This window comes from Budvicia aquatica DSM 5075 = ATCC 35567, assembly GCF_000427805.1.
GTDB lineage: Bacteria > Pseudomonadota > Gammaproteobacteria > Enterobacterales > Enterobacteriaceae > Budvicia > Budvicia aquatica.
Genome location: NZ_KE386585.1, coordinates 235,483 through 293,153 on the forward strand (window position 1 = coordinate 235,483; position 57,671 = coordinate 293,153).

Sequence of the window (57,671 nt, forward strand, 5' to 3'; positions counted from 1 at the left end):
TGTTATAATTTTAATTAAAAGTATGGTGAGCTAGGCCAATAGAATCACGGGCCTAGTTTGTGAAAAACTATTCTTTATCATCCAGATACAATATTTTAGAGCCTTTTTTATACCGGCTGGCAGCAACAAAAGCATAAAGTGGGATCGTCAGCATCATGACCAGCATTCCCCAAAACATCGCGTTCGAACCCGAACCGAACAGCGCAAACAGGCTGTATAACGTCCCTATCACTGCCATGATGCAGTAGAAAATAAATGCGCCCCCTTTGTTTAATGATTTCGCAATCATAATCACCGGCAGTGAAACCAAAGCGTAAATATAGGGTAATAAAGAGGCAAATACTGACATAAGAATAATAACCTGGAACTGTTTGGCTAAGTTGGGTGATGCCGTCGTCAATAACACAATGCTCATCAGTACCCCGGTAAAAAGCAAGCCTTTCACTGGTACATCATTTTTATTTACTACGGCAAAAAACTTCGGAAATAACCCCATGCGGGCACCCGCCCTTGGGGCTTCTGACTGCAGAATTAACCAACCAGAAATAGAACCAAAACAGGCAATAACGCTCAATGCGGAAACAATATTACCGGCCATCGGTCCGAACATATAGCGGGCGGCATCAGCGAAAGGCGCTGCAGAGTTAATCAACTCTTTGTGTGGTACAAGCCCCATAATCACGGTACAGCTGCTGACATAACAAACGGCTGCGATCAGTAGACCAAGTACGGTCGCTTTTGGCACTGTCGATTCCGGATTTTCTACCTGCCCAGTCGATACAACCGCTGACTCCACGCCGAGAAACCCCCATAGCGCAATAGATGCAGAGGACAAAATGGCTGAAGAGGAACTCTGGTTAGTGGCGTTATAAACCTCCGTGAACAACACAGGTTTGAACCAAAACCAACCAACAAAGCCAATGCCCAAAACGACCACCAGCATACAACAGGCAGTAAATGACTCGGTACGCCCGGCAACCCCGGAGCCCAGCGTCGATAATGCAATAAACCCCCAAAGAATCACCACCGCGGTAATACAACTGTTTACCGGATCTTTTAATTCAGGGAAGAAATAGCTGAGGTAACCGACCCCGGCAACCAGTAGAGCGACGTTACCTACCCACGCACTAATCCAATAGCAAATAGTCGATTGAAAACCGATAAATGGGCCAAATGCATCACTAGCATAAGCCACTATGCCGCCGTTGCGCGGCGTTAATAAACTTGTTTTCGCAAATACCAATGCAAGCGCGATAACCCCCGTAATGGTAATTAGCCAACCGAATATTGAAATATAGCCAATACTTGCCAGAGAGGTTGGCAACATAAATACGCCTGAGCCCATCATATTCGACGCGGTTACCAGCGTTAATGCGATAATGCCCATTTTTTTTACCGAGTTTGATTTTAATGAAGTCATATTACAGGTCCAAAAATTTGATGAATGCCGCTAAGCCCTATGAGAGAAATTCCTCCCATAAAGCCATTGACGAAATAATCGTGAAATACATTATTTTGGATATAAATTATTACTCATATCTTCAATTAAAAATAAAAGTCTTCTTTTATGCACCTGACCTTATATTCGCCATTATCATCAATTTCTATGCCCTGTAATTCATGGGCAAACCCTGGAAAGCGTTTACCAAATTCTTCTAATGCCAGTAAATAATCAATAATAGCGTGTGATTCATTACCAATTGATTCACCCGGCATAATCAAAGGAATACCCGGCGGATATGGCGTGACCATCACCCCAATGGTACGATCTTTAATATTATAAATATCAACCAATTCAGTGTTATCATCAACCAGACAGTCATAGGCCTGTGACGGCGTTAATACCTGTTTGGTTTCAATATAACAGGCTAACTCAGAGAGCTCCGTAATATTCAATTCAATATTAGTCTGATGAATCTCTTTACATAAATCAGCTAATCCCATGTCCTGATATACCTTTGAACTTGAATAAATATCAGGAAGAATTTTTTCTAATGGCGTATTTTTGTCATAATGTCGTTTAAACACCATCAGTAAATCAATTAGCGTATTCCATTTTCCCTGTGTAGAACCTAATGCAAATAAAATAAGAATATTATAATCGCCGTTTCTCGCCGGAATAATACGCTGTGTACCTAAGTATTTTGAAACAACCTGCGCGGGTATACCAAATTCACCCATGATGCCCTGAGCATTTAAACCCGGGCAGGTTATTGTGACTTTAATCGGATCAAGCATGGCATATCCATCGGGCATATTATCAAAACCGTGCCAGGCATCGTTCTCATTCAGCATCCATAGCGAGGCGTCACTGGCCAGAACTGAATTAGGAACATCAACAAAGGGAACCCGGTTACCCTCTTGCAATACCGTATCAGGCTGCCAAACGCTAAAGAACCAACCTTCCAGCCCTTCGTCTTTCAGTTTATTCTCCACCATTACCATGGCTTTTCTAAAATCAATCGCATCGTTAATCGCCCCATCGATTAAGGTCCGGCCCGGTTTCCCTTCCATCATTGCGGTAGCGACATCAATTGAGGCAATAATCGGATAAAACGGCGAGGTTGTTCCATGCATCATAAAAGCCTCATTGAACACGTCATAATTAACCGGTGCCCTTTCAGAACTCCGGATATGAATCATCGATGCTGAAGAGAAGGCCGCCAGCATTTTATGGGTTGACTGCACAGCATAAAGCGTTGGCTGGCTTGGATCGTTGCGCGGCATATCCATAGCAAAGCGTTTTTTATAGATAGGATGAAATTTAGCGTAGGCGTACCATGCCTCATCAAACTTAATTCTAGGGGTTGAATTAGCTAATTTATGAGTGACTAACTCCACATCATAAATCAACCCATCATAGGTACAGTTAGTAATAATCGCATACACCGGATCCAGACTATCGGCCCGATCAACTAATGAACTATTGGCTATTTTTTGACGAATATTCTCCTCGTCAAATTGATCGGGTGAAATTAAGCCAATAATGCCTAAGCCATTTCTGGACGGTCGAAAATATACCGGGTTAGCCTGCGTGATGGTAAGTTCATGAGTCACCGACTTATGGCAGTTTCTGTCAACCAGCGCAATATTGCCTTTAAGGGGAATAGAATGTCCTACAATCTGATTTGACTGAGAAGTTCCCCCAATAACATAGAATGTCTTATCCGCACCAAAAATGACCGCCGCCCTTTTTTCAGATTCACCGGGAGGACCTTGATGTTCAAGCCAATCGCCCATTTCCGGCGTAGCAACCCCGATATCAGCACGCATAATATTTTCACCGAAAAAATTCAAGAATTCGCGCCCTATCGGATGCTTGAGATAGGCCACGCCGCCCTGATGTCCAGGACAATCCCAATAATAAGGGCTATCTGTTGCATAGTTTTTCAAGGCGCTAAAATAAGGTGGAAGTAAATGGTTCAGGTATTGATGTATCGCCAGATGAATACGACCGGCAATGAAACCGGGTGTATCTTCATTAATATTAATACATTCATGAATCTCTTTAATGACCTCAATAGATAGCCAGCCTAAAATGGGTGTACTTGATGATAAAAATATCGGTAATGTATTATTCTTAGAACGTATTATTTCGATAATGTTTTTAATAAAAACATTGCAATCGCTTACTTTTAATGAACTGCCAATATTAATAATAACACCACCAATACCGGCTTCCTTTTTTATTAAAGATAGAACTTGCTCATGCTTTTCCGCATGAATAAAAATATAGTGCTGTAAAGTGCTTTCTGATTCAACCTGATTTAGATTATCACCAATATCAAGATCATTATCACTAATGGATATAATAATAATCGGAATTTGCCCACTGTTAATATAATTCATCCACGACCTCGCCTTATAGAGTTAATGTCTTTCACTATCAATACAGAAAGATATCTATCTGCTGATAGAAAGAGCATACGCGTAGGTCCATAAGAAATAACTGTACTAAAAGTACAGTTATTAATAAGCAACTAATGGCATAAAAGGTGTGGTATATGAGTAAATTGAAAACGGCATAATGACCGATGTCATTAAAATATTACTCAATAATGTACTGTATTTTTACGAATATAGGCGGAATATAAAACTGCCACTTATGCTCTTTGGCAAGCATAATAAATTCACGGGTGGTTGTGCAGTCGTTTTTTTGCAGGATATTGCTCTTATGAAACTTTACCGTTCGTATTGTTCTATTAACCTTCTTTGCTATCTCTTTTTCAGAGAGTCCGGCCATGATAAGAAACACGATTTCCCACTCTTTATTGGTTAATAGTTTAGATGGTTTATTAAATGTAAACTCACCGACATAGTTTTTAAATAAAAAAATTTGGCGTGACGACTTTCAGCGTACCAATATGGCTAATAATTCCTGATATTTCTGCCAATTTATTATAGAAAGGCATTCTCTCACAGAAGAAAGATTTAAAGTCCTTTCCTTCATTTAAAGATAGAACGCCCACCGCATCCACTTTAAGGCCGTTATGCATTACCATACTATCGTGATCCCTTATTATTTCGCTAAAAGGGGCTAACGCCGATTTTTTATGGTAACTAGTCGGGGTAATTAAATCATAATATGATTTATTGACATATATTATGCTGCCTTCAATGGTTTTCAGACACCATGCATCATTACTGGTCTCCCAGAGCGTAAGCACCTCAATGGGTACTTTAATCGGAAGGGCTTTTAATTTCTTAACCAAAATATCTAAATTTATACTTTCCATATAGAACTCCGGATCAATTTTTGGTTATACATTCAATGCGTTGACTGACCATTAAAATAATATGCACGCTCAATAAATGCGCTAAAGTAATCAGCCCCTAACAATCTTTCCACCTAATAATGCCGCCACCTTACTCTGAATGAAAGATAAATCACCTCAAGTTGAATACTTAGCGTGCGATTGTTGAACACTTCGATATAATCGAATATCTCTTTATTGCCCGGCCCAACCAATACTGTTTTTCCCATAAGTTGCATGTTCAGTAGAGTTAAAAGAGTTACCTATAGCTCTATTGTGAGCTCAACGGGATTCTTACTGTAAAAGCAGGTTGCTGTGCTATTTTACTTTCATCTTATCGCTGCAGTTACTCAACGTTTAGTTCAGCTGTACGGCAATGTCCTCACGCCTTACACTGTTCAGTTCATGTCGCTTAGTCATTGCTATTACAAGCAAAATTTGCGAAAAGCATCTAACTATTCGCTCTATGCGTTTGCCGGTAACTGGGCTAGTATAACCATAGCTAAATTGAACCCTGCCCCTCCTCTTGCTCAGAGATGATTGCAACCCGTGATATAGGATAAAGAAGCATGGATGACGCAGAGATATGTGAAATAACATCGTGACATAAAGTACAATCAACATGCCCTGTTAGATTAGGTGATTTTTAATAAGGTCACCGCTAGGCATTGAGAAAAATAAAAATCATGATTAATTTAAATTTCAATACATTACAAAGAATAATTCTATGACAGATAATTCCAGCCTAAATTCCCATACGCCAATGATGCAGCAATATTTAAAGCTGAAGGCCCAGCATCCGCAAATTTTACTGTTCTACCGCATGGGCGATTTCTATGAATTATTCTATGACGATGCTAAGCGAGCCTCTCAATTACTGGATATCTCACTGACTAAACGCGGTGCCTCTGCCGGTGAGCCGATCCCTATGGCCGGTGTACCACACCACGCCATTGAAAATTATCTGGCCAAATTAGTTCAGCTCGGTGAGTCAGTGGCTATTTGTGAGCAGATAGGCGATCCGGCCACCAGTAAAGGTCCCGTAGAGCGCAAAGTGGTCAGAATTGTTACGCCGGGTACCGTCAGTGATGAAGCCTTATTGCAGGAACGTCAGGATAACCTTTTGGCGGCAATCTGGCAGGACGATAAGCAGTTTGGCTATGCGACTCTGGATATCAGTTCCGGGCGCTTTTTAGTGGCAGAGCCGGTCGATAAAGAGACCATGGCTGCGGAGCTGCAGAGAACCAATCCGGCTGAACTGCTTTACCCTGAAGATTTAGCCGCAATGGATTTGATTGAAAATCGGCACGGTCTGCGCCGCCGTCCGCTGTGGGAGTTTGAACTCGATACCGCTCGCCAGCAGCTTAATATGCAGTTCGGTACTAAAGACTTAAACGGATTTGGCGTTGAAAAAGCGGTACGGGCGCTGCGGGCAGCAGGCTGTTTATTGCAGTACGTTAAAGATACCCAGCGGACATCATTGCCTCATATTCGCGGCTTAACCATTGAGCGTCAGCAGGATGGCATCATTTTAGACGCGGCTACCCGACGTAATTTAGAGTTAACCCTTAATCTTTCGGGCGGTACGGAGAATACGCTGGCTGCCATTCTTGACCATTCAGTTACGGCCATGGGCAGCCGGATGCTAAAGCGCTGGATTCATGCGCCGACCCGCAATATTACTACCTTAAGAAACCGCCAGTCGGCCATTGCTGAGCTGCAGGACAGCTATGTTGAACTGCATCCCTTCTTGCGTAACGTTGGTGATTTAGAGCGTATTCTGGCACGTCTGGCGCTGCGAACAGCACGCCCGAGAGATCTGGCGCGCATGCGTTATGCTTTCCAGCAGCTACCGGATATTCATCAAATTCTGGCGCCCTTCTCTTCTGAGTATATTCACACGCTGAAAAGCCAAATTGGCGAGTTTTCACAACTTCAGGCCCTGCTGGAAAAAGCGGTGGTTGAATCACCACCGGTATTAATCCGCGACGGCGGGGTTATTGCCCCTGGATACAATGCGGAATTGGATGAGTGGCGTGCACTGGCTGACGGAGCGACTGATTATCTGGATCGTCTGGAAATCCGTGAGCGTGAAAAGCTGGGACTGGATACGCTGAAGGTGGGCTTTAACGGCGTTCATGGCTACTTTATTCAGGTCAGCCGCGGTCAGAGCCATCTGGTTCCGATCCACTATGTGCGCAGACAAACGTTGAAGAATGCTGAGCGCTATATTATTCCTGAACTCAAAGAGTATGAAGATAAAGTTCTGACATCCAAAGGCAAGGCGCTGGCGCTGGAAAAAGGCCTGTACGATGAACTGTTCGATATGATGTTGCCACATCTTGAGGCGCTGCAAATCAGTGCTTCAGCCTTGGCTGAACTCGATGTGCTGTGCAACTTATCTGAACGTGCTTACACGCTGAACTACAACTGCCCGACGCTGACTGATAAGCCGGGCATTCAAATTACCGGCGGCCGTCACCCGGTGGTTGAGCAAGTGCTAAATGAGCCTTTTATTGCCAACCCGTTACAACTTTCGCCTCAGCGCAGGATGCTGATCGTCACCGGCCCGAATATGGGCGGTAAAAGTACCTATATGCGCCAGGCGGCCCTGATTGTGCTAATGGCGCATATTGGCAGCTTTGTGCCGGCAGAAAGCGCCACCATTGGTCCGGTAGATCGTATATTCACCCGTATCGGAGCCGCTGACGATTTGGCTTCCGGCCGCTCAACCTTTATGGTCGAAATGACAGAAACGGCAAATATTCTGCACAATGCTACCGAGCAGAGCCTGATCCTAATGGATGAAATTGGTCGCGGAACCTCAACCTATGATGGCCTGTCGCTGGCATGGAGCTGTGCCGAAAATCTGGCCCATAAAATTAAGGCTATGACGCTGTTTGCTACCCATTATTTTGAGCTGACTACCCTGCCAGAACGTATGGAAGGGGTGGAAAATGTGCATCTGGATGCCGTTGAACATGGCGATACGATTGCCTTTATGCACAGCGTTCAACCCGGCGCGGCCAGTAAGAGTTACGGGCTGGCGGTTGCCGCATTGGCCGGCGTGCCGAAAGACGTTATCAAACGGGCCAGACAAAAGCTTAAAGAGCTGGAATCTCTGTCGGTCAATGCGGCCAACAGTAATATCGATGGTTCTCAGATGGCATTACTGGCGGTAGAAGAGACCTCGCCGGCGGTAGAAGCATTAGAAAATCTCGATCCGGATACCTTAACGCCAAAACAGGCGCTTGAATGGATCTATCGGCTTAAAGAGTTAGTTTAGTCGAGCAAAAGAACGATGACTTAAGAAATATCCTCAGCCATCATCCCGGTGAAAACGGGGATGATGGCTGGGTTGAATCCTATCGCATAGACATGCTTAACCGACCTGCATTAGCCCAAGGCCCGCCTTTTTCTAAACAGTCTAGTTAATCGGTTAATCAGCGGTCTTTGTGGAATCCGATAATTTCATCCAATGACGGTGTTTTATCCGCATTAGACTGGCTTTCAATATTCCATAACTTAGCCAACGAAATAGCCTGACCGCAATGAATAAAGGCTTCTTCAATATCGACAACTATTGCACATTTTACCTTTTTTCCGGTATCGGTGAAAAACTCACACAGTGACGGATCGATCGAAATCGTCGCTTTACCGTTAACCCGAAAAACTTCGTTATAACCCGGAATAAAAAAGGTCAGCCCGACCTGCGGATTATCAATGATATTTTGCAGGCCATCTAAACGATTGTTGCCGGCATAATCCGGGATCAGCAGCGTCTTTTCGCCCACGGTTTTAACAAACCCCGGATAACCGCCTTTAGGTGAAACATCGACCCCTTTTTCACCCACGGTGGCCAGCACGAAGAAAGGCGAAAGGGATATCAGCTTTTGTCCATAAGGCGCCAGAAAATCGATCTGCTTTTTTACCACCAGCTCATGGGGTGCACTGTAGCGCTCACGCAGCTGTTCTTTGGTGGTTACAATATATTCAGGTTTGGTATACATAACTCTATCTCTGTAGGGTAAGCCAATAAGTACCGGTTAACGTCACGGGAAGAAAATGCTGATTCAGTTCATCCATGGTTTTTTGCGGGTCAATATCCTGATATACCTCGGGTTGAAGCCACTTAGCCATCACTTCGGCCCCAACGATATTGAACGGCGAGCCGGAAAAGTAGTTCCAGAATCCATGAACTCGCCCCTGTTTGACCGCATCAAAAGTATTAATGCCTTTCTGTTCCACTAATACCTTTAGCTGCCGCTGGCTGATGGCCATATCGACGCTGGTGCCCAGCGGTAACGCTTTATGCGGGTCAACCGCTGAATGACCGGTAGCGATATAGACCTGAGGGCTTTTTTGAATCAAATATTCAAGGCTCAGCGTACCACCGTTAGCGGTGGGAAACTTCTCAGCGCCAACATTGAGACCTTTAAACAGCGAAATATACTCACCAATACCGCCGGAGCCACTGCTCCAGCAACAGTCCCACACGCCGGGGTAGGCGTGCAGCAATACGCTTGGGCTCTGTATTCTCGGATCGTTGAGCCGGGAAGTCAGCTTATCCATATGGGTTTGGTAAAAGCTAATTAATTCTTCAGCCTTTTGCTCTTTATCTAATAACTGCCCCAGCACCCGTATCGACGGAACAGTATTCTCCAGCGGAGACTGATAAAAATCAATAAAGGCGACCGGAATACCACTCTTGTTCAACAGAGCAATAAGGTTTTGCGATCGCTGAGCCTGCCAGCCTTCAAAAATAACCAGATCCGGAGATAAAGAAAGAATAGTCTCGGTGGAAAGCTCATCGCCGCTACCGCTGCCAATCACTTTCAAATCAGCCAGTTTAGGGAAGGTTTTCAGGTAGAGGTTATAGGTTTCTACGTCCAACTTTTTAAGCTCACTGCCCCAACCGACCAGAATATCGGTCGGATTCTCTTCAACAAAAGTCAGGGCAACAAAGCTATAACCGGAGGCCAAAATAACCCGCTTTGGTTTTTGTTTAAGCACCACTTTATTGCCTAAAACATCGGTAACCTCTTTAGGCCACTCGCCGGCATAGACGGTAGAAATGCTAAATATCAAGGTGATAAACAGCATCAGTAATCTTTTGTTCATTGAATATAAACCCGTAATAAAGGTGCCACTCAGGCTCTAGGTCTGGATATTTAGCGCAAGCCGAATGCCATTCCATTCAGAATAATGATAATTATTCGCAATATACCATTTGGCGGAGGTCAAAAGAATCACCATTCTGAATGAATTTTTCAATTTTTATCATTTCATTTGACAGCGGATAACAAATGAAATGACAATGCGCATGATAATAACTCTCATTACACTTTTCATTCAGGATGTTCTACGTATGGACCATAAAGTCCCTTCGGCTTGTCTGACATATAAGCCATTAACCTATGCAATATTGCTCAGTATGACCGCCTCTTTTTCCGCTATGGCCGAAGAAGCTCAAACATCGGAAAACGGCGAAGATCGAATCGTGGTTCTTGGCGGAAATACGGCGTTAAAAATTGATGCTCCGGCAGCTGAAACGCCAAGATCGCTATCAGAAGTTACCCAGGAAAATATCAAAGACCGCGGCGTCAAAAAACTTGATGAAGCCATGCGCTATAGCTCAGGGGTTCAGGCAACGCCTTATGGTCCGGATAATATCAACGACTGGTTAATCATCCGTGGTTTTGGCTGGTCTCGTTATCAGAACGGGCTGCCAACCCTGAATGAAAGTGGTTTCTATGGCTGGCAGCAGGAAGCTTATGGCATAGAGCGTATTGAAATGTTAAAAGGCCCGGCGTCTATGCTGTATGGTCAAAATCCACCGGGTGGATTAATTAACGTTATCAGCAAACGCCCTACTCGCCTGAAGCAAGGAGAGGTTGAACTCTCTTATGGCTCTGATGATTACCGCCACTTCGCGGTAGACACCTCTGGCCCGGTGACCGATGAAGGAAACGTACTCTACCGCTTAGTCGGCTTTGCTCGAAAAGCGAATGGCCCGACTGACGGCGCTCAGAGCGAACGTTATTATATTGCACCAAGTATGACGGTCGATTTTTCTGACGATACCAGCCTGACGCTGTTAAGCAGCTATATGAAAGACAATACCAATCAGACCAGTGGATTCAAGCTGCCTTACGGTACCTTGCATGACACCCCTTTTGGTAAAGTAGATTATAAGATGAGCTACGGCGAGCCTTCCTATGCCGCGAATAACTCAGAACAATTTATGGTCGGGTATGAGTTTAAGCATGCCTTTAATGATACCTGGACCTTCCATCAGAATATGTCTTACAGCTATATGAACCTGCTGTTACGCGGTGCATACGGCCTGAGCATGATTGACGATCGCCACGTTAACCGTGGCCTGACTTATCGTGACGGTAGCGCCCAAGGCTGGGCTTTAGATAACCGCATGGTCGGTAACTGGAGCTTTGACCGCTTTGAACATACCCTGCTGTTAGGTGTTGATTACTTCACCGCAAACTCACGCGGTAAAGACGCCAACCTGTATAGCTTCGGCGATCCGTTAGACATCTTTGATCCGGTTTACGGCAACTATCAGCCGGTCTCAGACAGCGATTTGTTTAACCATAATACTAAGCGTCGCCAAAACGGTATTTATATTCAGGACCAGATCAGATTTGATGATAAATGGTTACTGCTGCTCGGTGGCCGTTACGACAGAGCGACGTCAGACGATAACCAGCCGGATACCAATGACCATCTCAATATGAGAGATCATAAGTACACCAAAAATGCCGGCTTGATGTATCTGTCTGATATCGGGCTAAATCCCTATATCAGCTACTCTGAATCATTCCAGCCGTTATCCGGCAGAAATAACGACAATAAGCCGTATGAACCGCAAACCGGACAGCAAACCGAACTCGGCGTGAAATATGTTCCGGACTGGTTTAACGGCTATATCAATGCCGCAGTGTATGAACTCTATCAGAAGAATACCCTGACCACCGACCCGGATAGCCCGTCGGTTCGTACTCAAACCGGTGAGGCCCGTTCACGCGGCTTCGAGCTTGAAGCGGTTGGTAATGCGACTGATAACCTGAAATTTATCGCCAGCTATACCCTGAATGAAGTTATCACGACTCGTTCTCTTAATTCAGCGGAAATTGATAAACGCTTACCGGCAACGCCAAGAAATATGGCATCACTATGGGCCGATTATAAGCTTCCGGGCGCTCTGCACGATTTCACTATCGGTTCCGGCGTGCGCTATATTGGCAGCACCTATGGTGATTCAGTCAATACCGCAGAGATGAAGGTTCCGGCCTTTACGCTGTGGGATGCCATGGTTCGTTATGACATCAATAAAGAGTGGCAGGTACAGGTTAACGCCAATAACTTAGCTGATAAGAAATATGTCAGTGCCTGTGATTATTGGTGCTACTACGGCGATGGTCGTACCGTTACTGCAAGGCTGAATTACAGCTGGTAATAGGTTGCCGTTAGCATAAAAAAAACCGGCGTCAGGAAACTGGCGTCGGTTTTTTTATTCATCATCATGCCAACATATTATTAGCCTTAGTCTACCCGTTTACAGACTGTTTCTGAGCTACTTGTAAACTGACACTCAATCGGGACACCGTAATAATCAGACTTGATGATATTACTGCCATCAGAAACAGAAATTTCTGGTGAAAATTTATCTAAAAATGTAGACAGCGCCGCATCATCAAACTGCCCACACTGTTGAACCACTTTTGTATATGCTCTGGGCTTTCCTCTGGCTGTTGCAGAAGCAATCATATCAATCACTGCATGATCAAATAGCTTGCTCATACACTGGTTGAGATCGGCTTGTGCCATCCACACTTCTTGCCCGCCAATAGTTGCACCGGACTTAATTAATAACTCACGGATGTTGCCATCGCTGATGCCTAGCGCTGATTTCCCGTCTTTATCTTTGAGATTAATATCCGCGCCTGACTTAATAATAGTTTCAGTACTCTGTGAATTTTCATCCATGATGGCGGCCATCAGCGGCGTTGTGCCTTGCGGAGTCTGAGCATTTATATCGGCACCATGGGCAATTAATAACGCAATCACCTCAGGAGAACCGTGGCGTGCGGCATAAAACATTGCTGTTTCACCTGATTTATCTTTACTTGCAACGTTAGCACCATGGGAAAGCAGTAACTTCATATAGTCCGCTCTTTCGGTCATAGACGCGCGAATTAACGGTGTTATGCCCGAACGCCCCGATAAATTCACATCAGCACCCGCGTTGATCAATAAGGTTAATACTTCAGGGTCATACTCCATCTGAATCGCATAATCTAACGCTGCCGAGCTTTCATGATTTCTGGCGTTAAGGTCTACGCCACTATCTAAAAGTAGCTTAACAGTCTCTAAATTAGGCATCTGAAACGGGTCATTATTGAATTCGCTAAGGCCATCGGTTTCCGGTTTTACCGTTAGCTCACTAATGGCTTCGCGCGGGATCTGGATTGAATCATCATTGCCCAGAGCAATCATCAACAGCGAACTGCCATCAGCACTTAACGCTTTCAGATCGCTTTTCGCTTCAATGAGCCGTTTTACTAATTCAGGATCGCTGTCTGGCCCAACGGCCAGCATCAGTGCCGTGGTAGTTGAATCCATTTTTTGATTCGGATTGGCGCCTTTGTCCAGAAGCCGTTTTACCAGCTCAGTTCGCTTCTCTTTTGCAGCTACCATCAAGCAGGTCATCCCTGCAGGTGAAGCACTGTTCACCTTAATACCTTGATTTAGCGAAGTTTCAATAACGCTAATCTGCTCATTCTGACACTGTACTAAAAATTCATGGATTTGTTTCGGCGTTTGTGAGTCACAGCCAATGGCCAAAAGCGCAATCACTGCCAAACTCAGAATGCGTGTGTAATGTAGAAAAATGTATGTTATTGACTTGTTCAAAATAGAGACTCTCATCCATGACTTGCCTGATATAAAAAAACACCCACATATCAATGTGGGTGCTCTATTTAACGCGAATGAGTAAGGCTAATTACTCCTGAAACAGCGCCTCAATACTTAGGCCTTGCTTCATCAGGATTTCTCTTAATTGAGCCAATCCTTCAACCTGAATCTGACGAACCCGCTCACGGGTCAGGCCAATCTCACTGCCTACATCTTCCAGCGTCGCTGCTTCGTAGCCCAGCAGACCGAAACGACGGGCTAAAACTTCCCGCTGTTTTGGATTCAGTTCAAACAGCCATTTTACAATGCTCTGTTTGATGTCGTTATCCTGAGTGGTGTATTCAGGATCGTTGTTGTTTTCATCCGGTAGAATGTCGAGCAGTGCACTGTCAGATTCGCCGCTCAGCGGTGAGTCAACAGAGGTAACTCGTTCATTAAGACGCAGCATACGGCTAACATCACCTACCGACTTGTCCAGTTTATTCGCGATGTCTTCTGCACGCGGTTCGTGGTCTAACTTATGAGAAAGCTCACGAGCAGTACGCAGATATACGTTTAATTCTTTCACAATATGAATCGGCAAACGAATGGTTCGGGTCTGATTCATGATTGCCCGTTCAATTGTCTGTCTAATCCACCAAGTGGCATAGGTTGAGAAACGGAAGCCTCTCTCCGGGTCAAACTTTTCAACCGCACGAATCAGGCCCAGATTACCTTCTTCGATTAAGTCGAGTAGCGCTAAACCTCGGTTGTTATAGCGGCGTGCAATTTTAACAACTAAACGCAGGTTGCTTTCTATCATGCGACTACGAGCCGGTGCGTCACCGCGTAAAGCTCTTCGTGCAAAATAAACTTCTTCCTGGGCAGTTAAAAGTGGTGAAAAACCGATTTCTCCGAGATACAGCTGTGTCGCATCCAGCACATGTTGAGTCACTTCCTGTGAAAGCAGTGTATCTTCCGCCGAATTATCATCCTCAGCTACTTCTAGCTGGGCTTTTTCATCAAAATCTGCGGGTTCACTATCATCGAAATCAGCATTTTCAGGCCATTCGTTGACTTTCAGCGTATTGGAACTCATAGTTTGTTTTCCTACCCGTAGTTGCGACACACAGGCAGGAAAACCAACCCCTGCCCAGTTAACGCTGCGGCAAATGCTGCAGCGGGTTGACGGATTTGCCCTTGTAACGGATTTCAAAATGCAATCTTACAGAACTGGCACCCGTACTACCCATTGTTGCTATTTTTTGTCCTGCTTTAACTTCTTGCTGCTCAGCAACTAGCATCGAATCATTGTGTGCGTAGGCACTAAGGTAATCGTCATTATGTTTAATAATGATTAGGTTACCGTAACCACGTAACGCATTACCTGCATATACGATACGCCCATCTGCTGCTGCTAGTACCGATTGGCCACGTGAGCCAGCAATGTCGATACCTTTATTGCCACCTTCCGAAGTTGAGAAGTTATCAATCACTTTTCCTTCGGTAGGCCAACGCCAACGAACGCCTGATGTACTGCTACTGCTGGTAGCCAATGGTGCCGTTGAGGCGCCGGCGGCTGCCGTAGAAGTCGAGGTCGTCCCTGTCGTTGCTGGTAACGTTTTATCAACATTTTGTTTACCAGTGTTAACAGCATACGCGTCTGATTTAGTAGAATCAACAGTTACTGGTTGATTTTGATTATTAATTGAAGATGAGACTACAGCCCCATTATTAGGGGTTCCAGCCAACATCCCGCCGCTGCTGGCACCGGTGGTATTTGCCCCGCCGCCAACATTTAAAACTTGTCCGGCAGACAGCGCATAAGGTTCAGAAATGTTATTTTTTTGTGCTAATTCGCGAAAATCATTACCGGTAATCCACGCAATGTAAAACAGAGTATCTCCGCGTGAAACGGTATATGTTTGACCGCCGTTATATGAACCCTTAGGAATATCAGAGTAGCTACGGTTATAAACAATCTTACCGCCGGCGGTGTTTACCGCAGTGGATTGATTATTAGCAGACGTCATAGGAGCCGCCTGACCCGCAGTTGCAGTACCGGTGTCGTTAGCTCCCTGAGTGTAAACAATATTCGGGCGGCTGGTATCTATCGCCGTCGTTGTCGACGGTGAGCTATTCCCAATACCTGAGGTTGATGCCGGAGCGGAAGAGTAACCACCGCTGTCATTATTGATCGATGTTATTGGTGCCGGCGTTGTGTCATTACTACAACCTGTTAATAACAAACTCACTACCGTACCTACTGTAATAAACCGACACACCGTCATCGGGCTTCCTTTACTCATGCTTCCCCCACCATAGCAGAATCAATAACTGATTAAATTCCATTAATATCTGGCCAATATCAGGCCAACTCAAAAAATATTTAGATCCATTAAAAATTTAATTTACCACTACATCACATGTTAACGGACTATTATTGCCGCTAGCTGTCAATATCACTCAAAATGAGAGCAATATGTTGTAATTTATTGCAAAAATTTCAGCTTAACGCGCTGGAAAAAGGACATATCGGTAAATTGGACACTATATCTATACCGAAGGTCAAACAAGAATAGCTAAATTTACCTATCTCTACGTAATCACAGTGCAGTCATCAAGCGAGATCGCCTTTAACTAAAGGGACAAAACGCACAGGTTCAATGGTGGTCACGGTAATGTTATCGCCGTGACGCTCAACGAGTTGTAATGATTGTGACTGATTTTGTTCCCCTACGGGCAATACCATTCTGCCGCCGTCGGCTAACTGCTCAACTAAGGCTTCAGGTATTTCTGCCGGAGCCGCTGTGACAATAATAGCATCAAAGGGACCGCGAACTTTCCACCCTTCCCAGCCATCGCTGTGTCGGGTAGAAACATTATGTAAATCTAACTGTTTTAATCGGCGCTTTGCCTGCCATTGCAAACTTTTAATCCGTTCAACGGAATAAATATGGCTGACGATGTGGGCTAAAACGGCCGTTTGATAACCCGAACCGGTGCCAATCTCTAATACTCTGGAGTCCGGCGTTAAATGCAGTAATTCGGTCATTCGGGCTACGGTATAAGGCTGAGAAATGGTTTGTCCGGCCCCGATAGGTAATGCTGTATTGTCATACGCCTGATGTGACAAGGCCTCATCAACAAAGTGCTCTCTGGGTACAGCCGCTATCGCTTGTAATACGTGCTGATCCTGAATCCCATGCTCGACCAGCTGTTTAAGCAACGTCTGCATGCGTTTACTTGGCATACTTAAGTAACCTTTGCTTGAGATAACCATTGATTAATCACATCTTGTGCCGCATAGGCCGTTAAATCAACCTGAAGCGGCGTAATAGAAACATAACCTTGTTCTATGGCAGCAAAATCGGTGTCGGCACCGAAATCGTCTTTATCGCCGGGAGGACCAATCCAGTAGAGGTCATTTCCTCTGGGGTCCTGCTGGAAGATAACCTGACTGGCCGGATGTCGGCTCCCGCAGCGGGTAACTTTAAACCCTTTGATTTCTTCCAGCGGAATATCCGGCACATTGACATTTAATATTCTACCGGTTCTTAGCGGCTCTTTCTCGAGCCCCCTCAGCAACCGGCAGGTAATCGCGGCTGCGGTATCAAAATGGCGATGCCCGTCTAGTGATACGGCTAAGGCCGGCAGGCCCAGATGACGCCCTTCCATTGCCGCTGCAACCGTGCCGGAATAAATAACATCATCGCCTAAATTTGCTCCGGCGTTAATTCCGGAAACGACAATATCTGGTCGCGGAGCCATTAATGCATTAACACCGAGATAGACACAGTCTGTCGGTGTCCCTCTGACTGAAATATCACCGTTATTTAACCGCTGAATTTTCACCGGCATTTCCAGCGTCAGCGCGTTGGAGGAGCCGCTGCAGTTTCGATCGGGAGCAACTAATTGAACCTGAGCAAACTGGCGGATAGCGTCAGCCAGAATCTGAATGCCGGGCGCAGAAATACCATCATCGTTGCTTAATAATATTCTCATTAATTATGCACTAACCCGTTATTCATTGAGATTCATCTCTTCCGGCTTAACTTAACCGCCATAAAATTCAGATAACGCTACAGTCAGAAGGCTTTACCAATTGAAAATAATAGCGAAGGCCGATTATAGCAACTAATTTAAATCGGATAAAACACCGATGGGCTAAACGCCGATAACATGTGAACTCTGTCGCCCCTTTTGCCTTATCACTCAATCATAAAAAAGAAGGCCCGCGTTGAACAACAGGCGGGCCTTCAATCTTATATCATTAATGGCATCACTCTTCGGGAACGTTATCCACTGCGGCCGTCAGCATCAACTCTCTCACAACGCTGGTCGCAAAGCAGCCGGAAGGCAGCCAAAAACGCAGAGATAACCGTTGGTCATCTAACCATTCCCATACCATATTCTGTGGCTGTAACAGCACGGCACGGCGGGCATTCTCGACTCTTTCTCGCTTTACCAGCGACATCAGTGTTGGGTATTGGCTTAAACACTGCAGTTCAAACGCCAGCGCTTGGTCTTTAGTACCTAAATCCCGGTCGCCGGGTAACGGCGCCGTTACCTGTAATTCGCCGGCATTAAGCCGTTGCTGCAAAACCTCAAGCTCTTCAGCTTGGGCGACAAACCAGCTTCCCCGCCCCGTCAGTTGCAGTGCATCACCGGTCAATGCTTGTTGGTGTAATCCCTGCTCAATGCGGCTGCTGGCAATATGATTGAACATTGCGCTGCGTGCGGCAGAAAGATAAAAGCTGCGTTTATTACGCTCTTTCACTCGTATTTCGTTTTTAGCCCACAGCTCGGCCTGAATAATATTATTGCCGTTATGACCAAAGCGCTGTTCACCAAAATAGTTGGGGACACCGAAAGTCTGAATTTGTTGTAACCGTGACTCAGCCCGATCGCGATCGCTAATATTGCGTAGCGTTAAATGAAAAGCATTTCCCCGTAGTGTACCGATACGGATTTTTCGCAAGTGGCGATCTGTTTTCAGAATTTCACAGCCTTCAAGCTCGAAGGTGCTAAAGTCAGGCGTCTCTTTGCCCGGCATTTGTAAACAAAACCATTGCTCCGTGACCGCATGACGATCTTTCAGTCCGGCATAGCTGACTGAGCGGGCGGGTATTTTAGCAAAACGGGCAAGGTGATCGGCCACAAATTGGGTGTTGCATCCGGTTTTACGCAGATAAACTAAAACGTGTTCGCCTTCGCCGTCCGGTTCAAAGCCAAGATCTTCTTGCACCACAAAATCTTCAGCAGAGGCTTTTAATACCCCGCTTACGGTTGGCTCACCGTGCAGCCAAACTAGTGGCATCATATTTTTATTTCCGTTTGGTATTGTATCAGGCAGCGGATTTAACCAATAAGGTGACGGCTTCACAGGCAATACCTTCTTTACGTCCGGTAAAACCAAGCTGTTCTGTCGTTGTCGCTTTAACGTTAACATCATCCATATGGCAGCTCAGGTCTTCGGCGATATTGACGCGCATCTGAGGAATATGCGGGGCCATTTTGGGTGACTGAGCAATAATAGTGACATCAACATTACCAACACGGTAGCCTTTGGCTTGAATCCGGCGGTAAGCTTCACGCAACAGTTCGCGGCTGTCAGCCCCTTTAAACGCCGGGTCGGTATCAGGAAACAGCTTACCAATATCACCTAACGCCGCGGCACCCAGTAAAGCATCGGTTAATGCATGAAGCACCACGTCACCGTCTGAATGCGCAAGTAGTCCAAACTCATAAGGAATTCGAACACCACCAATAATCAACGGGCCTTCGCCGCCAAATTTATGAACGTCAAAACCATGACCAATACGCATTAGTCAGTCTCCTATTTTATTTATTGGTAGGTAAAAACGGCTGGGTAAGATAAAAGGTCGCCAGCGCCAGATCTTCCGGGCGGGTCACTTTTATATTATCGGAACGTCCTGCAACCAGTAACGGATGAAAACCACAGTGTTCTAGCGCTGAGGCTTCATCCGTTAATGCGACGCCTTCATCTATTGCGCGGGTCATGCAGTCGTTGAGTAATTCAAGCGGGAACATCTGTGGGGTTAACGCATGCCAAAGCTCATTACGTTCAACGGTATGGGCAATAGATTGCTCACCGCTAACGGCACGTTTCATGGTGTCTTTTACCGGCATAGCCAGAATACCGCCCTGCCGGCCATTGATCACCTGATGAATAAGACGATCGAGGTCGGATAAATGCAAACAGGGGCGCGCTGCATCGTGAACTAAAACCCATCGCGCATTCATTAAGCTAGCCTGTTTTAAGCCGGCCATAACCGAATCATAGCGTTCGGCACCACCGGTAGTCACAGAGACTCGCCGATCCTGTGATATAGAAAGAGTGGCAAAAATCGTATCTTGCGGGTGCAAAACAACGATCACATGTTGCACTAACTCATGGGATAGCAATGCCTCGATGGCATATTCAATAATGGTTTTCTGGCCTATGGCCAAATATTGCTTAGGGTAATCTGACTGCATTCTGCTGCCAATGCCGGCAGCAGGTAAAACGGCAATCATATCAAAATGAGGAGTCGGGGCCAGGCGCATCTAATTGCTTCCGCCGCTGGTTTGGGCCGGTTTAGTCTGTTCAGGAATAATACGGTAAAAACTTTCGCCGGGTTTGATCATCCCCAGTTCATTACGGGCGCGCTCTTCCAGCGCTTCTTTCCCGCCGTTCAGATCGCTAATCTCAGCAAACAGTCGCTCATTACGTGACTTCAGCTTTGCGTTATTGTCTTGTTGAACAACCAAATCATCCTGCACGCGCACATAATCATGAACGCCATTTTTGCCCAGCCACAGTGAGTACTGTAACCAGCCAAGTAGTGCAATCAATAATAGCGTAAGTTTACTCATTCCCGCCCCCTAAAAAACCGGCTAATCATCCCATAACTCACAGCCAGACTCCACCATAGAATAAGCCTCGGATAAACTTATAGACTAAGATAAGGTTTGAAGAGGTGATTTTTCAGCGCAACAAAGCAGAGAGAGCCCATACAATCGATAAAGCCGAAGATTATCAGAAACGAATGGGTGTGATGCTTAATACCGATGGTATTTTATCCGGCTAACCTCGTCATCTCAGGCTAACCGGATAGCATTCTACAGTGACAATATTTTACTCAAGAAAGCCTGCGTACGCTCATTGGCCGGCGCAGTAAATAGCTTTTCTGGTACGTCTTCTTCCTGAATAACGCCCTGATCAATAAAGATCACCCGATCGGCAACGTCGCGGGCAAAACCCATTTCGTGAGTAACAACCACCATGGTCATCCCTTCATGGGCCAGGGATTTCATCACCGCCAGAACTTCCCCAACGAGTTCAGGATCCAGCGCCGAAGTCGGTTCGTCAAACAGCATGACTTTGGGTTCCATCGCCAGCGCTCTGGCAATGGCAACGCGCTGTTGTTGACCGCCGGAAAGCTGGCTTGGATAAGCATCAATCTTATCCAATAAACCGACTTTACGTAGCAGTAGCTCCGCATTCTTAATGGCTTCAGCCTTAGAGAGCTTTTTCACATCCATTGGCGCCAGAATTAAATTCTCCAGCACCGTCATATGAGGAAACAGATTAAAACGCTGAAAAACCATGCCTACGCTTTGGCGAAGCTGGTTAAGATCGGTTTTCGGGTCGTGAACATTGAATCCGTTAACCGTAATCTCACCGCCAGACATCTCTTCTAACGCATTCATACAGCGTAAAAAAGTACTTTTTCCTGAGCCCGACGGGCCGATAATGCAGACCACCTCGTTAGCGGCGATATCGCAAGAGATACCGCGTAACACGTGAGTGCTGCCAAACTGCTTTTGTAAGTTACGAATCTTAATCACTTCGGCCTAACCTCGTTTCCATATGCTTAACCATCAGGGAAAGTAAGAACGTAATGACCCAGTAAACAATCGAGATTGTCAGATAGGGTTCCCAATAAGTGGCATATGCCCCGGAGACAGTTCGGGCAGCATAAGCCAAATCGGCCAAACCGATAGCGGATGCCAAAGAGGAATCCTTAACGATAGATATCGCATTGTTACCCAACGGAGGCAACATACGGCGGAAGGCCTGTGGAAGAATAATCTTACGCATCGTTTTGCCATAGCTCATGCCTAACGAGCGGGCCGCTTCCATTTGGCCACGATCGATAGACTCGATCCCCGCCCGGAAGATTTCAGAAATATAGGCACCGGAGTTAAGGGTAATCGCCACCACGCAGGACAAAAATGCACCATAGTCAGAGCGTAGCATTTTAGCAAAATCAACCGACATCATGCCGCTGGTAACCAGCAAGCCATCACGTGGGTTGATCAGTAGAGGAATAAGGGCGAAATGGACCACCATGATCTGCACAAACAGCGGCGTTCCACGAAAGGCACTCACATAAATCCGTACCGGCCACTGCACAAAAAAGCGTAAACAGAAATCTAATCCTGGGCTACGAGGAGCGCGAGCAGAACGACCTAATCCAAGAATCAGTCCCCAGGCTCCGCCTAAAATAACGCAGACGACGGTGCACTTGATGGTCATCCATGCACCCTGCGCAAACAGCGGGGCATATTCCTGGATAATTTCCCAGCGAAATCCTGACATAAAAAGAATCCGTTTAAAAAAGTTCAGGGCGAAACCGTCGCCCTGAATAGATATGCCCCAAATAATTTTATTTTCACGGGCACTATTAAAAAATATTACTCGGCAGGTAGTACCGGAATATCACCATCAAACCAGTTCTGATAAATCTTTGCGTAGGTACCGTCAGCAATAATTTTCTTTAGCCCTGCGTTAATTTTATTACGCAGCTCGGCGTTATCTTTAGCGACTGCAATACCAAAATATTGACGTTCGAACTTGTCATCAAACACCAAGTTAAACTCTTTTTCCGGATGGTTTTTGATGTAGAACTTAGCGACACCGACATCGCCCACAGCGGCATCAATGCCATCTTCATACAGTTCTTGCAGCATCAGAGGCGTGTTATCAAAACGCTTGATTGCGGTACTGTTTTTACCTAAAACTTCAGATACAACGATATCACCCGTACTGGAGTTAACAACGCCGACTTTTAACAGTTTTAGTTCAGCAAGTGACTTAATCGATTTGCCTTTTGGTACCACAATGGCCTGTTCTGCCGGGAAATAAGGCGCTGAAAAATCAACCATTTGCTTACGCTTATCAGTGATGGTGATCCCAGAAATAAGGATATCCCGGTCGCCGCTGCCTAAGGTTGCAAAAATGCCTTCCCACGGTGTATTAACCAGTTTAATGTTGAAACCTTCGGCCTTTGCAATGGCAGAAATAATGTCAATATCAAAGCCCTGAAGTTCTTTTTTACTGTTTTCAAATTCAAACGGGCGATAAGTGCCGCCGGAACCGACAACGTAGGTTGGTTCAGCGGAATGAGCCACGGGCATGGTACAAATAACGGCCGCCAGACAGGCACCGAAAATAGAAAGGCGTTTAAACATAAGTTATATCCTTAACCAATGAGAAATGACGTATAGCCAAAATTATGCACGAATAACGCATAAAAATACATATACCTCATCATAATCTGGTAAAAAATAAGATTTTAGTCTATTTTATCTGGCCCTAAAATTGACCTGATTTTAGCGACTATTTTTAACAAAAGGAGCACATCATTGCCTACATAATTCTATTAATTTTAAATAATTAGCTAATATTCACCGTTGAATATCACCTAAATTAGAAAAGCGTGATCTACTCCAATAGTATTTGATGATCAAGGTCAAAAGATGCTGAAAGATTAGAAATGATAATCTTTGATTAACAACAACTGTAATAACTTCATCAGGAAACACTCTATGTCTAATGAAAGTTCACTCCCTGATCAACCGGAAAAAATCAAGGTTGGCATAGGGGCATATATCTCATTGATATTCGCTATGGTCTTTTTTTCTGGCCTGTTAGGGGGAAAAGAGTGGTGGTCAGTTTTTGACTTCACTACGTTAAATGGCTCATTCGGCAAGGTCGTATCAAACGCCACTGAAGTTGATGGTGCGCTCAACGTAACCAAAGGAACCTTTAGAGGAACCGGCGGCGGCGGCGCAATGGATGGTTTCCTATTTGCATTTGGCCTTATCCCGTCGGTGATGTTTGCCTTAGGTATGATCAACGTTTTAGAGCATTACGGTGCGTTAAATGCCGCGCGTAAATTACTTACGCCTCTGCTACGCCCGCTACTGGGGATCCCGGGTTCAACCGGTTTAGCCATTATCGGCAGTCTGCAAAGTACTGACGTGGGTGCATCACTCACTCGCTCACTGGCAGATGAAGGCCAAATTAATGAAAAAGAGAAAGACCTGATCACCATGTTCCAGTTTTCTGCCGGAGCAATGATCACTAACTTTTTCTCATCGGGTGCCGTTTTATTCACCCTGATGCTGGCTGATGGTACCCCTGCGGTTCCGGCCTCTATCGGTTTATGTATTTGTGTCATGTTCGTAATGAAAATTTTCGGCGCGAATGTCTTCCGGCTTTATCTGGCGTTAACCAGTAAAAAAGAAGCCTGATCAATAACAAATACTGAATAAAATTAAGGATTAAAGATTATGTCAAACCCAAGTAAACCGATGATTACCGACGTTTTTGTTGCCGGAGCACGTAAAGGATGGGGCATCGCGACTTCCAGTACATTACCTAACGTTCTGATGGCCTTTGTTATTATCAAGGCATTAGAAATTACCGGCGCTCTGAAAGGTTTAGGGATGATTTTTGCCCCGTTAATGAACCTGTTTGGCTTGCCGGGCGAAGCCGCTGCCGTATTAATCGGTGGCTGGATGTCAATGGGGGGTGGTATCGGTGTTGCTATCAGCCTGTATGCAAACGGTACATTATCCGGTGAGCATCTGGCTATTCTTGCCCCGGCTATCTATCTGATGGGCTCACAAATTCAATATGCAGGCCGTATTTTAGGCGTGATCGGCACCAAAGCGAGCAAAATCCCGGTGATGATCGCGATCTCCGTACTTAATGCCTTTATTGCCATGTTCCTGATGAATATTTTTATCGGCTGATTTCAGTCCCTTTAACATTCCTAAACCACGCCTTAGGGCGTGGTGTCCAAAAGTAATAAGGATGCATCATGCAGTTAAATCAATATTTAGATGAATTACGCCCTCTGGTTGACGTTGACTGTGGAACTCAAACCACAGAAGGCGTTGCCCTTATCGCCGAACGTATGGAAAAGAAATATCGCGACCTCGGCTGGCATACTGAAATTGTTGATCTGGGCAAAGAAGTGGGTCCGGGCGTTTTTGCTACCAATAAGCCGGGCGCTACCCAGTTTGACGTTCTGCTGATTGGCCATATGGATACCGTGTTCCCACCGGGAACCGTTGCTGAGCGCCCGATGTCTACTGACGAAACTCGCCTGTATGGCCCGGGTGCAGCAGATATGAAGTCCGGACTGCTGAATATTCTTTGGGCAATTCGCGCGTTGGATAGCAAAGATGAACAAAGGCTGTCAATCGCCGTGGCGATGAACCCGGACGAAGAAACCGGCTCGGTTTATTCTCACAAATGGCTGGGTGAGTACGCGAAGAAAAGCCGCTACGTTCTGGTGGCAGAAGCCGCTCGTGCCGACGGTTCATTAGTCAAAGCCCGTAAAGGTATGGTCCGCTACTGCGTCGATTTTCATGGCCGTGCAGCCCATGCCGGAAATGCGCCAGAAAAAGGTCGTTCAGCCATTACTGAATTAGCTAACTGGGTGCTGGCGATTAATCAGTTAGGTAGCTCAGAGTTAGGAACCACCTTAAACGTTGGTGTGATTAAAGGCGGCGACGCAGCCAATATTGTTCCTGATAAAGCGCAGGCGATTATTGATGTCCGCTTCTGGGACAATGATGAATACCATCGCATTGGCAAGGCGATGCAGGATATGACTAAAAAAGCCTATGTTGCCGATGTCACTGCAACCGTAAGCGAAATGGCTCATACCCCAGCAATGTCACCAACGGCTGAAACCGAGAAGTTAATGGCTCTGGTTGAACGCTGCGGCGAACAAGAAGGCATTCATATCAACTGGCTGGCGGTCGGCGGTGGCTCTGATGCTAACCATACCGCAGCGCTAGGCGTTCCGTCTTTAGATGGTTTTGGTGCTATTGGTGCTGACTTCCATAGCCCGGCGGAATATGTTGAGCTGGATAGTATTCTTCCGCGGATTAAATTACTGAGCCGAGTGATTAGCTCACTGTAATTTTGATTTTTTCCGTTGTGAAAAAGCCGCCCTCTCGGGCGGCTCAGACTAATGACAAAGTGGTTTAATTTGATTTCAGCGCGAATTTCGTCCGCATAGTTAGCATCGGAATATTGGTTTTTCCTAGCGGCCGAAGGGCGATGTTTTTGAGTACTGTGGGCTCCGGGCTTAGAATCCCTAGGGGCACTCCGGCTGGCAAGCCAGCTACGACCCCAACGGAATTCTTTCCCTACGTTTAAGCTTTTTAAGAGCAAAACGCTGATGTCCGAGCGTTTGTCAGCAGTCTGAGCCTAATTGGGTTACCGCGCAAATTTCGTCCGCTTTCGTCCGCATAGTCAGCATCGGAATATTGATTTCGCCTGGCGGCCGAGGGTCGGCGTTTTGAATGCTAAGCGCTAGTCTGCCCGTTCTTATTAGATAATGCATGCCCGTTAAGTATCACGACCTTAATGTGATTCTACTCAATCGTCATCGCGGCGGGGCAACTCTCCCGTCATCCCCGTGAAAACGGGGATCCCGATTTTAACTCACCAATGACCATTCAGCCTAAGGGTTGGATGATTCGCTTCGCCTACTCTTCGGGCCATTTGCTATGCGAATGTTTGCTTCGCCTACGGCTAAGCGTTCCGTTTTCAACCGGATGAAGATGGTGTTGCTGCTTGGTCATCCCGGCTTTATTCATTGCCCTTAGCTGACAATCATTACCCTTATTGGACGATTTTTTATTCATCCAACTTAAACATCAGATAACCCGCCTCTACTTATCGTAACAATTCCATGCGGCCTGCAGCGCGGCACCCTGAGTAGATTTAAATCCGAGTCGGTTTAGAACCGCTTCCAGTGCCGTCAGGGTTTGTAATACGCAGTCTTTACGGGCGTTATATCCCATGGTGCCGATACGCCAAATTTTACCCTGTAGCGGGCCAAAGGATGTCCCTATCTCAATAGAGAAGTCATTTAGCATCATCTGACGAACCTGCTCGCCGTGAATGTCTTTCGGGATCACGACGCCAAGTACGTTATTCATTTTATGGCTTAGGTCACCAAAGGTTTCCAGCCCCATTCCCTGAATACCGGCTAACAGTGCCGCCCCGTGTAATTCATGACGGGCAATGCAGTTATCCAAACCTTCTTCTAATATCAGGCGGGCACACTCTCTGGCAGCAAACAGCATGCTGGTCGCTTCAGTATGATGATTCAGGCGTTCAGGTCCCCAGTAGTCCATAATCATGCCGAGATCGAAATAGTTGGAATAGATCATCTCATCATCGCCATCAACGTGTTCATCGGTACGGATACCTTCTTCAACACATTTACGACGTCGGACTATTTCTTCAAATTCCGGGCTCAGAGTAATCGGAGAACTGCCTGATGGCCCACCGAGGCATTTTTGTAATCCGGCCGATGCGGCATCTAATCCCCACGCGTCAGTTTCCAGTGCATTGCCACCGAATGATGCGGTAGCATCAGTATAAAAAAGGACGCCGTGACGACGACAAATCTCACCTAACTGTTCCAGCGGCTGTAACATAGTGGTGGATGTATCGCCTTGAACCGTCAGTAATAAGCGGGGTTTTACTTTTTTAATTGCGTCTTCAATTTGGTCAGGGGTAAATACGTCTCCCCAAGGAACTTCAATAGTATGGACTTCAGCCCGACAGCGGCGGGCAATTTCACACAGTAAATGGCCAAAACGACCAAATACCGGCACTAACACCTTATCGCCGGGGCGAATCGCTGATAATAAGATAGCTTCGATACCCGCTCGGGAGGTGCCATCGATCAACATGGTCCAGCGATTTTCCGTGTTAAACAGGCCGCGATAAAGCTCCATCACCTGATTCATATAGCCGGTCATGACCGGATCGTACTGGCCAATCAATTGGCTGGCCATAGCCCTGAGTACTCGCGGGTCAGCATTAATCGGGCCCGGACCCATGAGTAAGCGAGAGGGGGGATTAATTTGATCAAACTTTGCAATATCCAGCATGGTAATTCCTTAGCGTAATGATGATGTCTTTGACCCGCTGTTTGGCTAACAATCAGGTAGCGACGTGCCTAACAAGCTGTTTTCATGTTTATTATTAGTTATCTTTTTAATCAAACATGAAATAAAAGCACCTTGCAAAGACTTTCTGCCACCGGCCGGCACATACAAAATTATTTTGATAATCAGGATAAAACTATTAATTTTTTCAAATTAAATTATCAGGATATAAGCGGTTGGCCTAAATTTCAGAGCGGATGAATCAATATATCGTTAGCTGAAATAACAAATCGCCACCAGGCTTGCGGTTATATTGCCGCAGGTCTGATGGCGATCGTGAAAGGTAATAGTTAATGGTAGGTAGGCAGAACGTTGAAAGTCGATAATATATGGGCCAGCATGGTAATAACACCAAACACCAGAACAATGTAGATCATCGGATTGCCGCCCCAGGTACGAAACATCGGGCTGCCAAATTTTTTGCGCGAAGCTTTAGCCATTAATGCAGGAACAATGATGGCCCACACCGCAAACGCCAAACCGGCGTAACCGATAGCATACAAAAAACCATTAGGGTATATAGAACACAATAGCGCCGGTGGCAGATAGGTCACGATCGCCGTTTTCGCCCTGCCTCCGTTGTCATCTTTGAATTTACACAGGTCAGCGATGTAATCAAACAGCCCCAGAGTGGCACCCAACAGTGAGCTAGCTACCGCAAAGTTAGCAAAGAATGTCAGAATAATATCCATTGAAGCGCTGTTAAGAATTCCGCTCATTGCGGTAATAAACACATCGATATTACCGCCCTGAGCAATAATAGGCCTGAAGTCTTCACGGGAGATATTGCCCATAGTGCAAAGCAGCCAGAAGACATACAGGAACAGCGCAAACAATGTGCCGATTAAGATGCACTGTACGATACGTTTTGGATCTTTACCGTAGTGTTTAACCAGGCTGGGAACGTTACCGTGAAAACCAAAAGAGACGATACAGAATGGCAATGTCATCAACAGGTAAGGCAAATAGCGCGTGCCCTCCGGTGCCATAACGTCCATTAAGTTATCCACCTCAACATAGCCCAATAGGTTAGCAAAGGTCATAAAGAACGCGATAAACTTTCCTAACAATAAGATCGTTGTAATACGCCCTACCGCCGTTGAGCTCCACCAAACAATAAACGCAATAAGAATGGTAAATAACACGCCGGTTATTCGGGCGGGAACAGTGAGGTTAAAATAGTTTGTCAGGGTTTGAGATATGACTGCAGCACTACCGGATATATAAGCATAAGCGAGAATATAAAGAACAAATGCAAAAGTTAAACCCGTGGTTATATTCCAAAACCGGCCTAATAAATCTTTTGTTAGCGTGTCGAAGCTGGCGCCAACATTATAATTTAAATTAGCCTCTAAAATCATAAATCCGGCCATAATCATAATAAAGCAGGTTGCAACCAGAATAACCAAAGACCATGAGAACCAAACGCCGGACATAGCGACAGGTAAAGAGAACATCCCAGCCCCGACTACCGTAGCGGTGGTAATCATCGCACCGCCAACAACCGACCTATTTTTTACCTGAACAGACCCCTGAGCCTCTACGCTGACCGTCATAATTGATTCCTTTAATTAAAATTCTTAGTGGAAAAAACATATTAATGACCTGGTAACTCTTGATACTTTTAGAGTCTCTCACCTATAAAAAGTGAAAGACTCCTCTATATTTAAGATATAAACTTAAGCTAAGTTAATAATCCTATTTTAATGGCTCAAATCTGGCAGTGAAGAAGCGTAGGAACTTCGGCTCATACACCATATCCAACCCTTTAATATCATCTCTGTGTTTAAACAGGCGGATGACTGACTCAGCGACGACGTCTAAGTGGGCATAGGTGTATACACGACGAGGAATAGTCAGACGAACTAGCTCCAGCTTAGGCATATGGTTCTTACCGGTTTTTCTATCTCGGCCTGCCGAGATAATTCCGCGTTCCATACTCCGTACGCCAGACTCGATATACAGTTCAGCAGCAAGTGACTGAGCCGGATATTGCTCTTGTGGTACGTGAGGTAAGAATGCTCTGGCATCTAAGAATACCGCATGCCCGCCTACTGGTTTCACAATCGGAACACCTGCGGCTTCAAGTTTGTCAGCTAAGTAGCGGCACTGTGCAATGCGGTGATGGATATAGTGGAAATCAACGGATTCAACAATACCGCGCGCCATGGCTTCCATATCACGACCGGCTAAGCCGCCGTAAGATGGCATGCCTTCAAACAGAACAACCAATTCGCTGGCTCTTTGATACAGCTCATCGTCGTTCATACACAGGAAGCCGCCGATATTAACCAGACAGTCTTTTTTACCACTCATGGTACAACCGTCGGAATAGCTCATCATCTCTTTGAGGATCGCGGCGATAGTGGCATCTTTGTACTCAGGCTCGCGGTCTTTAATGAAATAAGCATTCTCTACACAGCGGGTGGCATCATACATCACCAGAATATTATGTTTTTTACATAACTTACTGACTTCACGAATATTAGCCATGCTAACCGGCTGCCCGCCGGCCAGGTTTACGGTAATAGCTAAACAGACATACGGGATCTTATCTGCGCCGACTTCGTTGATCAGTTTTTCCAGTTTAGACAGGTCGATATTGCCTTTAAACGGCAGATCTTTTTGTGAGTCGTGGGCTTCATCGATAATAATATCAACGAATGTTGCACCGTTTCTCTCTTGGTGAGCGCGGGTAGTCGTGAAGTACATATTACCCGGAACATAGTCGCCCTCTTTAACCAACAGTGAAGAAAGCAGGTTTTCAGCGCCGCGTCCCTGATGGGTAGGAACAACATGCTTATAGCCATAATATTCGGCAACGGTATCTTGTAAGTGATAGAAGTTAATACTGCCTGAATAAGCTTCGTCGCCTAACATCATTCCTGCCCACTGATTATCACTCATCGCAGTGGTACCACTATCGGTTAATAAGTCGATATAGGTTTGTTTAGATTGAAGTAAGAATGTATTGTAACCCGCATCTTTAATATATTGCTCGCGTTGTTTACGGGTTGTCATTGCGATAGGTTCTACAACTTTAATTTTATAAGGTTCAGCTGGATATGACATTATACTTTCCTCATTTGTAATTTTATTAATTTCAGGCTTTTCAGAACACCTCCATTCTTACTTTTATTAATAATATTGCAATAGCTGACCAATATTCACCAAAAGCTTATTATGTAATTAATTTATTACGACACAATAATTAAATAACCACTCAAGTAAAAATATTAAAAAATAGATTTAATCGCTAAATACCCAATATAATGTGACTGCCATCAAACTTTGTATTCAGCATCGATCTGCTGTTGCATAAAAAATGCCAAAGCATGTAGGATATGGCTATGTACAGTTTAATTTACGCTGGTAAAAAATTTATTTAACCGAATAAAAACAAAAAAATTAAATTAAAATCAAACAATTAAAATACTGATATAATGAGACAATAGAATAGAGAACCAGAGCCATTGACTTAATCATTTTGCTATGATTATCTCGCGAGGGGTAAGTTTTAATAAAATAGCGACTTTTAGCCCCGGTCTTTAAGCTTAAAAACCGGTGATAAACCTCAGCTATTCTTTCTTCATCAAGATAATAGAGCTTTATTTTCAGCTCTAATTAAATATCAATAAACACTATCTGAAAGTTAAAACCCAAAAATAAAACCAGATAGCAAACAACACACTTATTAACTGGGGCTTTTTAATTATTGATTATCAAAATAATTATATATTTGATTTTTTGTTTTAAATCACAAATCAAGATAATAATGAAAATAGCGCTATATTTTATCTATCAAATCTCTCGATATATGCGGAGCAATCTGATGTAAACCCGCTATCACCATGGCATCAGTGACGACTTTTTAGTAATATACTCCGACACAAGAATCAGAGGCATTTATGGTTACCACATTATTTAAAGACTTTAATTTTGAGGCCGCACACCGGCTGCCAAACGTACCTGAAGGCCACAAGTGCGCCAGATTACACGGGCACTCTTTTATGGTTCGAATTGAAGTCACCGGCGAAGTCGATCCGTACACCGGATGGGTTATGGATTTCTCTGACATTAAGGCGGCATTTAAGCCTATTCTTGATAGCTTAGATCATTATTATCTGAACGATATTGAAGGGCTGGACAATCCGACCAGTGAAGTTCTTGCTCATTGGATTTGGCAACGGCTTAAACCTTCATTGCCATTACTCAGTGCTATTCGGGTTAAAGAGACCTGTACTGCGGGATGTATTTACCGCGGTGAATAGTCGCCACTGATATAGTCAGGGCGGTCTTTGTCGAACTTAAGCTTAGCAAACGCCCTGCGACTTTTATCAGGCAATATTAAGATATTTATGTGTCTGCATAGATAAACGCCAGTTGCGGGCTATACAGGTTTGAATACATAACTCGGTCGATCGCGGGTTCTGGCTAATCGGCTGCAACGCTATCACTCTGGGCTTATCATCTGTTAAGGTTGCTAGCAGCTCATCTAACTGTTCAATATCGCGTTCACGGGCCACAGGGTGCTTAATTTCATCGGCCCGAACCAGTGCCTGAGCAACAACCGCCAATCCACCGCGCATATCGACTTTAGGTGAAACGGTAACCCAGGTATTTTCCGAACAGCTCACTTGCTGTGTACCACTGGTTTCTATCTGACAATTGAAGCCATGCTGTTCCAGTAAATCGGTTAACGGAGTCAAATCATACAGACAGGGTTCTCCGCCGGTGATCACCACGTGGCGGGCAGTATATTGCTGCTGTTGTAGAATATTGATCAACTGTTGCTCTGTAACCCCACTCCAGCAGTCACTTTCTTCGGTTTTAACTAAAATATCCCCTATCGGGCGCTGCTGTTCTGCCACTTTTTCCCACGTGTGCTTGGTATCGCACCAACTGCACCCAACGGGGCACCCCTGTAAACGAATAAAAATAGCCGGTACGCCGGTAAAGTAGCCTTCACCCTGTAAGGTTTGAAACAGTTCATTGACGGGATATAGCATGGTGTTCTCAGATAAAATAGATAAATGCAGTTAAAACAAACAGTTTGTTCAGTAATGCTGATCAGCATCGATTGATTCAGGCCGCTAGCTTACGTCAGCTTAATTTCAGAATCCAGCGGGCTAAGCAGAATAAAAAAAATCCCGTACCGGCCTTCACCGATACGGGATTGATTAAATTAACGACGGGCTAAGAATTACGCCTGGCCTTTAACTTCTTTTAAGCCATTGAACGGTGCACGATCGCCCAGAGCTTCTTCGATACGGATTAACTGGTTGTATTTAGCAACGCGGTCAGAACGGCTCATAGAACCGGTTTTGATTTGGCCCGCAGCGGTACCTACCGCTAAGTCAGCGATGGTAGCATCTTCAGTTTCACCTGAACGGTGAGAAATGATGGCAGTATAACCCGCATCTTTAGCCATTTTGATGGCGGCTAAAGTTTCGGTCAGTGAACCGATTTGGTTAAACTTGATCAGGATTGAGTTAGCAATACCTTTGTCGATACCTTCTTTCAGGATCTTGGTATTGGTTACGAACAGATCGTCACCGACTAACTGAATTTTGTCGCCCATCACTTTAGTCTGGTAAGCGAAGCCGTCCCAGTCTGATTCGTCTAAGCCATCTTCAATAGAAACGATTGGGTATTGCTTAGTCAGTTCTTCTAAGTAATGAGTGAACTCTTGAGAAGTAAAGGTTTTACCTTCGCCTTTCAGTTCATAGTTACCGGTTTCTTTGTTGTAGAACTCAGAAGCAGCACAGTCCATCGCTAAAGTAACGTCTTTACCTAAAACGTAGCCAGCTTGTTCTACAGCTTCTTTAATCGCAGCCAGTGCAGCAGCGTTAGACTCCAGGTTTGGCGCATAGCCACCTTCGTCACCCACTGCGGTACCCATACCTTTAGATTTCAGAACTTTAGCCAGAGTATGGAAAATCTCTGAACCAATGCGCAGCGCCTCTTTCAAGGTTTTAGCGCCGATTGGCTGGATCATAAATTCTTGGATATCGACGTTGTTATCTGCGTGCTCACCGCCGTTGATGATGTTCATCATTGGTAATGGCATAGAGAATTTGCCCGGCGTACCGTTTAATTCAGCAATGTGCTCGAATAAAGGCATGCCTTTAGCTGCTGCGGCTGCTTTAGCTGCGGCTAAAGAAACGGCCAGAATGGCGTTAGCACCAAAGTTAGATTTGTTTTCAGTACCGTCTAAATCGATCATGATCTTATCGATGTTAGCTTGATCTTTTGCATCTTTACCGGCTAAGGCTTGTGCAATCGGGCCATTTACTGCGGCAACGGCTTTAAGAACGCCTTTACCTAAGAAACGAGATTTGTCACCGTCGCGTAGCTCTAACGCTTCACGGGAACCAGTAGATGCACCTGATGGAGCAGCAGCAAGACCGACAAAACCGCCTTCTAAATGAACTTCAGCTTCAACAGTGGGATTTCCACGAGAGTCGATGATTTCACGACCGATCACTTTAACGATTTTGGACATTAGGATTTTTCCTCAGTACAAGTTGATTAAACTAAAAACTGTCGATTGCGACGGGATGACACATCATGCCCGCCGCTCATTCTGGCGCTGTGACTTTATCGGCCTTAGGTCATCCCTATGGTGAAAACACAGGCCGAACTGACTGAATGCTTTATGCCCTTATTATTTGAAGCTGTCGCGTTGTGGCTGCGTTCACTTGCGGCCTGGCGACAACCTCAATTACTTTGGGTGTCTACGTTATTCTAACCGACTGCTTACTTTGCCTGACGGATTTGGTACTCGCCTGCGGCCTTAACAAAGCCGGTAAACAGCGGGTGCCCATCACGTGGCGTTGACGTAAACTCCGGGTGGAACTGGCAAGCAACAAACCACGGATGGTTTGGATACTCGATAATTTCCACTAACCGGTTGTCAGCAGAACGTCCCGCAATGCGTAATCCCGCTGCTTCAATTTGCGGCAGGAGCATATTATTCACCTCATAGCGGTGACGGTGACGTTCTAAGATTGTCGGCTCACCATACAGCTTACGTACCAGACTGCCTTCAGTTAAATGGCACTGCTGGCTACCTAAACGCATAGTTCCGCCCAAATCGCTCTCTTCTGTACGAACTTCTACGTTCCCCTCTTCATCACGCCATTCAGTGATCAGCGCAATAACAGGGTACTTACAGTTTGGCACAAATTCAGTCGAGTTGGCGTCGGCCATACCGACAACGTTACGAGCGAACTCCATCATAGCAACCTGCATACCTAAACAAATTCCCAAATAAGGGATATTGTTCTCACGGGCATAGCGTGCTGCGGTGACTTTGCCTTCTACACCACGGTAACCGAAACCACCGGGAACCAAAATCGCATCAAGACCAGCTAAAGTTTCTTCACCTTTAGACTCGACGTCTTGCGAATCGATTAGCTTTATATTAACGCTGAATCGATTCTTTAGTCCACCATGCTTTAATGCTTCGATGACAGATTTATATGCATCCGGTAATTCTACGTACTTACCAATCATGCCAATCGTCACTTCACGGGTAGGATTTGACTCTTCATAGATCACCTGTTCCCATTCGGCTAAATTCGCCTCCGGGCAATCTAAGTGGAATCTTTTACAAATGAATTCATCCAGACCCTGCGACTTAAGCAGGCCAGGAATCTTGTAAATAGAATCAACGTCTTTCAGAGAAATAACCGCTTTCTCCGGCACATTACAGAACAGTGCGATTTTTGCACGTTCGTTAGCCGGAACAGCGCGATCTGAGCGACAAATAAGAATGTCTGGCTGAATACCAATCGACAGTAATTCTTTTACTGAGTGCTGAGTCGGCTTAGTTTTCACTTCACCGGAAGCCGCCATATAAGGCACCAGAGTCAAATGCATAAACAGCGTATGTTCACGACCGACCTGAATGGCTAACTGACGAATGGCTTCTAAAAAAGGCAGGGATTCAATATCACCAACGGTTCCACCGATTTCAACTAATGCAACGTCATGGCCTTCTGCTCCGGCAATGACGCGCTCTTTAATCGCATTAGTAATATGGGGAATAACCTGAACGGTTGCACCAAGGTAGTCACCACGGCGCTCTTTACGTAAGACGTCGGAATAAATACGCCCGGTAGTAAAGTTATTACGACGCGTCATCTTCGTTCTGATAAAACGCTCATAGTGGCCTAAGTCCAGATCGGTTTCTGCACCATCTTCGGTCACAAAGACTTCACCGTGTTGAATCGGGCTCATGGTACCTGGATCGAGGTTAATATAGGGATCCAGTTTCATCATAGTGACATTTAAGCCACGAGCTTCAAGAATAGCGGCCAGAGACGCTGCTGCAATGCCTTTACCGAGTGAGGATACAACCCCGCCTGTCACAAAAATATAATTAGTTGTCATGCTGAACCTGAAGGTTAGGTTTAAAGACGAAAATGGAGGTACTAGGACGGGAAAGTAGTATACCAGAGCCTTTCCCCTACAACAAACGATCAACGTCGATAGACAGAATTAATCTATCGTTGTTATTGATGTTCTTGGAGTTTTACCTGTTGCCAGGCTGCTTCCATCTCATCTAGCGTCGCTTGCTCTAACGTTTTTCCTGACCTCTGTACGATTTGCTCTACCTGACGGAACCGACGATCAAACTTACGGTTGGCCACCTGCAGAGCACTTTCCGCTTTATGGCCTAAGTGCCGGGTGAGATTTACCGTCGCAAACAGCAAATCGCCCAACTCTTCTTCAAGTTTAGACCGATCGATAACAACCTGCTTAGCTTCATGCATCACTTCATCAATTTCTTCATGCACTTTATCTAACACCGGTCCTAGGGTATCCCAGTCAAAACCGACGGAAGCACAGCGTTTTTGAATTTTGTACGCTTTCATTAAGGCCGGCAGAACATCGGGAATATCATCCAGCACCGAGAACTGAGCTTTCTCTGCCCGCTCTTTGCCCTTACGCTTTTCCCAACCGGCAATCACTTCCTGGCTATTATGAACTTCGGCGGTATCAAATACGTGAGGGTGGCGGCGTTCCAGCTTATCGCTGATGGCGTTACAGACATCATCAAAATTAAATAGGTTCTGCTCATCGGCCATACGGGCATAAAAAACCACTTGGAACAGTAAATCACCTAACTCATCGCGCAAATCATTAAAATCATTGCGGCGAATAGCATCCAACACTTCGTATGTTTCTTCGAGCGTATAAGGTGCAATAGTGGCAAAGGTCTGTTCTTTATCCCACGGGCACCCGCGTTCAGGATCCCGCAGGGTATTCATAATATTCAGCAAGCGCTGAACGGAGGTTATTTGATTCATGTGATTTCTTCTGATTAATCATTAGTGATGACTCGCAAAGCGGCTGTCATCAAAAAAACAGAGCCCCTGCCACGCAGGGTAACAGGGGCATTAGGAAAAATGTTGTACGCTATTTGCTGCTCAAGCGTTTGGCTTCAATAATATCCGGCAGTTGGTTGATACGGGAAAGTACCCGATCGAGCACCTGCAGATTATACAGCTCGACTTCCATATCGATGGTCGCCAATTGCTTTTTAGTATCACTGCGGCTGGCAACGCTAAGCACGTTAACCTTTTCGTTGGCCAGTATGGTGGTAATATCGCGCAGCAAACCGCTGCGGTCGTTAGCAAATATTCGTACCACCAGCGAATAGCCGCTGGAGTAGCAATCCCCCCACACGGCGTCAACTAAACGCTCAGGCGCATGACTTTTCAGTTCATTCAGCTGATCGCAATCCGCCCGGTGGATCGAGATACCCCGCCCCTGAGTGATGAACCCGGTGATTTCATCACCCGGAATCGGCTGGCAGCAGCGGGCAATATGATGCAATAGATTACCGACCCCCTCAATCACCACCTGACTGTTCATCTTGGCATTGCGCAACTGGGCGTTAGCCGTTTTCTGATTAAGCTGGCGCAGCGCTTCACGGTCAGCCTCTTCTGCTGTCGGTTGATTAAACCGGCTCTGCAGGAAGTTAACTAACTGATTAAGTCGAATATCTCCGCCGCCAATGCCGGCTAATACTTCATCCAGTGAATTAACGTTATAACGCGGCACCAGCAGCTTTTCGGCCTCTTTAAAGCTGATGCTGAGTTTTTCCAGCTCTTCATCCAGAATCTGGCGGCCGGCGATAATATTTTTATCCCGATCCTGCTTTTTAAACCATGCCTGAATTTTTGCTCTGGCCCGGCTACTGTGAACAAAGCCTAAGTTAGGATTCAGCCAGTCTCGGCTTGGGTTAGGCTGCTTCTGAGTAATAATATCGACCTGATCGCCCATCTGTAGCTGATAGGTAAACGGCACGATACGACCACCAATCTTAGCCCCGATGCATCGATGACCGATATCACTGTGAATATGATAGGCAAAGTCGAGCGGCGTTGATCCGGTTGGCAAATCAATCACATCCCCTTTCGGCGTAAACACATAAACCCGGTCGTCAAATACCTGACTTCTGACCTCATCCAGCATCTCGCCGCTGTCAGACATCTCTTCCTGCCAGGCAATCAGTTTACGCAGCCAGGCAATTCGCTCTTCATAGCCAGAGCGGCCAACCACGTTGCCCTCTTTATATTTCCAGTGCGCAGCGACGCCCAGCTCAGCATCTTCATGCATTTGACGGGTTCTGATCTGAATCTCCAGCGCATGGCCTTTAGGCCCCAGAACCACGGTATGAATAGACTGATAGCCGTTTGGCTTAGGGTTGGCGACATAGTCATCAAACTCGCTCGGCAGATGGCGGAAGTGGGTATGAACAATGCCCAATGCGGCGTAGCAATCTTGCAAGCGCTCAACCACAATACGCACCGCTCGCACATCGTACAGCTCTTCAAAGGCTAATGACTTCTTCTGCATCTTGCGCCAAATACTGTAGATATGCTTTGGCCGGCCGTAAATTTCGCCTTTAATGCCCTCTTCTGACATTGAGGTATGCAGAGTCTTCACAAAGTTATCAATGTAGAGTTCGCGGTCAATCCGGCGTTCGTGCAGTAAAGTGGCTATCTGTTTATATTCATCCGGATGCAGATAGCGGAAACAGAAATCTTCCATTTCCCATTTTAACTGGCCGATACCCAGGCGATTGGCCAGCGGCGCATAGATGTTAAAACACTCTTTTGCCGCCAAAACCCGAACTTCTTCATCTTCGTCTTTGACTTCCCGCAGGTGAGCAATGCGTTCGGCCAGTTTAATCACCACGCAGCGAAAATCTTCAACCATGGCTAACAGCATACGGCGAACGTTATCGACCTGCGATGAAGTATTAGAGCCGTTATGCGTCGCATTAAGCTGGCGAATGGCATCCATATCCAGAACGCCATGAACTAGGTTGGTTATCTCACTACCAAAGACGTCTTTAATCGTTTCTTCATTAATGATTTTAGCGTCAGCCAGCGGGAACAGAAGCGCGGCGCGCATACTGTCGTTATCCATGCTTAAGGTGGCTAAAATTTCAACCACTTCCAGCCCGCGCCAAAGTAGTAGTTGGGCATCAGAGTGCCCTTCAACCTTTTGCTCGCAGTATCGCCAGGTTGCAGCCAGCCGCTCTGATAGCTCAGCGCTATGAATGCCTAAATTGCCAATCCATTTATCCAGTTGAAATTCACCGGCGGTGTTTAGATGAGCACTTCTTACTGCAACCATAATACTTCCTCATGACTTACTGCTAGCTATGGGCGAATGACTTTTTAACAAACAGGGCGATAGATTCTATATGGCCGGTTTGTGGAAACATATCCAGCATGCGTAACTGTGTTAAACCATATCCTGACGACAGCAAAAGCTTAGTATCACTGACTAAGGTTTGCGGATTACAAGAAACATAAACAATTCGTTCAGGCTGTAACTTTACCATTTGTGGTATTGCCTCAGCCGCTCCGGCTCGGGCAGGATCGAGCAAAATCTTATTGAATCCTTGCCCGGCCCACGGCTGACAGCTAACGTCTTGCTCTAAATTATGGTGCATAAATTCAACGTTGGTTAATCCATTTATTTGTGCATTTTTTTGCCCGGTCCTAACCAGGCTTGCCACACCTTCAACGCCTATCACCTGCCGTGCGCGTTTGGCTATCGGTAATGTGAAATTACCCATACCACAGAATAAATCCAATACTCTATCGCTGGCCTGAATATCCAGCCACTCTAGCGCCTGAGCGACCATCAACTGGTTAACGCTTGCATTGACCTGAATAAAGTCCCGAGGATTAAACCCGAGTTCCAGATCGTCCACCCTGTAATAAGGATCGCTGCCGGTTAATCTTTCCAGCCTGTCGCTGTCACCCGCCAGATAAATCGACAGATGATGTTGTTGGGCAAATTGTAATAATATTTGCCGATCGTCATCCGACAGCGCGGCTAAGTGACGCAATACCAATAGCGGCCCATTATCCGCCAACACCAGTTCGGCATGGCCTAGCTTTTTGATCGCCGATAGTGATGAAAGACAGCGGCGTAATGGTACCAAGAGTTGCTCTAATTGGTTAACCATTATCGGGCATTGGGTAATTTCTACCAGATCGTTAGATGCCCGTTGGCGAAACCCCATCTGCAGACGTTTTTGCTTAACATGGTATTGAAGGCCCAGCCGGGCGCGCCGCCGGTAGCCATAAGCACTACCGGAGATAACCTCGCCCTGCCGAGGGAGTAATCCGGTTTCACGCATAAACAGCTGACCAAGCGCATGAGATTTATTACTCTGCTGTAGCGCTGAAGAGGCATGTTGCTGATTACACCCGCCACAAACTTCATAATAAGCGCAGGCAGCGGTCACCCTTTGGTCACTTGGTGATAATATTTTCTTGGTTTTTGCTTTAGAATAGTTACGCTTATTTTCGTAAATAACGGCTTCAACCTGTTCCCCGGGTAATGCGCCTGAAATAAAAATGGTTTTACCTTCATGCCGGGCCACACCCTGACCTAAAGAATCAAGCTCGTGTGGTGTAACAATTATTGTTTGTTGTGTCGCCTTACGGGGGCTAGAAGAGTAGAATTGCGCCATAATGTGTCTGTAAACATATCCGCTATTAGTTAAGTTACCGGGTCTTTAATTGTCCCACATTGGAACCTTATGACCAAATACAGCCTTCGAGCCCGCATGATGATACTGATTTTAGCGCCGACATTATTAATCGGACTATTGATCAGTACTTTCTTCGTTGTGCACCGATATAACGAGCTGCAAGACCAGCTTGTCGACTCAGGCTCCAGTATTATTGAACCCTTAGCCATCGCAAGTGAATATGGTATGACCTTCAGTAATCGGGAAGGTGTGCGTCAGCTAGTGAGTATGTTACACCGACGACATTCAAATATCGTCCGTTCAATTGCCGTTTTTGATACTCAAAATCATTTGTTAGTCACATCCAACTTTCATCAGAATTATAGCTTATTACAACTCCCTAAAGGTGCACCAATTCCGGATGACTTAACGGTTACCACCCGCGGAGATTCGTTAATACTCAGAACGCCCATCGTATCTGAGAACCAGCTGCCGGATATGGATATCAGCTTAGAGCCTGGCCATAACACCTTAGGCTATATTGCCATTGAGCTGGACTTACGCACCGTTCGCCTGCAGCAGTATAAAGAAATTTTCGTTGCGACGCTGTTACTCAGCCTGTGCCTATGTATCGCCATGCTATTTGCCTATCGACTGATGCGCGACGTTACCGGCCCTATTCGCAACATGGTCAATACCGTAGACCGAATCCGCCGGGGGCAGCTAGACAGCCGGGTTGAAGGATATATGCTCGGTGAACTCGACATGCTTAAAAACGGGATAAACTCGATGGCGATGTCGCTCACCGCCTACCATGAAGAGATGCAGCAAAATATCGATCAGGCCACCTCCGATCTGCGAGAAACGCTGGAACAGATGGAGATTCAGAACGTAGAACTGGATCTGGCTAAAAAGCGAGCTCAAGAAGCGGCGCGTATTAAATCTGAATTCTTGGCCAATATGTCTCACGAACTGCGAACGCCGCTCAACGGAGTTATCGGCTTTACTCGCCAGACATTAAAAACAACCCTGACGCCGACACAAACGGATTACCTTCAGACTATCGAACGTTCAGCCAATAATTTATTAAATATTATCAACGACGTTCTGGATTTCTCCAAGCTGGAAGCCGGTAAACTGGTGCTTGAACATATTCCGTTCTCTCTGCGGGATACGGTGGATGAAACCGCGGTATTGTTAGCCCACAGTGCCCACGAAAAATCCCTCGAGATGACGCTGAATATCCACAATGATGTGCCGGATAATATCGTGGGAGATCCCCTGCGCTTACAGCAGGTACTGATGAATCTGTTGGGTAATGCAATTAAGTTTACCGAGCAGGGTAATATCGATATTAATATTGAACTGCGTAATCGGCATGAAAACAGCGTCGATATTGAAATTCAGGTACACGATACCGGTATTGGTATCTCTGAACGCCAACAGTCGCAGCTGTTTCAGGCATTTCGTCAGGCCGATGCCAGCATTTCACGCCGCCATGGCGGTACCGGATTGGGTCTGGTTATCACGCAAAGACTGGTTAAAGAAATGGGGGGTGACATCTGTTTCAATAGCCAGTTACACAAAGGGTCAACCTTCTGGTTCCATATCAATTTAGAGCTGAGTGATAAATCAATCAGCAATAAGGAACTTCATTTAGACAAACTGTCCGGCAATCGGATTTTGTATATCGAAGCCAATCCGACGGCGGCTCAGGCAACGTTGAATATTTTCCACGGCGAACCGGTTGAAGTGATTCATTACGCTAACTTTGATCAGGTCCCTGACAAACATCAGCATTATGACACGGTCATTCACGGCGTGCCGATTTCAACCAACGATATTCAAGCGTATATGAGCGGGCAGTTACAAACCGCACTGTCGTTGTCAGAACATCTGATTTTGGCTCTGCCTAACCAGCCACAGATGGATGCGGAAATTCTGAAGAGTGCCGGCGCGCAGGCCTGTCTGTTTAAACCATTATCCCGAAATCGCCTGTTTAATGCCCTGCTGCTGACACAGGTTAAGCCGGTTGATTCGGTGCCAAGTGAGTTTAACCACTTGCCGCTGACCGTCATGGCCGTTGATGATAACCCGGCTAATTTAAAGCTTATTGGCGTATTGCTGGCCGACATTGTTGCGGAAGTCGTGTTATGTAACAGCGGAGAAGAGGCTATCGCTCGGGCAAGTCAGTCAGATCTGGATATTATTCTGATGGATATACAGATGCCTGAAATTGATGGCATTAAGGCCGCTGAGCTGATTCGTAAGCTTCCTCAACATGCCAAAACCCCAATTGTAGCAGTCACTGCTCACGCGGCTAACGGTGAGCGGGAGCGATTACTCAATGCCGGTATGGATGACTATCTGGCCAAGCCTATCAATGAGAAAATGCTGTTTTCAGTATTAACCAAACAGTGCGGCACTCCGGGCAATAGTCAGGCTCAGGAGGCAGAACTAAAAATGCCGCCAGACGAACCATCACCGATACAGACAGGCTCGGTTAATTGGGAACTGGCGCTGCGCCAGGCGGCCAATAAAGAAGATTTAGCCAAGGACTTATTGGTGATTCTGATCGATTTTCTGGCCGAAGTTGAGCTACAGGTCAGAAATGTTTTAGACGGCAATAAAGACGATACCCTTATAGATACTGTCCATAAATTACATGGAAGCTGCAGCTATAGCGGTGTCCCGAGGCTAAAACAGCTGTGCCAGTACCTTGAAAACCAGTTGCGTAAAGGAACGCCGGCAGAAGATCTTGAGCCTGAATGGCTGGAGCTGCTCGATGAGTTCGACAATGTACGCAATGATGCGCCGCGATATCTTCACTCCTAGCCCCTCATAATAAAGCCCCCTGATATGCGCTCAGGGGGCTTTAATTAACCAGAAACTCAAACCGGCCTATTGAGTCGATTCAACCTTTTCCACCACCCCGGCAACTAATGCGGAATGGCAGGCAAACAGTTTAACGCCGGGCACGCCGATATACTTACCCAACTCGTCAGCCCAGCGGTCGTTATCGATATTGTAGATATCAAATACGTGGTTATCTGAAAAAATATCCGGATATTGAGTATCACTGCGCAATGCAATTTCAGCGCACAGAGCATCAACCCATTGAGCCGTATCCGGTGAGCTCCATAACTCCGTTCTATTGTGGCGCAACATATCCCATAGCAAGGCTAAGTATACTGAACGTAGCTTTTCCGGGGTTAACTCGGCGAGTTGCTCATCGGTGTAAGCATCATCAATTAAGGTCGGGATCCATTTACAGAATACCCGTTCAGCATAGTAGAGCACGGCATCAGACCTGAAATCCGGACCACACTTCTCGGCCATGGTGTCAGTCACCGTGCGTAAAAACGCCGTGGTCGGTTCCCCGATATGTTTGAGGCCCAGTTCATTACGGCTGACCGGAGCTGCTGAACCCTCGTTCGATCTGTTACTCCGGCCAAAGATTTTATTCAAAATCCGGCTAAGCATGATGATTATCCTTTCTATCTGAGCGAGGAAATATTGCTGCGCTTTCCTATGATATCTGTTGACGCATGATATATCGGCAGGCCCGGGTAAGCAGGCCAACCAATATCAATCAACCATTACGGCGGGCATCCGCCATCAGCGCTTTCATCTCGGCAACCGCCGCAGCCAAGCCCGACATAACGGCCCTGCCGATAATGGCATGACCGATATTCAGTTCATAAATCTCAGGCAGTGCGGCAATAGCCTGAACGTTATGATACGTCAGGCCATGGCCGGCATTAACCTTTAGCCCTTTCCCCGCGGCATAAGTGGCAGCATGCGCAATGCGTTTTAATTCAGCTAACTGCTCCAGCTCATTCTCGGCATCAGCGTAGCGACCGGTATGAATCTCAATATAGGTGGCACCGACGGCTACCGCGGCATCTATTTGGCGAATATCGGCATCAATAAATAGCGAGACCGAAATGCCGGCATCGACCAGGCGCGACACTGCCAGCGTCATCTTGTCTAATTGACCGGCGACGTCTAGTCCGCCTTCGGTCGTCACTTCCTGGCGCTTCTCCGGCACCAGGCAGCAAAATACCGGTTTTACTTCACAGGCAATGTCGAGCATTTCATCAGTCACTGCCATTTCCAGATTCATCCGGGTTTGGATGGTCTGGCTAAGTAATTTCACATCTCTGTCCGTAATATGGCGACGGTCTTCGCGCAGGTGAATGGTAATACCATCGGCGCCCGCCTGTTCGGCAATAAAAGCCGCCTGAACCGGATCCGGGTATTGAGTACCACGCGCATTTCGTAACGTAGCGATATGATCAATATTAACGCCTAGCAATAAATCAGACATGACGACACCTTAAGAATTAAGTTAACCAAAACGTTCTCTGACATCTGTCGCTTACCTGAAATGGTCGTTGAGTTATCGATGTTTTTTTAAATCTTATTCATCGAAATATCACTGACAACAGATAAATAGCAACGGATAGCTTTTAAAATCCCTTTACTCTTTTACCGGATATCAGCGCAAAAGAAAATCAAAGGACCAATATTAAGAAAGAATAGCGGTGTAAACCGGAGAGAAACCATAAACAGAGGATTATCTGCGGGCAGCGGGCGTCATTGGTGGTTATCGGGCGGAAGGTCTGCGGGTTTCTTTACCGTAAAGGTGCGGAAAAGCTCGCGACTCTTTAACGGTTTTCCGCCAAGATAAGGTTTGAGCGCAATGCGGGTAAAGCGTTTAGCCGCCCGCAAGGTATCGGCATCAGGAAATTCACGATTATCTAACGCGATTAAATCCCGGCCGGTAAATGAATGATGGTCAATCACCAGGCTGGCAATAAATCCTTTCTCTTCCCGATAGCGGTAGGTCATCTCATCAGCAACAGGCGCGCCGCTACCGGCACAGTGAAGAAAATCGATGCCGTAACCCAGATGACTTAACAAAGCCAGCTCAAAGCGACGCAGCACGTGCTCAGGGGAGCCATTAACCCCGGCGAGGGATTGAATACAATCGAGGTAATCAAAAAACAGCGAGGAGTAAGCGGTTTCGTGTTCTAACACCCGTGACAGAACTTCATTCACGTATAGCCCGCTATACAAAGTCAGTCCGGATAACGGTAGGGAGAGGGATACCGGTTCAGCACCACGTAAAGTTTTCACTCCACCCTTGCCGCCCCAGCGCACCAATAATGGCGTAAAAGGCTGCAGGCAGCCTTTTAACTGAGAGCGACGGCTCCGGGCTCCTTTGGCTAATACTTTAATTCTACCGTGGCTTTCGGTAAACAGATCCAACAGCAAGCTAGTCTCACTGTATGGACGCCCGTGTAGAACAAAAGCCCGTTGCCAGCCTTCCATCCCGGTTACCTTCAAAGGTCGTCTGTATAACCCAGGCTGCGTAATGCACGTTCATCATCAGCCCAGCCAGACTTCACTTTAACCCAAAGCTCTAAATGAACTTTGGCCTGGAACATCTCTTCCATATCCTGGCGCGCTTCAATACCAATGGTTTTAATCTTCTGGCCTTTGGCACCGATAACCATCTTTTTCTGGCCTTCACGCTCAACCAAAATCAAACCATGAATATCGTAACCGCCGCGCTCATTTTCGACGAAACGTTCGATTTCTACCGTCACCGAATATGGCAGCTCTTCACCCAGAAAACGCATCAGTTTTTCACGGATAATTTCAGACGCCATAAAACGCTGAGAGCGGTCGGTAATGTAATCTTCCGGGAAGTGATGCTCAGCTTCCGGCAGCAGCTTACGGACGATACCTGCAATAGTATCAACGTTCATTCCTTTCTCAGCAGAAATAGGAACGATATCCATAAAGTTCATTTGCTTACTCAGGAAATCAAGATGAGGAAGCAGAGACTCTTTATCAACCACGTTGTCTACTTTATTGATAGCCAGAATCACCGGTGACTTTAAGTCACGCAGCTTATTGACCACCATCTCGTCATCCGGCGTCCAGTGGGTCCCTTCAACGACAAAAATCACCAGCTCAACGTCGCCAATAGAGCTACTGGCCGCCCGGTTCATTAAACGGTTGATGGCCCGTTTTTCTTCCATATGCAGCCCCGGGGTATCGACGTAAACAGCCTGATAAGGCCCTTCCGTATGGATGCCAAGAATGCGGTGGCGAGTTGTCTGAGCCTTACGGGAAGTGATCGAAACCTTCTGCCCTAAAAATTGGTTCAGTAAAGTAGATTTACCTACGTTAGGGCGCCCGACAATCGCGATAAACCCACAGTAAGTCTTCTCACCATCTACTATTTTATTTTCTGTTGTCATTCCAATCCTAAATATTTAAGCGCTTGCTCAGCAGCGGCCTGCTCTGCTTTACGGCGGCTAGAGCCGATACCAATGATAGCGTCGGTTATGCCACTCACCTGACAGTGAATGGTGAACTCTTGATCGTGTGCTTCGCCCCGCACTTGGGTGACCAAATAGGTCGGTAAGGGTAAATGGCGCCCCTGCAAATACTCTTGCAGGCGAGTTTTGGGATCTTTTTGCTTATCCCCCGGACTGATTTCGTCCAGACGCGATTTATACCAGTTAAGAATCAGTTGTTGTACACCGTGAATATCGCTGTCTAAGAATACCGCACCAATCAGCGCTTCGACCGTATCAGCTAAAATTGATTCACGGCGAAAACCACCGCTCTTCAACTCGCCGGGGCCAAGGCGAAGGCATTCACCTAAATCGAATTCACGCGCCATCTCAGCCAATGTATTACCACGCACCAGCGTTGCCCGCATACGGCTCATATCGCCTTCATCAACGCGAGGAAAGCGTTGATATAATGCGTCAGCGATAACAAAACTGAGAATTGAATCACCTAAAAACTCTAAGCGTTCATTATGTTTGCTGCTGGCACTTCGATGCGTCAGTGCCTGTTGTAAAAGCGATTGCTGTTGAAACGTGTAACCCAGCTTCCGCTGTAACCTTTCAATAATGATGGGGTTCATGCATTACCAACAAATAGTTCCAATCAAATGTGTATTAAAACAGCTGCGTAGCTTAGCGCTAATTGAACCAAACCACTACAGTTCGAATGATAAGAGATAAAATAATAATAAATCCGGATTTAAGTCAGGCTCAAATCCGGATCTGAGTAATACTCTTTGACGCTAGTATAAACTAAATGGCTTAGTGAATCCCGCCAATCCGGCTAAAACGTATTCCGGTTGGCCATTCGCCCTCTTGTTTTTCAAAGCTCATCCAAATACCTGTCGCTTTGCCGACAAAATTCTCTTCAGGAACAAAGCCCCAATAACGGCTATCTGCACTGTTATCACGGTTATCGCCCATCATAAAATATTGCCCTTGAGGTACAATCCACGTTGAAGCCGGCGAGCCCGGTTGCTGATAATACTCAGAAACACTGCTACCTACGCCCGGAATCATCAATGTTTGATGAGGGACATCACCTAAGGTTTCGCTGCGCCCGACCATAAAGATACCGCGCATATTTTCGACCCGATCCGCTTCCGTTTTAGTATCAAAGAAGCGGGTAGCCATCTGACCGTTACCACTGCTGGTCGGTTCAAAGCCCATAAACCAGCTACTTTTCTCTAACGGTGAATACTCCAGCGTTTTTGCCGGCTGACAGTCTTTATTCGTCGGGCAAGCAGGTGTAATGGTCAGCATTTTTGTCGAGACATCATAGTGAACGGTATCGCCAGGCAGGCCGACAACGCGTTTGATATAATCAATATTCTTGTCTTTCGGATACTTAAATACTGCAATATCACCACGCTGTGGCGTACCGGTTTTCACTAATGTGGTCATTGTAATCGGGTCTTTTACTCCGTAAGCATATTTCTCAACCAGAATAAAATCACCAATCAACAGGGTCGGCATCATAGAGCCTGACGGAATTTGGAATGGCTCATACAAAAAAGAACGTAAAATAAATACTACGGCTAATACCGGGAATATCGACACGCATGTCTCTACCCAGCCAGGCTGTCTGGCCACATTCGCCAGCGCTTTGCCATCCGCTTTGCCATCAGTCTGTAATCTGATCGCTTCTATTTTTATACGTCTTGCCGGTGCCCATTTAAAACGGTCCAGACACCAGATGATTCCAGTTAGCAATGTTGCTACCGCCAAAATCAAGGCAAACATATTCGCCATGCGAAGCTCCTTATTACTCTATTTACCTACGTGAAGAATGGCTAAGAAAGCTTCCTGTGGAACTTCAACGTTCCCCACTTGCTTCATACGTTTCTTACCATCTTTTTGTTTTTGCAGCAGCTTCTTCTTACGGCTCACGTCACCGCCATAACATTTGGCTAATACGTTTTTACGCAGCTGTTTTACCGTAGAACGCGCGATAATATGGTTACCAATGGAAGCCTGAATCGCGATATCAAACATCTGGCGCGGAATAAGCTCTTTCATCTTTTCCACCAGCTCACGACCGCGGCCCTGTGAGTTATCACGGTGGGTAATCAATGCTAACGCATCGACGCGCTCGCCGTTGATCATCACATCAACCCGTACCATGTCCGATGACTGGAATCGTTTAAAGCCGTAGTCCAATGAAGCATAGCCACGAGAGGTTGACTTCAGACGGTCAAAGAAATCCAGAACCACTTCAGCCATTGGAATATCATAGCTCAGTGCGACCTGATTACCGTGATAGACCATATTGGTCTGCACGCCGCGCTTCTCGATACACAGCGTAATCACGTTACCCAGATATTCCTGCGGCAATAACATATGGCATTCAGCAATAGGTTCGCGCAGCTCTTCAATATTGTTCAACGGCGGTAGCTTAGCCGGGCTATCGACATACACAACGGCACCATTGGTGGTAATCACTTCATAGACCACCGTCGGGGCGGTGGTAATCAGTTCAAGATCGTATTCACGTTCCAGACGTTCCTGAATGATCTCCATATGCAATAGGCCTAAGAAGCCACAGCGGAAACCAAAGCCAAGAGCGGTAGACGTTTCCGGCTCATAAAAGAGTGACGCATCGTTCAGGCTCAGTTTACCCAGTGCATCGCGGAAAGCTTCATAGTCGTCGGAACTGATCGGGAATAAACCGGCATAAACCTGAGGCTTAACCTTTTTAAATCCGGGTAATGCTTTTTCAGCTGGCTGACGCGCTAAGGTTAAGGTATCACCAACCGGTGCACCTAAAATATCTTTAATGGCACAAACAACCCAGCCCACTTCACCACAGCCTAACACGTCAGTATCAACGCGCTTAGGGGTAAAAATACCTAAACGGTCAACGCCATAGGTCTGGCCGGTACTCATCACTTTAATCTTATCGTTTTTACGCAGTACGCCGTTTTTAATCCGGACTAATGACACCACGCCAAGATAATTATCAAACCATGAGTCAATGATCAACGCCTGCAATGGCGCATCCGCAGTGCCGGTTGGTGCGGGTATATCACGCACTAAGCGTTCCAGCACATCGATAACGCCAATACCGGTTTTAGCCGAACAGCGCACCGCATCGGTGGCATCGATACCAACAATATCCTCAATCTCTTGAGCGACACGGTCAGGTTCTGCGGCCGGCAGGTCAATCTTATTTAAAACCGGCACCACTTCCAGATCCATTTCCATGGCGGTATAGCAGTTTGCCAGCGTCTGCGCTTCAACACCCTGCCCTGCATCCACAACTAATAAAGCGCCTTCACAAGCGGCCAAAGAACGGGATACTTCATATGAGAAGTCGACGTGCCCGGGAGTATCGATGAAGTTCAGTTGATAAACTTCGCCGTCTTTCGCTTTATAATCAAGCGTGACGCTCTGGGCTTTAATGGTGATTCCACGCTCACGTTCCAGATCCATAGAATCCAGAACCTGTGCAGCCATTTCCCGATCGCTTAACCCGCCGCACATTTGAATAATGCGGTCCGACAATGTCGACTTACCGTGGTCAATATGGGCGATGATAGAAAAGTTACGTATATTCTTGTTTGCTATATTTTTATTATCAGTCATTTACCTAAATCCGGCTGATACAGACACGCTCTGTGGGTACGCAGCAAAGTTAACTTAATCTTGAACTGGCGGACATTCTACACGTCAGCATGAGTAAAACATAGCAACATAGGTAATCAGATACTGATGCCCCTTGCTGCTATACCTCAATATAAACGGGTGATTCTAATCATATTCACCCGTTGCCCTTTGTTAATCGTTTAAAACACACGAACTATAGACTTCATTTTCACTTATTTACCCTACGGATAAAACGGTCAATTTTTTTGAATAAGTAGGTCAATATCATCCGCTATTCAATCTAAACGACCCGTCTATAATGGACGTTATCGAAAGGAAACAACCTTTCATAACCCAAATAACTGGAGTATCCGTATCATGAAAAACCTTAAAATTGTTGCCGCATCAGTAGTATTAGCCACTTTATCATTTGGTAGTTTTGCCGCCGAGCAAGTAACTCGCACTCAAACAGAAAAATTGGATAAGATTGGCACTGTATCGGCTGATTCAGCCCGCACCCTGGGCGCATTAGAAAGCCAGTTAGCCGCTAAAGCCGATGCTCAAGGTGCCAGCCGCTATTATATCGTATCTGCATCAGGTAATAACATGATGCACGGAACTGCGATCATCTATAAATAAGCCGATAGCGTTATTCATCATTTTATCTTCCTTGCCCAATCACCCCGCTAGCGGGGTGATTGCTATTGCTGGCAAAGAAATTTAATTCAGTTTCAGCGTCTATTTCGCCCGCATAATCAACGCCGGAATATTTATTTTTTCTGGCTGACGAGGACTAACGGCGGTTAAAGACCCAATAATTCATCGTCAGACTGTGCCATCCATCTAAATCATCGCTATTAAGCTGAGTGATTTTTTATCATTTCACAGCCCCTAAAAACCGATCAACAGCCCATGCCCTGCTATCAGGACAAAACGAGCTTATTATCAGTTTTCGCTATAGGTAACTGAAGGTATCGCGATTTGTAAAATGACGGGATGAACAGAAACATGGGTAGAGAATCGACCTGCATAAAACCGAGCAACCAAGAAACCGGCCAGACCACCGATCAGTGCACCAATAATCGCAGCAATGTCGCTACCAACGAAATAATAGAATAAAGAAGAGAACAACAAAATCCCAAGCAAAGGCACAATATAGACCAGCAGTGCTGAAAGTAGTACGCCGGACTCAGGAATACCAAGCTCAACGCGTTGGCCAATAGATAAAGGTTGTTCAACCGGAATTTTTAAATCGTGGATAACCTGAGGACCGAGCTTATTTAAAACCCGGGTACCACAGGTTGCTGATGACTGACAGCTACTGCAACCGGCACGTTGTTCACAACGCAATGTTGCTATACCCTGCTGCCAGTCGATAACGGTCGCCCATTCGCGTAACATCAGTCAGCCTTCAGTTCAGTCGCTTTCACTTAATCACAACGCCGTCAGCAATTCGTTTAGCGGTGGCCGGAGGCAATTCACCAATAACGATAATTTCGTTATTACCCCGAATCTCAGAATGAATGGTTCTGCGCCCTTGGCGTAATTGATGTTCGCCGGACTTATAGCTGGCAGGAGAAACATTCAATGAGAAACTAAACAAACCGTCGGAGAACAGGCGGGACTCAACAACCATATCAACATTAGGCAGCGGATGACGGCTGCGGGATGATTCGGTAAATCCTTGAGGTAACCAGCCTATCGTCCAGCTCAGATTAATCTTATCGCCTGAAGGCGTAGACAATAACGGCGGCATGATCGGCATGGTAAAATTGGCCATCTTGGCGGTCACATCATTACCAGAGGTAAAAGCAATCACGCGAAATTGCTCCAGCGTGTCACCGTCACGATCGAGTAAATCAGCCCGAAGAGGTAATTTGGTCTCTGAATCAAGCCAGACAATATAATTGTAGCGAAGTCCATCGCGGGAGACGACGCGCACAACGTCACAGATTCGATCGGCAATACGGGCGCGCCCTACCGAAACAAAGTCATAATATTGCTCTAACCGGGTGATATCAGAAAAAACTAAAGAAGGCAGGGAGTCGACAATATGGTCGCCGCGAATGCTAAAAGGTTCGATACCGGGTTCAAAATAACTGATCTCAATCCCGCGCATAATAGCCTCTCGCTGAGGCCCGTCCATACTCATCAATTGAACCAGCGGCTTTCCATTTTGCAACGAATGCCGATAGCGCAATGACTCAATGCCGAGTTTACTTACGTTAACATAAGAAAACTCATAGCTCAGAGTCTGGCTTGCGCTGGTCATTTGCTGTAATAAAACCCCGGACGCATTTAGCGTTGAGGCTGTTGCCGGGGCTAGAACACACCCCAGCAAAGTACAAAAAATAAAAACAAGTTGCTTCATCGACTACTGAGTTAACCCTGATTGCTTAGAGGTACCGTTTTGTACGCTAGCGCTTTGCGAAGAGACTTTCGATTGCTCCGCATGTAAACGACGCTGTAACTCATAGTCCTGCAACATAGCGTTAATACGCTTACGCTGCTCTTGAGCTTGCTGATTAGTATTTTGCGCACCATCGGTAGCGGCATCAAAACTAACCGGAGAAGCTTGACCACCCAACGGGATAGTATTAAACACTGGCGTTTCAGGGGACGTATCCTCTTGGTTGTATTGTTGGACCCCAACAATAACGGCCAAAGAGACGCTGGCGGCCACTGCAATTTGCCCGGCCTGAGCAAACCATGGGCGAATCTTGTCCCAGAACGACAATTTATGCCAAGTTTCAGGATGAGGCTGAGAGTGGATTGGCTGGACAACGTTAAGTGCCGGTTCAAACTCAAGGGCGGCAGCAACATTATCTGCAATGTTCAAATGAACCACGTCCCCGATATCTCCTCTCAGAGTATCGCGAACTAGGTGATAGCGATGCCAACTTTGTTGAAGCGTTCTATCTTGGGACAAAGAACCGATAACTTCGTTATCAATAGATTCTCCATCCATTAGAGCCGAAAGCTTTTCTTTTTGCATGCTTAGTACCTTTTCTCTTGCAACATCCTAAAGTCAGATAGCAACTATCGCTGTATTAATGGTTGCACTTTATTATCAATTGCTTCACGAGCCCGGAAGATTCTTGACCTCACTGTACCAACTGGACAATCCATAATGACAGCGATTTCTTCATAGCTCAAACCATCGATTTCTCGCAGAGTAATGGCCATCTTTAAATCTTCAGGCAACGACTCAATGGTTCCAAAAACAATTCTTTTCAGTTCATCTGACAACATTAAGTTCTCAGGGTTCGATATTTCTTTCAGTGCACCTGCACTTTCGAAGTTTTCTGCGTCACCCGCATCGACATCACTCGACGGAGGGCGGCGTCCCTGGGCCACTAGATAGTTTTTTGCTGTATTCACAGCAATTCGATATAACCAAGTGTAAAAAGCACTTTCACCGCGAAAAGAGGCCAAAGCACGGTAGGCTTTGATAAACGACTCTTGCACTACATCGGGTACGTCTGCTTGTGGAACATAGCGAGAAACAAGAGCCGCAACTTTATTCTGGTAGCGGACTACCAGCACATTAAACGCGTTTTTGTCACCCTTCTGTATCCGTTCAACCAACACTTGATCGGTTAACTGCTCGCTCATTCGAGGTAATGTCTCCTCAACTATCTCGATGCGTATTCATAGTGCCAAACTCATTATTATATTAAATTTGAGCAAGCACCCTATTAGAGACCACAAAGAGTAATAAGTTCCCGTCGTCTTACGCTAATTTATTTCGTTAGCTGATTTTTCAACCAACTCTGAATGTTGTTGTACCTAAAACCGGTATTACAGGCCAAATTCAGGCTCTAAAAAAAGCACTCTGGCACAATGCCCGTAGGCTAACATGAATTTAACTTTTCATCTGCATGCTAAAAAATAAAGCTAGCGATAGATTGAGCCTTATTAGCCATTTACGCTCAGTATTTGCTTTTCAAAGTGCCAGATAAAAATCGCTGGCTAACTGCTTAAATTGGTCGGTATAGCTAGCCCGCCCGGGTAAATGCGTGACCAACTGTTGTTCATCACAAACCTGTAATATGCGGGTCAATTCCAATAAAACAATATAGGGTGCTTTATCTATAACATCTTTCACCCAAGTACGACGACTAACAAACCAGCCTAGGTTTAGCGCCTTTTGTTCTAATAACTCACCTAAAGCACAGGGAAGCATTACACAAAAGCGGCCATCTTCAGTCAGTAATCGTTGGGCATAAATTAATAAATCGTCATGCGTCAGTATATGGCTGTAACGGGCCTTCGCTCTGGCTTCGTCCCGGCAGTCTGTTCCCTCAGGAAAATAAGGCGGATTACTGATAATCAAATCATAGCTGCTATTACTGTTATCAGCATATTCTTTGATGTCATTATGAAAAACCTGAATCCGATTCGACCAGGGTGACGCAGCGACATTCTCAAGCGCCTGCTCATACGCTGACCGATCGATTTCAACCGCATCAATCATCACATGTTGCTCAGTACGCTGAGCCAGCATTAAGGCCAATAATCCGGTGCCGGTACCGATATCTAAGATACGCCGGCAGCCTGAAACCGGTGTCCACCCACCGAGGATCACCCCGTCGGTTGTGACTTTCATCCCACAACGGTCGTGGCCGACAAAAAATTGTTTAAAGGTAAAACCCCCTCGCCGCAGTTCCCGCTTCACGCTCTATCCTTTTCTACCATTACGATCGACAACCCTATAACGCCGGTATTAATTAGCGATAAATAGCCCAATTAACCGCCGTAAAGATTTATCATAAATTTATTCGCCGCTGATTCTATCTCAGAATCGGGCAAAGGTCTTGGCTGAGTACCATCAAAAATCTGGCGGCGCTATCCGGAGAAACCGGCAGAATATTGAGATAAATCCTGACAGATGACAATAACAGATGAAGATCGTGCTTATTCCATCTATAATCGGCGCCCCAAGTAGAGGTAGACCATGACTGTATTAGACTTTTCCGCACTCGATCTCGACCAGCAATTGCTGGATGCATTAAGTGACAAGGGCTATGAACGCCCCACCGCCATTCAAGCTGCCGCTATTCCGGCTGCAATGGACGGGCGTGACGTACTGGGCTCGGCCCCTACCGGGACCGGCAAAACTGCCGCCTTTTTATTACCCGCATTGCAACACTTACTCGATTATCCGCGTAAGAAATCCGGGCCGCCGCGCATATTAATCCTGACGCCGACCCGTGAGCTTGCTATGCAGGTTGCTGAACAAGCCCGTGAGCTTGCAGCGCATACGCATTTAGATATCGCCACGATTACCGGTGGCGTGGCCTATATGAACCACGCCGAGGTTTTCAGCGAAAACCAAGATATCGTGGTTGCGACAACCGGTCGTCTGCTGCAATACATTAAAGAAGAAAACTTCGACTGCCGGGCAGTAGAAACGCTGATTCTTGATGAAGCAGACCGCATGTTAGATATGGGTTTTGCCCAAGATATCGAAACCATCGCCGCCGAAACCCGCTGGCGCAAACAGACTTTACTGTTCTCGGCGACGCTGGAAGGCGAAGCTATTCACGACTTTGCTGAGCGCCTGCTGAGCAATCCGGTGGAGATCGAAGCCGATCCTTCCCGGCGCGAACGTAAAAAAATTCTCCAGTGGTATTACCGTGCTGATGACATTAAGCATAAAACCGCCCTGTTGTGTCATATTCTAAAACAGCCGGATGTGCACAAAGCCATCGTGTTTGTGCGCAAGCGCGAACGTTTGCATGAACTGGTAAGCTGGATCAGAGATCAGGGCGTGACCTGCTTCTACCTCGAAGGCGATATGGTGCAGGCCAAACGGACTGAAGCCATTAAACGGATGCAGGACGGAACGGTCAATATTCTGATTGCGACCGATATCGCTGCCCGCGGTCTGGATATTTTAGATATCAGCCACGTGATTAACTTTGACTTACCACGTACCGCCGATACCTATCTTCACCGCATTGGCCGAACCGGTCGTGCCGGTAAAAAAGGAACTGCGATTTCGCTGGTTGAATCTCATGACCACCTGCTGCTGGGCAAAATTGAACGTTACCTTCAAGAACCGTTAAAAATGCGGGTAATTGAAGAGTTACGCCCAACCAGTAAGGCTCCTAGCCCGACCAGCGGCAGAAAGCAGTCGAAGAAAGCCAAAGAAAAAGCGGCCGAGAAGAAGAAAGAAAAGAATAAAGAAAAGGTGAAGGTAAAAGTTCGCCATCGTGACAGCAAGAATGTGGGTAAGCGCCGTAAGCCTGCTGCCTCAGAAACGCCGGCTGAAAACGATAACAAATAACGCTGCCAGTCAGTGATTGCCGGTTAGCTCTCTCAGCTAGCCGGCAATATTCCGCTTAATCCTATCAATAATTAAATTCTGTCAGGCGTATCCAGCGCCAGCATGGCAAAGGTTGCCAGCCAGTGATCCCCTGCGTACTCGCCGCTGGCGACGTGAGGCAAACTGGCCGCTATATGGCGCTGAGCCGCGCGAGTCAGTACTTCTGCTGTCTTAGTGTCTTGGGCTAACCGCAATGCGATATGTCGCATACACCAGGCCCGACTCAGGTTCAAACCATCCAAATGGGCTATTTTCGGATCGCTGCGATCGCTGACTTCAGCCGGCGTCATTAAGCGATCAATCTTAGCCAATTCCGGCAGATAATGCGCAAACCAGTCGGCAAAGTCATTCCCTTTAATCACGCTGGCCATCAATAAGGCTTCGGTTAAGGCACCGGAAATAAACTCATCACCGCCCGGTTCATAATG

Annotated in this window: 49 protein-coding genes (1 of these 49 running past the window's edge); 9 read left to right on the forward strand and 40 right to left on the reverse strand. The window is 46.1% G+C overall.

Annotation, left to right across the window (positions count from 1 at the left end):
* Window positions 1–67 precede the first annotated feature (67 nt).
* The 4 genes from YWE_RS0123070 to YWE_RS30215 all read right to left on the reverse strand — a co-directional run bounded on the left by YWE_RS0123070 (window position 68) and on the right by YWE_RS30215 (window position 4,736).
* Window positions 68–1,420: an amino acid permease gene (locus YWE_RS0123070; protein WP_029096576.1), complete on the reverse strand. Its 1,353-nt coding sequence runs from the start codon at window positions 1,418–1,420 to the stop codon at window positions 68–70.
* A gap of 125 nt (window positions 1,421–1,545) precedes the next feature.
* Window positions 1,546–3,849, reverse strand: a complete 2,304-nt coding sequence (locus tag YWE_RS28475; RefSeq protein ID WP_036016950.1) for an Orn/Lys/Arg family decarboxylase — start codon at window positions 3,847–3,849, stop codon at window positions 1,546–1,548.
* A 199-nt stretch (window positions 3,850–4,048) separates the two neighbouring features.
* Window positions 4,049–4,336 carry a response regulator transcription factor gene (locus tag YWE_RS32180; RefSeq protein ID WP_227659996.1) on the reverse strand — a complete coding sequence of 96 codons (288 nt, stop codon included), beginning with the start codon at window positions 4,334–4,336 and terminating at the stop codon, window positions 4,049–4,051.
* A complete protein-coding gene (locus YWE_RS30215) occupies window positions 4,323–4,736 on the reverse strand; it encodes a hypothetical protein (protein ID WP_051323537.1) in 414 nt (137 codons plus the stop codon). Before YWE_RS30215 ends, YWE_RS32180 begins: the two co-directional genes overlap by 14 nt.
* 745 nt (window positions 4,737–5,481) lie before the next feature.
* Between YWE_RS30215 and mutS the strand changes: the two genes are divergently transcribed.
* Window positions 5,482–8,040, forward strand: coding sequence for a DNA mismatch repair protein MutS (gene mutS, locus YWE_RS0123085; protein WP_029096577.1), 2,559 nt, complete (start codon window positions 5,482–5,484; stop codon window positions 8,038–8,040).
* Window positions 8,041–8,197: 157 nt separating this feature from the next.
* On the opposite strand, the gene YWE_RS0123090 is transcribed toward mutS, so the two are convergent.
* Together YWE_RS0123090 and YWE_RS28485 are read right to left on the reverse strand one after the other, a co-directional pair.
* A complete protein-coding gene (locus tag YWE_RS0123090) occupies window positions 8,198–8,764 on the reverse strand; it encodes an MSMEG_1061 family FMN-dependent PPOX-type flavoprotein (RefSeq protein ID WP_029096578.1) in 567 nt (188 codons plus the stop codon).
* 4 nt (window positions 8,765–8,768) lie between these two features.
* The gene (locus YWE_RS28485) at window positions 8,769–9,875 is read right to left on the reverse strand and encodes an ABC transporter substrate-binding protein (protein ID WP_051323538.1); all 1,107 of its coding nucleotides are present in this window, start codon (window positions 9,873–9,875) and stop codon (window positions 8,769–8,771) included.
* 247 nt (window positions 9,876–10,122) lie between these two features.
* On the opposite strand from YWE_RS28485, the gene YWE_RS0123100 reads away from it, so the two are divergent.
* On the forward strand, window positions 10,123–12,228 hold the full coding sequence (locus YWE_RS0123100) for a TonB-dependent siderophore receptor (RefSeq protein WP_051323539.1): 2,106 nt from the start codon (window positions 10,123–10,125) through the stop codon (window positions 12,226–12,228).
* Between the two features lie 86 nt (window positions 12,229–12,314).
* Here YWE_RS0123100 and YWE_RS0123110 read toward each other — a convergent pair whose 3' ends face one another.
* From YWE_RS0123110 to YWE_RS0123170, 12 genes are all read right to left on the reverse strand, one after another.
* Window positions 12,315–13,628, reverse strand: a complete 1,314-nt coding sequence (locus tag YWE_RS0123110; RefSeq protein WP_029096580.1) for an ankyrin repeat domain-containing protein — start codon at window positions 13,626–13,628, stop codon at window positions 12,315–12,317.
* 148 nt (window positions 13,629–13,776) lie between these two features.
* Window positions 13,777–14,766: an RNA polymerase sigma factor RpoS gene (gene rpoS, locus YWE_RS0123115; RefSeq protein WP_029096581.1), complete on the reverse strand. Its 990-nt coding sequence runs from the start codon at window positions 14,764–14,766 to the stop codon at window positions 13,777–13,779.
* A gap of 58 nt (window positions 14,767–14,824) precedes the next feature.
* Window positions 14,825–15,976, reverse strand: a complete 1,152-nt coding sequence (gene nlpD / locus YWE_RS28490) for a murein hydrolase activator NlpD (RefSeq protein ID WP_071605923.1) — start codon at window positions 15,974–15,976, stop codon at window positions 14,825–14,827.
* 311 nt (window positions 15,977–16,287) lie between these two features.
* Window positions 16,288–16,920: a protein-L-isoaspartate(D-aspartate) O-methyltransferase gene (locus tag YWE_RS0123125; RefSeq protein WP_029096583.1), complete on the reverse strand. Its 633-nt coding sequence runs from the start codon at window positions 16,918–16,920 to the stop codon at window positions 16,288–16,290.
* 2 nt (window positions 16,921–16,922) lie between these two features.
* The gene (gene surE, locus YWE_RS0123130) at window positions 16,923–17,672 is read right to left on the reverse strand and encodes a 5'/3'-nucleotidase SurE (protein WP_029096584.1); all 750 of its coding nucleotides are present in this window, start codon (window positions 17,670–17,672) and stop codon (window positions 16,923–16,925) included.
* 277 nt (window positions 17,673–17,949) lie between these two features.
* The gene (gene truD, locus YWE_RS28495; RefSeq protein ID WP_051323540.1) at window positions 17,950–18,990 is read right to left on the reverse strand and encodes a tRNA pseudouridine(13) synthase TruD; all 1,041 of its coding nucleotides are present in this window, start codon (window positions 18,988–18,990) and stop codon (window positions 17,950–17,952) included.
* Between the two features lie 25 nt (window positions 18,991–19,015).
* Window positions 19,016–19,495, reverse strand: coding sequence for a 2-C-methyl-D-erythritol 2,4-cyclodiphosphate synthase (gene ispF / locus YWE_RS0123140; protein ID WP_029096585.1), 480 nt, complete (start codon window positions 19,493–19,495; stop codon window positions 19,016–19,018).
* A gap of 16 nt (window positions 19,496–19,511) precedes the next feature.
* Window positions 19,512–20,237 (reverse strand): 2-C-methyl-D-erythritol 4-phosphate cytidylyltransferase, encoded by a 726-nt coding sequence (gene ispD / locus YWE_RS0123145; protein WP_029096586.1) that lies wholly within the window; start codon window positions 20,235–20,237, stop codon window positions 19,512–19,514.
* Window positions 20,238–20,546, reverse strand: a complete 309-nt coding sequence (gene ftsB / locus YWE_RS0123150) for a cell division protein FtsB (RefSeq protein WP_029096587.1) — start codon at window positions 20,544–20,546, stop codon at window positions 20,238–20,240.
* 246 nt (window positions 20,547–20,792) lie between these two features.
* The gene (locus YWE_RS0123160; RefSeq protein WP_029096588.1) at window positions 20,793–21,521 is read right to left on the reverse strand and encodes an amino acid ABC transporter ATP-binding protein; all 729 of its coding nucleotides are present in this window, start codon (window positions 21,519–21,521) and stop codon (window positions 20,793–20,795) included.
* The gene (locus tag YWE_RS0123165) at window positions 21,514–22,275 is read right to left on the reverse strand and encodes an amino acid ABC transporter permease (protein WP_029096589.1); all 762 of its coding nucleotides are present in this window, start codon (window positions 22,273–22,275) and stop codon (window positions 21,514–21,516) included. The genes YWE_RS0123160 and YWE_RS0123165 overlap by 8 nt, the downstream gene beginning before the upstream one ends.
* 95 nt (window positions 22,276–22,370) lie before the next feature.
* Entirely contained in the window at window positions 22,371–23,147 is a 777-nt protein-coding gene (locus tag YWE_RS0123170; protein WP_029096590.1) for a basic amino acid ABC transporter substrate-binding protein, read from the reverse strand.
* 357 nt (window positions 23,148–23,504) lie between these two features.
* Between YWE_RS0123170 and YWE_RS0123175 the strand changes: the two genes are divergently transcribed.
* The 3 genes from YWE_RS0123175 to YWE_RS0123185 all read left to right on the forward strand — a co-directional run bounded on the left by YWE_RS0123175 (window position 23,505) and on the right by YWE_RS0123185 (window position 25,897).
* Window positions 23,505–24,212 carry a nucleoside recognition domain-containing protein gene (locus YWE_RS0123175; protein WP_029096591.1) on the forward strand — a complete coding sequence of 236 codons (708 nt, stop codon included), beginning with the start codon at window positions 23,505–23,507 and terminating at the stop codon, window positions 24,210–24,212.
* 39 nt (window positions 24,213–24,251) lie between these two features.
* The gene (locus tag YWE_RS0123180; RefSeq protein ID WP_029096592.1) at window positions 24,252–24,716 is read left to right on the forward strand and encodes a YjiG family protein; all 465 of its coding nucleotides are present in this window, start codon (window positions 24,252–24,254) and stop codon (window positions 24,714–24,716) included.
* Between the two features lie 68 nt (window positions 24,717–24,784).
* Window positions 24,785–25,897, forward strand: a complete 1,113-nt coding sequence (locus tag YWE_RS0123185; RefSeq protein ID WP_029096593.1) for a M20 family metallopeptidase — start codon at window positions 24,785–24,787, stop codon at window positions 25,895–25,897.
* A 757-nt stretch (window positions 25,898–26,654) separates the two neighbouring features.
* Here the strand turns inward: YWE_RS0123185 and YWE_RS0123190 are convergent.
* From YWE_RS0123190 to YWE_RS0123200, 3 genes are all read right to left on the reverse strand, one after another.
* Window positions 26,655–27,887 (reverse strand): pyridoxal-phosphate-dependent aminotransferase family protein, encoded by a 1,233-nt coding sequence (locus tag YWE_RS0123190; RefSeq protein WP_029096594.1) that lies wholly within the window; start codon window positions 27,885–27,887, stop codon window positions 26,655–26,657.
* 347 nt (window positions 27,888–28,234) lie between these two features.
* The gene (mtr, locus tag YWE_RS0123195) at window positions 28,235–29,500 is read right to left on the reverse strand and encodes a tryptophan permease (protein WP_036016954.1); all 1,266 of its coding nucleotides are present in this window, start codon (window positions 29,498–29,500) and stop codon (window positions 28,235–28,237) included.
* 142 nt (window positions 29,501–29,642) lie between these two features.
* Window positions 29,643–31,016 (reverse strand): tyrosine phenol-lyase, encoded by a 1,374-nt coding sequence (locus YWE_RS0123200; RefSeq protein ID WP_036016955.1) that lies wholly within the window; start codon window positions 31,014–31,016, stop codon window positions 29,643–29,645.
* Between the two features lie 836 nt (window positions 31,017–31,852).
* Here YWE_RS0123200 and queD point away from each other — a divergent pair.
* The gene (gene queD, locus YWE_RS0123205) at window positions 31,853–32,215 is read left to right on the forward strand and encodes a 6-carboxytetrahydropterin synthase QueD (protein WP_029096597.1); all 363 of its coding nucleotides are present in this window, start codon (window positions 31,853–31,855) and stop codon (window positions 32,213–32,215) included.
* Between the two features lie 66 nt (window positions 32,216–32,281).
* Here the strand turns inward: queD and queE are convergent, their stop codons facing one another.
* The 6 genes from queE to rlmD form a co-directional block, all read right to left on the reverse strand.
* Window positions 32,282–32,953 (reverse strand): 7-carboxy-7-deazaguanine synthase QueE, encoded by a 672-nt coding sequence (queE, locus tag YWE_RS0123210; protein ID WP_029096598.1) that lies wholly within the window; start codon window positions 32,951–32,953, stop codon window positions 32,282–32,284.
* A 194-nt stretch (window positions 32,954–33,147) separates the two neighbouring features.
* Window positions 33,148–34,449: a phosphopyruvate hydratase gene (gene eno, locus YWE_RS0123220; protein ID WP_029096599.1), complete on the reverse strand. Its 1,302-nt coding sequence runs from the start codon at window positions 34,447–34,449 to the stop codon at window positions 33,148–33,150.
* 254 nt (window positions 34,450–34,703) lie between these two features.
* Entirely contained in the window at window positions 34,704–36,341 is a 1,638-nt protein-coding gene (gene pyrG, locus YWE_RS0123225; RefSeq protein ID WP_029096600.1) for a glutamine hydrolyzing CTP synthase, read from the reverse strand.
* Window positions 36,342–36,463: 122 nt separating this feature from the next.
* On the reverse strand, window positions 36,464–37,261 hold the full coding sequence (gene mazG, locus YWE_RS0123230; protein WP_029096601.1) for a nucleoside triphosphate pyrophosphohydrolase: 798 nt from the start codon (window positions 37,259–37,261) through the stop codon (window positions 36,464–36,466).
* Between the two features lie 109 nt (window positions 37,262–37,370).
* The gene (gene relA / locus YWE_RS0123235; RefSeq protein ID WP_029096602.1) at window positions 37,371–39,602 is read right to left on the reverse strand and encodes a GTP diphosphokinase; all 2,232 of its coding nucleotides are present in this window, start codon (window positions 39,600–39,602) and stop codon (window positions 37,371–37,373) included.
* A 22-nt stretch (window positions 39,603–39,624) separates the two neighbouring features.
* Window positions 39,625–40,956: a 23S rRNA (uracil(1939)-C(5))-methyltransferase RlmD gene (rlmD, locus tag YWE_RS0123240; protein ID WP_029096603.1), complete on the reverse strand. Its 1,332-nt coding sequence runs from the start codon at window positions 40,954–40,956 to the stop codon at window positions 39,625–39,627.
* Between the two features lie 69 nt (window positions 40,957–41,025).
* Between rlmD and barA the strand changes: the two genes are divergently transcribed.
* Window positions 41,026–43,791, forward strand: a complete 2,766-nt coding sequence (gene barA / locus YWE_RS0123245; RefSeq protein WP_029096604.1) for a two-component sensor histidine kinase BarA — start codon at window positions 41,026–41,028, stop codon at window positions 43,789–43,791.
* A 66-nt stretch (window positions 43,792–43,857) separates the two neighbouring features.
* Here barA and YWE_RS0123250 read toward each other — a convergent pair whose 3' ends face one another.
* From YWE_RS0123250 to lepA, 7 genes are all read right to left on the reverse strand, one after another.
* Window positions 43,858–44,439 carry a hypothetical protein gene (locus tag YWE_RS0123250; protein WP_029096605.1) on the reverse strand — a complete coding sequence of 194 codons (582 nt, stop codon included), beginning with the start codon at window positions 44,437–44,439 and terminating at the stop codon, window positions 43,858–43,860.
* A 109-nt stretch (window positions 44,440–44,548) separates the two neighbouring features.
* On the reverse strand, window positions 44,549–45,286 hold the full coding sequence (gene pdxJ / locus YWE_RS0123255) for a pyridoxine 5'-phosphate synthase (RefSeq protein ID WP_029096606.1): 738 nt from the start codon (window positions 45,284–45,286) through the stop codon (window positions 44,549–44,551).
* Window positions 45,287–45,555: 269 nt separating this feature from the next.
* On the reverse strand, window positions 45,556–46,293 hold the full coding sequence (gene recO / locus YWE_RS0123260; protein ID WP_029096607.1) for a DNA repair protein RecO: 738 nt from the start codon (window positions 46,291–46,293) through the stop codon (window positions 45,556–45,558).
* An 11-nt stretch (window positions 46,294–46,304) separates the two neighbouring features.
* Window positions 46,305–47,231: a GTPase Era gene (gene era / locus YWE_RS0123265; RefSeq protein WP_036016958.1), complete on the reverse strand. Its 927-nt coding sequence runs from the start codon at window positions 47,229–47,231 to the stop codon at window positions 46,305–46,307.
* Complete coding sequence (gene rnc / locus YWE_RS0123270) at window positions 47,228–47,908, reverse strand: ribonuclease III (protein ID WP_029096609.1); 681 nt, start codon at window positions 47,906–47,908, stop codon at window positions 47,228–47,230. Before rnc ends, era begins: the two co-directional genes overlap by 4 nt.
* A gap of 181 nt (window positions 47,909–48,089) precedes the next feature.
* Window positions 48,090–49,079, reverse strand: a complete 990-nt coding sequence (gene lepB, locus YWE_RS0123275) for a signal peptidase I (protein ID WP_029096610.1) — start codon at window positions 49,077–49,079, stop codon at window positions 48,090–48,092.
* A gap of 18 nt (window positions 49,080–49,097) precedes the next feature.
* Complete coding sequence (gene lepA, locus YWE_RS0123280; RefSeq protein ID WP_029096611.1) at window positions 49,098–50,912, reverse strand: translation elongation factor 4; 1,815 nt, start codon at window positions 50,910–50,912, stop codon at window positions 49,098–49,100.
* A gap of 378 nt (window positions 50,913–51,290) precedes the next feature.
* On the opposite strand from lepA, the gene bhsA reads away from it, so the two are divergent.
* Window positions 51,291–51,551 carry a multiple stress resistance protein BhsA gene (bhsA, locus tag YWE_RS0123285; protein ID WP_029096612.1) on the forward strand — a complete coding sequence of 87 codons (261 nt, stop codon included), beginning with the start codon at window positions 51,291–51,293 and terminating at the stop codon, window positions 51,549–51,551.
* 306 nt (window positions 51,552–51,857) lie between these two features.
* Here the strand turns inward: bhsA and rseC are convergent, their stop codons facing one another.
* From rseC to YWE_RS0123310, 5 genes are all read right to left on the reverse strand, one after another.
* On the reverse strand, window positions 51,858–52,313 hold the full coding sequence (gene rseC, locus YWE_RS0123290; RefSeq protein ID WP_029096613.1) for a SoxR-reducing system protein RseC: 456 nt from the start codon (window positions 52,311–52,313) through the stop codon (window positions 51,858–51,860).
* Window positions 52,314–52,338: 25 nt separating this feature from the next.
* Window positions 52,339–53,283: a sigma-E factor regulatory protein RseB gene (rseB, locus tag YWE_RS0123295; RefSeq protein WP_029096614.1), complete on the reverse strand. Its 945-nt coding sequence runs from the start codon at window positions 53,281–53,283 to the stop codon at window positions 52,339–52,341.
* 3 nt (window positions 53,284–53,286) lie between these two features.
* A complete protein-coding gene (gene rseA / locus YWE_RS0123300) occupies window positions 53,287–53,907 on the reverse strand; it encodes an anti-sigma-E factor RseA (RefSeq protein WP_029096615.1) in 621 nt (206 codons plus the stop codon).
* 44 nt (window positions 53,908–53,951) lie between these two features.
* On the reverse strand, window positions 53,952–54,527 hold the full coding sequence (rpoE, locus tag YWE_RS0123305; protein ID WP_029096616.1) for an RNA polymerase sigma factor RpoE: 576 nt from the start codon (window positions 54,525–54,527) through the stop codon (window positions 53,952–53,954).
* 331 nt (window positions 54,528–54,858) lie between these two features.
* On the reverse strand, window positions 54,859–55,590 hold the full coding sequence (locus YWE_RS0123310) for a tRNA1(Val) (adenine(37)-N6)-methyltransferase (protein ID WP_029096617.1): 732 nt from the start codon (window positions 55,588–55,590) through the stop codon (window positions 54,859–54,861).
* A gap of 279 nt (window positions 55,591–55,869) precedes the next feature.
* Here YWE_RS0123310 and srmB point away from each other — a divergent pair, with 279 nt between their 5' ends.
* Window positions 55,870–57,204 (forward strand): ATP-dependent RNA helicase SrmB, encoded by a 1,335-nt coding sequence (gene srmB / locus YWE_RS0123315; RefSeq protein WP_029096618.1) that lies wholly within the window; start codon window positions 55,870–55,872, stop codon window positions 57,202–57,204.
* Window positions 57,205–57,275: 71 nt separating this feature from the next.
* On the opposite strand, the gene YWE_RS0123320 is transcribed toward srmB, so the two are convergent.
* Window positions 57,276–57,671: the 3' portion of a DUF2891 domain-containing protein gene (locus YWE_RS0123320; RefSeq protein WP_029096619.1), read on the reverse strand. The gene runs 621 nt beyond the window's last position; the window shows 396 of its 1,017 coding nt (coding positions 622–1,017); its start codon lies beyond the right edge, outside the window; its stop codon occupies window positions 57,276–57,278.

Coding starts and splice junctions, on each gene's coding strand:
- YWE_RS0123070 (WP_029096576.1), bottom strand. CDS start 1,420: ATGACTTCATTAAAATCAAACTCGGTAAAAAAAATGGGCATTATCGCA.
- recO (WP_029096607.1), bottom strand. CDS start 46,293: ATGGAAGGCTGGCAACGGGCTTTTGTTCTACACGGGCGTCCATACAGT.
- bhsA (WP_029096612.1), top strand. CDS start 51,291: ATGAAAAACCTTAAAATTGTTGCCGCATCAGTAGTATTAGCCACTTTA.
- ispD (WP_029096586.1), bottom strand. CDS start 20,237: ATGCGCCTGGCCCCGACTCCTCATTTTGATATGATTGCCGTTTTACCT.
- YWE_RS0123100 (WP_051323539.1), top strand. CDS start 10,123: ATGGACCATAAAGTCCCTTCGGCTTGTCTGACATATAAGCCATTAACC.
- pdxJ (WP_029096606.1), bottom strand. CDS start 45,286: ATGTCTGATTTATTGCTAGGCGTTAATATTGATCATATCGCTACGTTA.
- lepA (WP_029096611.1), bottom strand. CDS start 50,912: ATGACTGATAATAAAAATATAGCAAACAAGAATATACGTAACTTTTCT.
- ispF (WP_029096585.1), bottom strand. CDS start 19,495: ATGCGTATTGGTCATGGTTTTGACGTTCATAAATTTGGCGGCGAAGGC.
- mutS (WP_029096577.1), top strand. CDS start 5,482: ATGACAGATAATTCCAGCCTAAATTCCCATACGCCAATGATGCAGCAA.
- rpoE (WP_029096616.1), bottom strand. CDS start 54,527: ATGAGCGAGCAGTTAACCGATCAAGTGTTGGTTGAACGGATACAGAAG.
- rlmD (WP_029096603.1), bottom strand. CDS start 40,956: ATGGCGCAATTCTACTCTTCTAGCCCCCGTAAGGCGACACAACAAACA.
- YWE_RS30215 (WP_051323537.1), bottom strand. CDS start 4,736: ATGGAAAGTATAAATTTAGATATTTTGGTTAAGAAATTAAAAGCCCTT.
- YWE_RS0123250 (WP_029096605.1), bottom strand. CDS start 44,439: ATGCTTAGCCGGATTTTGAATAAAATCTTTGGCCGGAGTAACAGATCG.
- YWE_RS0123190 (WP_029096594.1), bottom strand. CDS start 27,887: ATGCTGGATATTGCAAAGTTTGATCAAATTAATCCCCCCTCTCGCTTA.
- YWE_RS0123180 (WP_029096592.1), top strand. CDS start 24,252: ATGTCAAACCCAAGTAAACCGATGATTACCGACGTTTTTGTTGCCGGA.
- eno (WP_029096599.1), bottom strand. CDS start 34,449: ATGTCCAAAATCGTTAAAGTGATCGGTCGTGAAATCATCGACTCTCGT.
- YWE_RS28485 (WP_051323538.1), bottom strand. CDS start 9,875: ATGAACAAAAGATTACTGATGCTGTTTATCACCTTGATATTTAGCATT.
- YWE_RS0123090 (WP_029096578.1), bottom strand. CDS start 8,764: ATGTATACCAAACCTGAATATATTGTAACCACCAAAGAACAGCTGCGT.
- rseB (WP_029096614.1), bottom strand. CDS start 53,283: ATGAAGCAACTTGTTTTTATTTTTTGTACTTTGCTGGGGTGTGTTCTA.
- YWE_RS0123125 (WP_029096583.1), bottom strand. CDS start 16,920: ATGCCAAGTAAACGCATGCAGACGTTGCTTAAACAGCTGGTCGAGCAT.
- pyrG (WP_029096600.1), bottom strand. CDS start 36,341: ATGACAACTAATTATATTTTTGTGACAGGCGGGGTTGTATCCTCACTC.
- queD (WP_029096597.1), top strand. CDS start 31,853: ATGGTTACCACATTATTTAAAGACTTTAATTTTGAGGCCGCACACCGG.
- ftsB (WP_029096587.1), bottom strand. CDS start 20,546: ATGAGTAAACTTACGCTATTATTGATTGCACTACTTGGCTGGTTACAG.
- surE (WP_029096584.1), bottom strand. CDS start 17,672: ATGAGAATATTATTAAGCAACGATGATGGTATTTCTGCGCCCGGCATT.
- truD (WP_051323540.1), bottom strand. CDS start 18,990: ATGATGCCACTAGTTTGGCTGCACGGTGAGCCAACCGTAAGCGGGGTA.
- queE (WP_029096598.1), bottom strand. CDS start 32,953: ATGCTATATCCCGTCAATGAACTGTTTCAAACCTTACAGGGTGAAGGC.
- YWE_RS0123200 (WP_036016955.1), bottom strand. CDS start 31,016: ATGTCATATCCAGCTGAACCTTATAAAATTAAAGTTGTAGAACCTATC.
- YWE_RS0123185 (WP_029096593.1), top strand. CDS start 24,785: ATGCAGTTAAATCAATATTTAGATGAATTACGCCCTCTGGTTGACGTT.
- YWE_RS28475 (WP_036016950.1), bottom strand. CDS start 3,849: ATGAATTATATTAACAGTGGGCAAATTCCGATTATTATTATATCCATT.
- mtr (WP_036016954.1), bottom strand. CDS start 29,500: ATGACGGTCAGCGTAGAGGCTCAGGGGTCTGTTCAGGTAAAAAATAGG.
- mazG (WP_029096601.1), bottom strand. CDS start 37,261: ATGAATCAAATAACCTCCGTTCAGCGCTTGCTGAATATTATGAATACC.
- YWE_RS0123175 (WP_029096591.1), top strand. CDS start 23,505: ATGTCTAATGAAAGTTCACTCCCTGATCAACCGGAAAAAATCAAGGTT.
- srmB (WP_029096618.1), top strand. CDS start 55,870: ATGACTGTATTAGACTTTTCCGCACTCGATCTCGACCAGCAATTGCTG.
- rnc (WP_029096609.1), bottom strand. CDS start 47,908: ATGAACCCCATCATTATTGAAAGGTTACAGCGGAAGCTGGGTTACACG.
- nlpD (WP_071605923.1), bottom strand. CDS start 15,976: ATGAGTAAAGGAAGCCCGATGACGGTGTGTCGGTTTATTACAGTAGGT.
- rseC (WP_029096613.1), bottom strand. CDS start 52,313: ATGTTACGCGAATGGGCGACCGTTATCGACTGGCAGCAGGGTATAGCA.
- rpoS (WP_029096581.1), bottom strand. CDS start 14,766: ATGAGTTCCAATACGCTGAAAGTCAACGAATGGCCTGAAAATGCTGAT.
- relA (WP_029096602.1), bottom strand. CDS start 39,602: ATGGTTGCAGTAAGAAGTGCTCATCTAAACACCGCCGGTGAATTTCAA.
- barA (WP_029096604.1), top strand. CDS start 41,026: ATGACCAAATACAGCCTTCGAGCCCGCATGATGATACTGATTTTAGCG.
- YWE_RS0123165 (WP_029096589.1), bottom strand. CDS start 22,275: ATGTCAGGATTTCGCTGGGAAATTATCCAGGAATATGCCCCGCTGTTT.
- rseA (WP_029096615.1), bottom strand. CDS start 53,907: ATGCAAAAAGAAAAGCTTTCGGCTCTAATGGATGGAGAATCTATTGAT.
- era (WP_036016958.1), bottom strand. CDS start 47,231: ATGACAACAGAAAATAAAATAGTAGATGGTGAGAAGACTTACTGTGGG.
- lepB (WP_029096610.1), bottom strand. CDS start 49,079: ATGGCGAATATGTTTGCCTTGATTTTGGCGGTAGCAACATTGCTAACT.
- YWE_RS0123170 (WP_029096590.1), bottom strand. CDS start 23,147: ATGTTTAAACGCCTTTCTATTTTCGGTGCCTGTCTGGCGGCCGTTATT.